This window comes from Rhizobium arsenicireducens, from assembly GCF_964021225.1.
In genome coordinates, this window is sequence record NZ_CAXHYK020000001.1 from 2,516,984 (window position 1) to 2,572,329 (window position 55,346).

Sequence of the window (55,346 nt, forward strand, 5' to 3'; positions counted from 1 at the left end):
CATATGCACGATGAAATAGCGCATATGGGCATTGTCGACGGTCTGCTGGGCCTTGGCTTTCCAGGCCGCCAAAGCGCTCGCATAGTCAGGGAACATGCCGACGATGTCGAGGTCGTTAAGGTCGCGAAACTGGACTTCCTCCAGGCTTGACAATTCGCCGCCGAAGACGAGGTGAAGAAGCTGCTTGCTCTCGCTGGATTCCGTCATTCCCGATTTCTTTCAGTTCGCGTTATCTCCCACCTTCCTCTGCTCGATTTCGCAGAAAAGGTCAACCGCGCGGCAGGAGAAGGAGGTGTTTCAGCAGGTCCGGAAGTTCAGCGTCGATGGCAGCGCAAAGCTCGCCATGACTGACATCCGGCCGGTTGTAGCAGAGCAGTTCGCCGGCAAGATCGACAAGACGCCCGCCAGCGCGCTCCAGGATCAGGTCGGCGGCGGCGAGATCCCAGTCATGGGAATTGCGTTTTACCAACGTCGCATCGATCCGGCCCTCGGCGACCATGGCGAGCCGATAGGCGAGCGACGGGATATGCTCGACGCGCTCGATGCGGGCCCGGATGACGGCGTCGAAGGCGGAAACGATGTCCTGCGGGGTGGCGACGCGCAGGCGCTCGTCGGGCCGATGCGCGGCAACCGTGATCGGCTGGCCGTTCTTCAGCGCCGGGCCGTCGATACAGGCGGCAAACTCCTCGTCGAGCGCGGGTGCAACCAGGACGCCGGCCACCGGCCTGCCCCCATGTACCACCGCGACGCTGACGCACCAGGTCTTGCGGCCGTTGATGAAGGCACGTGTGCCGTCGATCGGATCGACGACGAACAGTGTCTCGCAGTCGAGCCGCGCCGGATCGTCGTCGGTTTCCTCCGACAGCCAGCCATAGGTCGGGCGGGCCTTGCGCAGTTGATCTTCGAGACAGCGGTTGGCAGCATAGTCGGCGGCACTGACCGGCGAATGGCCCTCGTTCTTCCACCAGACTTCCGGCGACTGGCCGAAATAGCTGAGCGCCACCGCGCCGGCTTCGCGCGCAGCCGTGGCGATCAGCGTCATGTCCGCCTGCCAGTCGAAGGTCGTCTTGCCCATTGGTTCCATTTCTCCCGGCCCGCGGTCTACCGCCCGTTCATCAGCGCCCGGCAAGCGTCATGCCCTCAATGGCGATCGTCGGTGCGGCGACGCCGAACTTGCGGTCGATGTCGCTCGCCGGCGTAACGCGCATGAACATGTCCTTGAGGTTCGAGGCGATCGTCACCTCGGAAACCGCGTAGGTGAGTTCGCCGTTCTCGATCCAGAAGCCGGTGGCGCCGCGGCTATATTCGCCGGTGATCATGTCGACGCCCTGACCGATCAGTTCGGTCACGTAGAAGCCACTTCCGACCTGGCGGATCAGGTCCTCGGGCGAGATCGTGCCCGGTTCGAGCGCAAGGTTGGTGGAGGTCGGAGAAACGGACGTTCCGCCGCGTGCGCCGCGGCCATTGGTATGGAGGCCGAGTTCACGGGCAGCCGAAGAGGAGAGGAACCAGTGCTTCAGCACGCCGTCCTCGATCATCGCCAGCTTCTCTCCGCGCACCCCTTCTCCGTCGAAGGGCCGCGATGCGGAGCCGCGAACTTTCAGCGGGTCGTCGGTGATGTTCAGCCCAGACTTGAGCACCTGCTCGCCCATGCGGTCGCGCAAGAAAGATGTCTTGCGGGCGACCGAGGCGCCGTTGATGGCACCGGCGATATGGCCGACGAAACCGCGCGCGACACGCGGGTCGAAGACCACGGTCACGTCCTTATCCGTCGGCACCTGGCGCGGGTTGATCCGCTTGACCACGCGCTCGCCGGCGCGGCGGCCGATTTCCTCCGGCGTGTCGAGTTCGTTGTAATAGAGACGGCTGTCGAAATCGTGGTCGCGCTCCATGCGCGTTCCCTCGCCGGCGATCACGCCGACCGAGCGGCTGAAACGGGAAGCCATGTAGCTGCCGGAAAAGCCGTGTGAGGTGACAAGCACCATTCCGCCCATGCCGGCGGATGCACCCGCGCCGGCCGAATTGCTGACGCCGTCGATGCCGAGCGCTGTAGCCTCCATCGCGAGCGCCGCCTCGCGCAGCATCTCGCTCGAAACCTCGGTCGGATCGAAGAGTTCGAGATCGACGATGGAGCGGGCGAGGTCGGCCTCGTCAGCCAAACCCGCATAGGGGTCTTCCGGCGAAACCCTTGCCATGGCGACGGCGCGCTCGGCCAGGACCTTGAGATCAAAACCAGGATTGGCCGAGACGCTGGCGACCTGCTTGCCGATGAAGACCCTCAACGAGAAATCGTCACCTTCCGAGGCATCGGTTTGCTCAACCTTGCCGAGGCGGACGCTGACCGAGGCCGAGCGGGAGCGCACGACCACGGCATCGGCACTGTCGGCGCCGGCTTTCAGGGCAAGCGCAACAAGTTCCTCGGCGCGGGAGAGGAGGCTGGCGGAATCGATCTGGCTGGACATGATTTGGCCTTTCATTCCCGCTCCATTTATTGTGCATTACGAATGGCATCAAGGGTCGCCCGGTGATTCACCGTCCACAGGCGATCACAAACGCAGGAGAGCCACAGATTGTCGACTGGAGCCGAGGCGCTTTTCGCCGAAACGCTGTTGTTGCTCGGCGGCGCGATCGTCGCTGCCCCGGTTTTCCGCAAGCTCGGGCTGGGCACCGTGCTCGGTTATCTGGCCGCAGGCGTCGTGATCGGGCCGATCGCGCACATCATCACCGGCACTGGAGACATTCTTGCGGTCGCCGAACTGGGCGTTGTCTTCCTGCTGTTCATTATCGGCCTGGAACTGAAACCGACGCGCCTCTGGCACATGCGCCATGACATATTCGGACTCGGCACCGCCCAGGTGGTGGTAACAGGCCTCGCACTCACCGGTGTCTGCATCCTGACGGGACTGACCGACTGGCGCGGCGGACTGGTGGCCGGCTTCGGCCTTGCGCTTTCGTCAACTGCCTTTGCCTTGCAGATACTCAACGACAGTAACGAGATGAACAGCCGGCACGGCCAGCGCTCCTTCTCGATCCTGCTGCTGCAGGACATCGCCATCGTCCCCTTGCTCGCCATGGTGTCGATCCTCGGCGGCAGCGGCGGAGGCGATGGACATTCCCCGCTCATCAGTGCCGCCCTTTCGATCGGCGCCATCATCGTGACGATCCTGGCCGGGCGCTTCCTGCTGACCCCGCTCTTCCAGGTCATCGCCCGTACCGGTGCGCGCGAGGTGATGATCGCGGCGGCCCTCTTCGTCGTCCTGGGATCCGCCATGCTGATGCATGTGGCGGGCCTCTCCATGGCGATGGGCGCCTTTCTGTCTGGTGTAATGCTGGCGGAATCCTCCTACCGGCATGAACTCGAGGCCGATATCGAGCCATTCCGCGGCCTGCTTCTGGCCCTGTTCTTCATGGCGGTCGGGCTTTCGATGCAACTGGACGTCATCTGGAACAATCTGGTGATCATTCTGATCGCCGTGCCAGCCCTGATGGCAATAAAGGCTGGCATTCTCTACGGGCTCTGTCGTGCGACCGGTTCGAGCCACGAGGATGCGACCCGCATCGCACTACTCCTGCCGCAAGGTGGCGAGTTCGGATTCGTTCTCTTTACCACTGCAGCCGTCAGCGGCCTGATCAGCGCCAGCACCTCCTCGCTGCTGATCGCCATCGTCACCCTGTCCATGGCGCTGATGCCGTTCGGCTCGCTTATCACCCGTCGCTTGATCACTGAGGAGACCCGCGAAGAGATCGATGAGGATTTCGAGGGCGCCGGTTCAGAGGTGCTGATCATCGGCTTCTCCCGTTTCGCCCAAATAGCCGCGCAGATCCTGCTCGCCAGCGGTCGCGACGTGACGATCATCGACAATTCAGCCGACCGCATCCGTCAGGCCGCATCCTTCGGCTTCCGCATCTACTTCGGTGACGGCAGTCGCCTCGACGTGCTGCGCGCCGCGGGCATCGAGCGAGCCAAAATCGTCGCAGTCTGTACGCAGAAGCGCGAAATCACCGACCGGATCGTCGATATGATCAGGGCCGAATATCCGGAGACACGCCTCTTCGTGCGCGCCTATGACCGTGTCCACAGCATCTCGCTGAGAAAGCGCGACGTCGAATACGAGCTGCGCGAGACGCTAGAATCCGGACTTCTTTTCGGTCGCCGCACGATCGAGGCGCTCGGCGTCGGCGAAGACGAGGCCCGTGCGATCGGCGAGGACATTCGCCGGCGCGATGAGGAGCGCCTAAAGATCCAGGTGTCCGAAGGATTCCACGCGGGCCGCCACATGCTGCACAACCGTCCGGTTCGCCCCGAGCCGCTGGTCAAGCCGAAGCGGACAACGGCCAAGTCCGATGCGGACGCCACCAATGCGGACCAGGACAGCGCCTGACGCTCACCTCAGTGGCGGATGAAATCCTCGATCCGTGCCTCGAGCTCGCGCTTGAACTGGTCCTTGATAACCTCGTTCACCTCGATGATCTGGCGGGCCTTGAGAAGGTCGAGCACGCGGAAGGCATTGACCTCGGGCCGCAGGTAGATGTCCGGTTGGCAGAGCTTCATCTTCAGCGCGATATTGGACTGCATGAGTAGCTGGGTCGCTCCGAGCAGACTGTCGATCCGGTTCGGCACGAAGCTGCCCGCCGTATCCGGGCCACCAACAACGTCGACCCCGACAATGATGTCGGCCACACCGCTCAGGTGTTCGTAAGGCACGGGATTGAAGATGCCACCGTCGACCATCAGCCGGCCGTCGCGGTGGATCGGCATGAAGAGTGCCGGAATAGCAGCCGAAGCGGCGAGCGCCTGGTGGAGATCGCCCGTCTCGCAGACCACTTCGCACTGGCCGTAATAATCGGTGGCGATCGCCTTGAACGGGATGTCCAGTTCGGAAAATTCGTGGGGGATCTCCTTGGGAAGGAAGGCCTTGAGAATGCGTTCCAGGTTGAACTGCCCAAGCTTGAAGCCGCCCAGCGCATCGCGCATGGTCGCCGGGCCAAGGCCCCAGAGCCGGCTCAGCACCGTGGCGCGGTGACCGATGGTTTCCACCACGTAGTCGCGAATTTCCCGCCCCGTCATTCCGGCTGCCATCCCTGCCCCGAGGATGGCCCCCATGGACGACCCGGCGATCGCCACCGGCTTGATACCCAGTTCGTCGAACGCCTCGATGACCGGGATCTGGGCAAAACCCCGCGCGCCGCCGGCTCCGAGCGCCAGCCCGACCGATGGAGTGCCGGCCGACCGCATGGGCGGCGCGGCAACGGTCAAAGCAATCTCATCCTGCATGGCGACTTTCCCCGAGTGACGTTTCAGGCAGGTCTATAGGAAAAGAAGTACATTTTCGTGTCACCGAAACTGCGCTCCTCAAGGTATCCGAACACAGGATCGACGATGACCTCGACATCCGCACGCTCCTCGAGGAGGACGATCGCGCCCGGCTTGAGCCAGCCGCCGGCATGGGCGGCAAAAAGCGCCTTTTCGCCGAGCCCCTTGCCGTAGGGCGGATCGGCAAAAACAAGATCGAACGGCTCGATATTGGAAGCGGGGCCGAGATCCGTCGCATCGCGGCGCAGGATGCGGGCGCGGCCATGCAGGCCGAGCGCGTCGATGTTTTCCCACAAGAGGCTGCGACCCTCGATGCTGTTCTCGACGAAAAGGGCCGATTTCGCGCCGCGCGACAGGGCCTCTATGCCGACAGCGCCGGTGCCGGCAAAGAGGTCGAGCACGCGGGTGGCGTCGAGCACGCCCGGATGGGCATGCGCCAGGATGTTGAACAGGCTCTCACGCGTCCGGTCGGTGGTCGGCCGGATGGCGTTGGATTTTGGCGCGGCCAGCATACGGCCGCGAAACTCACCGCCGACGATCCGCACCGCGCCCTACCTCTTGCCCTTGGCTGGGCCGCGGCCACCGGAGGGCTTGCCGCCGCTGGGGCGTCCGCCGGGCTTACCGGAGAACGACTTCGGCCCACCGGGTTTCCCACCGAAGGGCTTGCCGCCTCTCGGCTTGTCGCCAAAGGGCCGATCGCCTGCCGGACGGCTGTCGGCGCTGCGAGGGCCACGTGGCTTGTCGCCGAAAGGACGGTCTCCCGCAGGGCGGCTGTCGCTGCGGGGGCCACGCGGCTTGTCACCATACGGACGGTCACCGGCCGGGCGACTGTCGGCGGTGCGAGGCGACCGCGGCTTGTCACCGAACGGCCGGTCGCCGCGGGGACGATCGTCGCGCGAGCGTGCCTCGTAGGGGCGACCCTCGCGGGGGCCATCGCCACGGGGGCGGTCGCTGCGGGGACGGTCGCCGGTACGCGCCGGACGCTCTGAACGGTCGCCGCGGTCGGGACGGCCGCCGAAATCGCGCTTTCCGGCGAAACCTGCGTCGTCCTTGCCGCGCGCGGGCTCCTCGGAGCGGATCCATTCGCCCTCCGCGTCACGGGTGCGGCTGACCGTCACGCGCGGTCCCGGATCGGGACGGCCGTAGTCCGACTTTCCCTTGCGGTCAGGATCGAAACGGTTGGACGACCTGGTCGGCTTGCCGTCCTTGGTGCGGCCATAACGCTTGTCGGCGGCCCCGTCGGGACGGGCACGGGCCGGACGCTTCTCTGCAGCGGCTGCGGCCTCGCCGGCCTTCTTTTCCGAGACCGGACGGGCGCCAGGCGCCATCCAGACATTGGCGGTGCGTGATGATCCCGGCGTGCGGCGCTGCGGCTTGTCGGCGAAATCACCGCGGCTGTCGCCACGATCGGAACGCGGGCCAGAGGCGCGCTTGTCGCCGAAGCTCCCCTTGCCGCGGTCGTCGCCGGCACGCTTACCCTGCGGCTTGCCACGTGGCTCCTCGCGTCGGGTGTCGAGGCGGCCGAGCGCCTGCTCACGGCGATCCTCGGGCTTGCCTTCGCGCCTTCCTTCGCCGCGCGGCTTTTCCTCGCGCGCCCATTCGGACTTCGCCGGCCGCGCCTTGGCAGGGGCGGCCTCCTCGTCCTCATCGCCAGCACCGTGATCGAAGATCGGCGCATCGAAATTGGCCTTGGCCTCCTCGATCAGCCGGGGACCGAGCTGGTCGCGCAGCATGCGGCCGCGAACCTCGATGACCTTGCCCTCGGGCAGGTCGCCAAGCTGAAACGGGCCGTAGGAAATGCGGATCAGGCGGTTGACCTCGAGGCCGAGCGCGCCGAGCACGTTCTTGATCTCACGGTTCTTGCCTTCGCGCAGACCCATGGTGATCCAGACATTGTGGCCCTGCTTGCGGTCCAGCGTCGCATCGATGGCGCCGTAGAGCACGCCGTCGACGGCAATGCCTTCTTTCAGCTTGTCAAGCGCCGGCTGGTCGATCTCGCCATAGGCGCGCACACGGTAGCGGCGCAGCCAGCCGGTGGTCGGCAGCTCCAGAACGCGGGCAAGTCCACCGTCATTGGTGAGCAGCAGCAGGCCCTCGGTGTTGATGTCGAGGCGGCCAATGGACATGACGCGCGGCAGGTCTTCCGGCAGGTTTTCGAAGACCGTCGCGCGGCCTTCCGGATCGGCATTGGTGGTCACCAGGCCGGCCGGCTTGTGATAGAGCCAGAGGCGCGTGCGCTCGATGCCGCGGATCGGCTGGCCATCGACCTCGATCGCATCGGCGAAGGTCGCGTTGACGACCGGCGTGTCGAGGACCTTGCCGTTGAGCGTGACGCGGCCTTCCATGACCATGCGTTCGATGTCGCGCCTGGAGGCGACCCCGGCGCGGGCGAGCAGCTTGGAAATGCGTTCCGGCTTCACGCCCTCTTCGCCCTCGACCGAGGCCTGCGGCTTCGCCGCCTTGGGCGCCGGCTTGTCGGTTGCCGTGCTCGGCTTGCGGGTGAGCGGCTTGCCGCCGCGGTCGGACGTTTTCGGTCCGGGGCGCCTGGACTTGTCTTTGAATGTCATTTGCTGTTTGCCTGTGGTTTGGGCTGTCCTAGCAGGTCAGGGCGGCTTGGTTAAGAGGAAAGTTGTGGACGTGGCGCAGACGAACGGATTCATGGCAGCGGCGCTGGAAGAGGCAAGAACCGCGGGCGAGCGCGGTGAGGTGCCTATCGGCGCCGTCGTGGTCGCGGATGGCCGGATCGTCGCCCGTTCCGGCAACGAGACGAGGGCGCTCAACGACGTCACCGCGCATGCCGAGATTCTCGCGATCCGCCGGGCCGCCGAAGCGCTCGGCGACGAGCGGCTTTCGGGCGCCGACCTCTATGTCACGCTCGAACCCTGCACCATGTGCGCGGCCGCCATTTCCTTCGCCCGCATCCGCCGGCTCTACTACGGCGCAGAAGATCCGAAGGGCGGCGGGGTGGACAATGGCGTGCGCTTCTACACCCAGCCAACCTGCCATCATGCACCGGAAGTCTATTCCGGCCTCGGGGAAACGGAATCCGCCACATTGCTACGAGACTTCTTCCAGAACAGGCGGTGAAGGGGCCTCACGCCGCGAGCGGGCCGAGCTCCGCGCCATCGAAGACGATGCGATCGCGGCCGCCGTCCTTCGCCCGGTAGAGATATTCGTCCGCGCGGCGGAAGAGGTCGACCGGGTCGAAGGCATCGATGACGGACGCCGCGCCGATGCTGACGCTGATCGGCACCCGGCTGCCGGTGACCACGAGTTCGACAGCCGCCACGGCGCGGCGAATGCCATCTGCGACGGCGCGCGCCCGTGTCACGTCAGCCGGATGCAGGAAGACGACAAACTCCTCGCCGCCGATCCGTCCCCAGAGATCGGCACCGGTGGTCGCCTCGGCGATGCAGGACGCGATCCGGCGGAGCGCCTCGTCGCCGACGAGATGGCCGAAGGTATCGTTGATGCGCTTGAAATGATCGGCATCGGCGACCAGCAGGGCCGCGGGTCCCTGATGGCCGGGAGCGCGCGAAGCAAGCGCGGCAAAGAGGGCCTCGCGGTTGAGCCCTCCGGTCAGCGCGTCGCGGCGCGCCTTGAAGCGCAGGTCCTCATGCAGTCGTCTCAGTTCACCATGCATGTCCTCGAGTTCGACATGCATGCGGGCGAGTTCGTCGCGCTGGCGCAGGATGACGTCCTTTTGGTGGAACTGCCACAGGCTGGCCGGTCCGCCGATCACCAGCGGGCAAAGCGCGCTCATCCAGAAACCCGGCCCATCCGGATGACCGCCCAGCAGGGGCACCAGAGCCAAGACGATGGAGACGGAAAGGACCACCGAGGCCACCGTTGCGACCGCGGACTTGATCCATGTATTTTTGCTGACGCCGAACATGGCGGCACGCTAGCCGATCTGGAGTTAACGTAGCGTAAGGCGGGAAGCGCGGACCGACGGAATTGGGCGCTCAACCCGCCGCGAATTCCTTCAGCTTGTCGCCGGCGAGCCGATAGCGGATCCACTCGTTCTGCGGCTCGGCACCGATCGCGTCATAGACGCGGATGGCCGGCTCGTTCCAGTCGAGCACGCTCCATTCGAAGCGGCCGCAGCCTTTGTCGACGGCGATCCTTGCCAGATGGCGCAGCAACAGCTTGCCGGCGCCCGAACCGCGATAGTCCGGCGAGATGTAGAGATCCTCGAGATAGAGGCCGTTCCTTGCCTGCCAGGTGGAATAGTTGAAGAACCAGACGGCAAAGCCGGCCGGCACGCCGTCCGCTTCGAGAATTGCCGCTCCCGTCACGGCACCTGGGCCGAACAGCGATGCAGTCAGGCTCTCCTGGCTCGCCTCGACCTCGTGGCCGGCGTTTTCGAACACGGCAAGCTCGGTGATGAAGCGCAGGATCGTGCCGACGTCAGCAGCGGTTGCATCGCGGATAGTGAAGTTCATCTGATCCCCTGAGATGTTCGGCCATGCAAAAGGGCAGGTCGTTTCCGCCCTGCCCTGTCTAGGAAAAATCCGAAGCCAATCGGCTTACTGGAACGGCATCCACCATTGTCTGTTCTGGTTGGCGGCCTTGGCCATTTTCTTGCGGCGCTTTTCCTTCTTCGATTCCGGCTCGCCGAGATCGGCGAGGGCCGCCTCGTCCGCCTTGCGGTATTCGGTCGGCGGATCGGAGAGGAAGCGGCGCTGGTCGAGATAGGCGCCCTTCTGCAACTCGCGCGCCTCGCGGAAGGCCTGCCATTTCTGCGTCTCGGTCAGCGTGCCGCTCGTACCGTAACCGGCGAGCAATGGCGAGCGGTAGCGCGGGTTATTGGCATTGGCGTCCGCTTCGGCGACGAGGCGCTCGCGCGCCTGTTCCGGGCTTTCCAGCCATTCGGGATTTTCCTTGCCGGCCAGCGACTGCTGCGGCGCGGCGAGATTGGCCTTGGCGGTTTCCGGCGGCATGACAAGAGCCGGGCGCGGATTGTACTTCGTGCCCTTGTTCTTGTTCGTATCCGAGCCGATTGAGACAGCCGAGCCGACGTCGTCGACCAACTGTTCCATGGCGGTCTTGTCGGTGCCGTAGGTCGGGCTGCCGACGCAGCCGGTCAATGCGGAGCATGCGAGCAAAAGGCCGGCCATCCCGGCGCCAACTCTGAACAATTCTGCCGATTTCATGAATGCCTTCGAGCCTCGCCGCTGTTTATGCTTTCGCCGACTGTCTTCCTTACTCGATTGAGCGAAGAATCCGGCCAATTTCAGGCACATTTACCGGATGACCGCGCAAAGCGCAAATCATCCGATAACATTGCGTTAATGACGGGCGGCCAATTCGCGTAAAGCCGCTGCATCGCGGGCCGAGACGTCGGGATAGTCCGGGTCCGAGCCGACATCGCTGGTGATCTTCCACGAGCGGGCGCATTTCGTGCCCTCGGCAAGCTTCGGCTCGACCGCGACCTTGGTTCCGTCGTCGAGGCGAAAGGCCTCGGCCGGGCCTTCACCGGCCAGAACCGTGATGGCGGACGTGATACAGATCTCGGCGAAGTCGAGGCCGTCCAGCGTCGCCAGCAGTTCCGGATCGCCGACATGCACGACGGGCGCGGCTTCCAGCGACGAGCCGATACGCTTGTCCTTGCGCTCGATCTCCAGCGCGCCTGTGACGGCACGGCGGACAGTGCGAACCTTTTTCCACTTTTCGGCCAGCGCCTCGTTCGACCAGTCGGCCGGGATTGCCGGGAACTGTTCGAGATGGACCGACTCGGCGTTTGGATCGCGCGACAGCCAGGCTTCCTCGGTGGTAAACGGCATCATCGGCGCAAACCACAGGACGAGGCAATCGAACAGCTTGCGGATGACGAAGAGCGATGAACGGCGCTTCAGGCTCGACGGCGCATCGCAATAGAGCGTGTCCTTGCGGATGTCGAAGTAGAAGGCCGAGAGCTCGACATTGGCGAAATCGGTCAGGGCGCGGGTGATGCGCTTGAAGTCGAAATCGTCATAGGCCTTGCGCACCAGCTGGTCGAGTTCGGCCAGGCGATGCAGCATGAGCTTTTCGAGCTCCGGCAGATCGGCATAGGCAATCTCCTCGCCGGTGTCGTGGGCAAGCGTGCCGAGCATCCAGCGGATCGTGTTGCGGATCTTGCGGTAAGCGTCGATATTGGTCTGGATGATCGTCTTGCCGACGCGCAGGTCTTCCGCATAGTCCGACGACATGACCCAGAGGCGCAGGATATCGGCGCCGGCATCCTTCATGATGTCCTGGGGCGCGGTGACGTTGCCCTTGGACTTCGACATCTTCTCGCCCTTCTCGTCCATGATGAAACCATGGGTGACAACGGCGTCGTAGGGCGCGCGACCGCGCGTGGCGCAGCTTTCCAGCAGCGAGGAATGGAACCAGCCGCGATGCTGGTCGGAGCCTTCGAGATAGACGTCGGCCGGCCATTTCAGGTCCGGGCGGTCCTCCAGCGTGAAGGTGTGGGTCGAGCCTGAGTCGAACCAGACGTCGAGGATGTCGGTGACCATCAGCCATTTTTCGGCATCATGGGCATTGCCGAGGAAGCGCTCCTTGGCGCCTTCGGCGAACCAGGCGTCGGCACCTTCCTTCTCGAAGGCTTCGAGGATGCGGTCGTTGACTTGCTTGTCCTGCAGGACATTGCCGGCGGCATCAGCGAAGACGCAGATCGGCACGCCCCAGGCGCGCTGACGCGACAGCACCCAGTCCGGACGGCCTTCGATCATGGCGCGCAGGCGGTTCTGACCGGCTGCGGGCACGAAGCGGGTGTCGTCGATGGCCGAGAGGGCTCGGCTGCGCAGCGTCGTGCCGTCGCCAAGCTCCTTGTCCATGTAGACGAACCATTGCGGCGTGTTGCGGAAGATGACCGGCTTCTTGGAGCGCCAGGAATGGGGATAATCATGCTTGACGCGGCCGCGGGCAAACAGGTTGTTCGCCGCGATCAAGGCATCCATGACGCGCTTGTTGGCATCGCCCTTCTTGCCGTTGTCGTCGATGACGCGGGCGGCACCGCCCTCGGCCGACGGTCCGAAGCCCGGCGCGTCCTCGGTGTAGAAACCGGCGTCGTCGACGGTGAAGGGGATCTTGGTATCGATACCCTTGTACCGCGCCTTCTCCATCCAGATATCAAAGTCTTCTCGACCGTGGCCCGGCGCCGTATGCACGAAGCCGGTACCGGCATCATCGGTGACGTGGTCGCCGTCGAGCATCGGCACCGTAAATTCATAACCGCCGCCGAGGCCCGCGAGCGGGTGTCTGCAGTTCACGCCGTCCAGCTCGGCGCCCGCAATATCCCGCACCAATTCAAGAGTGAGTTTGGCTTTAGCCGCGCAGTCACCGGCCAGGCGCTTGGCGAAGATCAGCTTCTCGCCCGGCTGCGGACCAAAGTCGTTGACTGCCTCCGTGACTTCATAAAGGCCGTACTCGATGCGCGACGAGAAGGAGATCGCGCGGTTTCCAGGGATGGTCCAAGGTGTGGTTGTCCAAATGACAACGGAGGCATCAAGCAAATCGCTCGCCTTCTCGCCGTCGCGAACGACGAACTTCACCGGGAACTTCACCCAGATCGTGTCGCTCTCGACCTCGTGATATTCCACCTCGGCTTCCGCCAGCGCCGTGCGCTCGACCACACTCCACATGATCGGCTTGGAACCGCGGTAGAGCTGGCCGGACATGGCGAGCTTCAAGAGTTCGCCAGCGATGCGGCTTTCGGCGTGGAAGTTCATCGTGGTGTAGGGACGGTCGAAATCGCCTTCGATGCCGAGACGGCGGAATTCCTCCGACTGGATGTCGATCCAGCCTTGCGCGAATTCGCGGCATTCCTTGCGGAATTCGTTGACCGGGACTTCGTTCTTGTCCTTGCCCTTGGCGCGGTAGGCTTCCTCGATCTTCCATTCGATCGGCAGGCCGTGGCAGTCCCAGCCGGGCACGTAATTGGCGTCATAACCGCGCATCTGGAACGAGCGGGTGATGACGTCCTTCAAGACCTTGTTCAGCGCATGGCCGATATGGATGTTGCCATTGGCATAGGGCGGGCCGTCATGCAGGACGAATTTCTCGCGGCCGGCGGCGGAGGCGCGGAGCCTCTTGTAGAGGTCCATGTCCTTCCACTTCCTTGCCATTTCCGGCTCCTTCTGCGGCAGGCCGGCGCGCATCGGGAATTCGGTCTGGGGCAGGTAGAGGGTGGAGGAATAGTCTACTTTGTCAGTGGTATCGGTCATGATCTTGCCATCGAGGGGCGCCCGATTAGGGTCGCGCATTGGTCGTGTAAATCGCGGTGACGGAGAGCGTCTGGAGAAACGCCGAAAACCCGGACCCTCCGGCAGCTTTCACAGCGCGCGGAAGGCCGGGCCCATAATTCGAAGGGATATGGTCAGCCGAACCCTGGTCATTGTGGGCGTTGTTTAAGGGTTTTCACCGGGAAAAGGAAGAGGCTTGGTGGCCGGCGCGGACAGTGTTCGCCTATTCGCCGCCGTCGGCCTTCATGGCGGCGCGCAGGGCGTCGTTGATGCGATCCTGCCAGCCAGGCCCGTCCTTCTGGAAAAATTCCAGAACGGCGCTGTCGATCTTGATCGACACCATTTCCCTGGCCTCCGGCACGGCGCGTCGCTCGACGGCGGGAGCGGCCGGTTTCTTGGCCGGTTTGAACAAGGCTTCAGCCGCATCTATCGGGTTTACGGGGCGGCGCGGCGGACTGGCCATCAAATCACCTTCCTTGTTCTGTGTTCAAATGCGGCTTTCAATTCCGCCGGGCAATAGGCGTCAAATCCAGGCGGGGGTCAATCGCCAGCCACACTAGAAGGCGATCTTCGCGTCCAGTTCGCCAAGCGGCCTTATGCCGGACAGAAGCGCCCTCGCCTCCTCCTCGTCCTTGCGGATCTGTTCGACCAGCGGCTCCAGCCCGGTAAATTTCAGTTCGTCGCGCAGGTGGCCGAAGAAGGACACGCGGCAGTGCTCTCCGTAAAGGTTCCCGGCGAAATCGAAGACGTAGGTTTCCAGCAGGGGAGCGCCATCCTCGGTTACCGTCGGGCGATAGCCGAAGCTGGCGACACCATCGTGCAGGCTGCCATCGGCCCGGCGCAGGCGGACCGCGTAGATGCCGGGCTTCAGCTCGGCTTCGGGGGCGAGCGCCATGTTGGCCGTCGGATAGCCCAGCGTTCGCCCCAACTGCTGGCCCTTGATGACCTCGGCCTCGACGGTGAAGCGATAGCCGAGCAGGCCGGCGGCTTGCCCCACATCGCCCTCGGCGAGCAGGCGGCGGATGCGGCTGGACGAGACGACCTCGGCGCCTTCGTCGCGGAAGGCATCGACCAGCGTCACGCCGAAGCCGTTGCGCTTGCCGGCCTCCATCAGGAAGGCGGGGCCGCCCTCGCGACCCTTGCCGAAATGGAAGTCGAAGCCGGTCACCACCTCGGTCGCCCCGAGCCAGTCGACCAGGATCGAGCGGACGAATTCCTCGGCCGAGCGGGAGGAAAATTCGCGATCGAAGGGATATTCGATGACCGAGTGGAAGCCCATGGCTTCCAGCACCTGGGCGCGAACCGGCGCAGGCGTCAGGCGGAAGACCGGCTTGTCGGGATTGAAGACGGTGCGCGGATGGGGCTCGAAGGTCAGCACCAGGGCCGGGACGCCACGGCTCTGCGCCAGTTCCAGCGCCCGGTTGAGCACGGTCTGGTGGCCGCGATGCACGCCGTCGAAATTGCCGATGGCAATCACCCCGCCCTTGAGGTTTTCCGGCAGCGGGTTCTTCTTTTCGTTGCGGTGAAAGACGGTCATGGCATGTCCTCGCCTCAGGCGAGCCTCTGCATCCAGTAGTTCGGCGCGGCGTTCTCGCGCTTCAGCCAGGCATTGAGGATCGCCTCGTCCGGCTTGCCGTTGACCGTATATTCGGCCGCATGGATGCCGCCGGAGATATAGAGAAGGTCGAGGCCGGCATCGAGAGCGCCGCGCACGTCGGTCGGCATGCCGTCGCCGATCGCCAGCACGCGGCCCTTGTCGACCGGGCCTTTGTGGGCTTCGGCCGCGGCCACGAGGGAGGCCTCGTAGATCGGGCTGTGCGGCTTGCCGGCGATGCGGGTCGTGCCGCCGAGTTGTTCGTAATAGGCGGCAACCGCGCCAGCGCAGGGAATGATGCGGTGGCCGCGCTCGACGACCAGGTCGGGATTGGCGCAGATCAGTGGCGCCTGGCGGGCGGCAAAAGCGACCAGCATGTCGTGATAGTCTTCCGGCACTTCGGTTTCATCATCAAAGAAGCCTGTACAGACGATGGCCTCGGCCTCCTCCGCGGACACGCGGACGACGTCGAGGTCGTCGAGCAGGTTCAGGTCGCGGTCGGGACCGAGGAAGAAGATCTTGTTCGGGCCGGCGGCGATCAGCGTGCGGGTCACATCACCGGAGGTGACGATCCGGTCATAGGCTGTGTCGGCGACGCCGATCATGCGCAGCTGATTGATGACGTCCTGCGAGCGGCGCGGCGAATTGGTAATGAGAACCACGGTCACGCCGGCCGCGCGGGCCTCGGTCAGCACCTCGGAGGCGGCCGGAAAGGCGTCGATGCCGTTGTGCAGCACGCCCCAGACGTCGCAAAGGATGACGTCGTAGCGTTCAGTGACATCGCTCAATGTGGAAATGCGCTCGGCCATTCGCTGTTCCTGACTGTAAAAATGCAAGGGCTGACATTGCAAAGGAATACCGGGAAGGCAAGGGCCTTTGCCGGCTCCGGTTGAAAATTGCCGGGGAAGCGCCGGGCATCACACCAGCAGACGATAGCCGAGGCCGAGGGCGGCTGCGACCAGCAGGGTCCGACCCATTCCCTGCCTGAGGACGAAAATCATGAAGCCCGATAGCACGGCAAGCACGAGGGCCGCGCCGTCCAGCGTCGCCGGATCCGGCAGCGGCAGCGATAGCGAGAACCAAGGCGCAGTTCCGCCTTCCTCGCCCGCGGCGGAGGGCCAGAGTGTCCAACGGTCGACCCTTTCAAACAGCACGTGTAGGGCGAACCAGACGGCGAGATTGAGGATGACGCCGACCACGGCCGCAGTGATCGCCGAAAGCGCCGCCGTGATCATGCGGTTGCCGCGCAGCCGCTCGACATAGGGCGCGCCGGCAAAGATCCAGACGAAGCTCGGCACGAAGGTCGCCCAGGCGGCGAGCAGCCCGCCAAAGATGCCCCCAAGGAAAGGCGGCATGCCGCCGGCCTCGCGGAAGCCGGCAAGGAAGCCGACATAGGAGAGCACCAGCACAAGAGGACCGGGCGTTGTTTCGGCGAGCGCCAGCCCGTCGAGCATTTCGCCCGGTTTCAGCCAGTGGTACTGCTCGACGGCCACCTGCGCGACATAGGCCAGCACCGCATAGGCGCCGCCGAAGGTGACCAGCGCCATGCGGGAGAAAAAGGCGAAGACCTCGGCAAAGCCGCCATCGGCAGCGAACAGCCAGAGAGGAAGCAGCGGCGCCTGCCAGACGATCAGCCAGAAGCCGAGCGTGAGAAACGTGCCGGCAAGGGGTGGGGACGCCGCCCTGTTGCCTGAAACGCCGGCACCTGCCGGGACCCGTGTCCCATCGCGCGCCATGGCCCACGCCTCGGCCAGGCCCGCGAGCCCGGCGAAAAGCACGACAAGCGGAAAGGGCAGCGTAAAAGCGAACAAGGCCAGGAAGGCGGCCAGGGCGACGAGCCGGTGGAAGCGCGTCTTCAGCGCCCGCCGGCCGATGCGCACCACCGCCTCGACGACAATGGCCAGGATCGCGGCCTTCAGCCCGAAGAACAGACCGGCGACCCAGCCGACGTCCTGATAGTAGGCATAAAACGTCGACAACCCGAGAATGACGGCAAGGCCCGGCAGGACGAAAAGCAGGCCGGCGACCATGCCGCCGCGCACGCCGTGCGTCAGCCAGCCGATATAGGTGGCGAGCTGCTGGGCTTCCGGCCCGGGCAGCAGCATGCAGAAGTTCAACGCATGCAGGAAGCGGTCCTCGGATACCCAGCGCTTTTCATCGACGCAGATGCGGTGCATCAGGGCGATCTGGGCCGCCGGGCCGCCGAAGCTCATCAGCCCGACATGGCCAAAGGCACGTACCAATTCGGAAAACGATGCTTGCCCGGTGTCTTGCGGGCGTTCGCGCGACGGCTCTGTCATAAGGTCTATCATACGGCCGTGTTAACGATGGTCGATGAAATATTTTCGACAGGGCGCGCTTGACTCGCTCATGGCCCGTCCTTATCTCAAGCTCGCTAGCACTCACCAAGGGAGAGTGCTAATAATATCCACGCAGGTCCTTCGCGGACCTGCCCATGTCATTTGATCGAGGGATTAGACAATGGCAAGCACCAATTTCCGTCCGCTTCACGACCGCGTCGTCGTGCGCCGCATCGAGGCCGAAGAAAAGACCAAGGGCGGCATCATCATTCCTGATACCGCCAAGGAAAAGCCCGCTGAAGGCGAAATCGTCGCTGTCGGCTCGGGCGTTCGCGACGACCACGGCAAGATCGTTCCGCTCGACGTCAAGGTCGGCGACCGCGTCCTGTTCGGCAAGTGGTCGGGCACCGAAGTCAAGCTCGACGGCGTAGACCTTCTGATCATGAAGGAAGCCGACATCATGGGCGTCATCGGCTGATTGAGCCGGTCACCTCTTCCCAAAATCAACAATTCACCAATGGGCTAAGCCCCGGGAGTTTTGAAAATGGCACCTAAAGAAATCAAGTTCGGCCGTACTGCGCGCGAAAAGATGCTGCGCGGCGTCGACATTCTCGCTGACGCAGTGAAGGTAACGCTCGGTCCGAAGGGCCGCAACGTCATCATCGACAAGTCCTTCGGCGCTCCGCGCATCACCAAGGACGGCGTTTCGGTCGCCAAGGAAATCGAACTGGAAGACAAGTTCGAGAACATGGGCGCCCAGATGGTCCGCGAAGTTGCTTCGAAGACCAACGACATCGCCGGCGACGGCACCACGACGGCAACCGTTCTGGCCCAGGCCATCGTTCGCGAAGGCAACAAGGCCGTTGCTGCCGGCATGAACCCGATGGACCTGAAGCGCGGCATCGACCTCGCTGTGTCGGAAGTCGTCAAGGATCTCCAGGCCAAGGCCAAGAAGATCAACACTTCGGAAGAAGTCGCCCAGGTCGGCACGATCTCCGCCAACGGCGAAACCTCGATCGGCCAGCAGATCGCTGAAGCGATGCAGAAGGTCGGCAACGAAGGCGTCATCACCGTCGAAGAAGCCAAGACCGCCGAAACCGAACTCGAAGTCGTCGAAGGCATGCAGTTCGACCGCGGCTACCTGTCGCCCTACTTCGTCACCAACCCGGAAAAGATGGTCGCCGATCTCGACGACGCCTACATCCTCCTGCACGAGAAGAAGCTTTCGAACCTCCAGGCCATGCTGCCGGTTCTCGAAGCCGTCGTTCAGTCCGGCAAGCCGCTCGTCATCATCGCTGAAGACGTCGAGGGCGAAGCTCTTGCGACCCTCGTCGTCAACAAGCTGCGTGGCGGCCTGAAGATCGCCGCCGTCAAGGCGCCGGGCTTCGGCGATCGCCGCAAGGCCATGCTGGAAGACATCGCCATCCTCACCGGCGGCACCGTCATCTCCGAAGATCTTGGCATCAAGCTCGAAAATGTCACGCTCGACATGCTCGGCCGCGCCAAGAAGGTCTCGATCACCAAGGAAAACACCACGATAGTCGACGGTGCCGGCCAGAAGTCGGACATTGAAGGCCGCGTTGCCCAGATCAAGGCCCAGATCGAGGAAACCACCTCCGACTACGACCGCGAAAAGCTGCAGGAACGTCTTGCCAAGCTCGCTGGCGGCGTTGCCGTGATCCGCGTCGGCGGTTCGACGGAAATCGAAGTCAAGGAAAAGAAGGACCGCATCGACGACGCGCTCAACGCGACGCGCGCTGCCGTTCAGGAAGGCATCGTAGCGGGCGGTGGCGTTGCTCTGCTCCGTTCGTCGGTCAAGATCACGGTCAAGGGTGTCAACCAGGACCAGGAAGCCGGCATCAACATCGTTCGTCGCGCCCTGCAGGCTCCTTGCCGCCAGATCGCCGAAAACGCTGGTGACGAGGCCTCCATCGTTGTCGGCAAGATCCTCGACAAGGATCAGGACAACTGGGGTTACAATGCCCAGACCGGCGAATATGGCGACATGATCGCCATGGGTATCGTCGACCCGGTCAAGGTCGTTCGCACCGCCCTTCAGGACGCAGCTTCGGTTGCCGGCCTGCTGGTCACCACCGAAGCCATGATCGCCGAACTTCCGAAGAAGGAAGCTGCTGGCGGCATGCCAGGCGGCATGGGCGGCATGGGCGGCATGGACATGATGTGATAGGCGCCAGCCTGTCGCAGCATGGTCCATAAAAGCCGCCCATCATCTCAGATGGTTCAGCGCGTCAAGCGCGCTGAACGGGCGGCATGGACATGATGTGATAGGCGTCAGCCTGTCCAACTGATCCAACCGGTTCAGTCTTACGGAAAGGGCGGTCTTCGGATCGCCCTTTTTCGCGTGCCCCTCACCGCTCTGGCGATGCGCTCACAGAAGCGGAGAGCGAACTCCGTGCCGGAGACAAGCGATGACTTATGCAACCCCACGTCACCTCAGCCTATCCGTTCAAATGCACATTCGGAGATGTTAATGAAACTTCCGATTTACTTTTGTACCGCGAATCTGTTTCTTTGATATGCTGCAAGGGTGGACTTGACAGTGCTTCGCCGCAAAGGGGCTGTTGGACGATTGGGGCCCGGAACACCGTTTTTCACGTCTCGCAGAGGATAATCCGGACGGTCGCACACTTCGTGAAGCATGCCACCGACAATAATGCCCCTAATTCGACAGGGGCCGCATTGCACCGCAACGCGGATATTTGCGTTGTTGAAAAAATACTCCGGAACGCGAAAAATCGCATTGCGGACTGCGTGAAATATTTATAACGGTTCGGCGGGTGAATGAAATACCAGGGTGATTGCTACGGGGGTGGCACTACCACTGGTAATTGGCCGCCGAGCCGGACATCTGGGGGGAATGGGGTGGTTGTAACCTATGCGCGAAGCGCCTACTCTACAGCATACGTTGTGTTTAGTTGACAATACTTAGCGTCCTGTTCCGATCTCGAGCGCCTGTCGCTGGCAATCGGAAAGGCAAGGATCGCGAAAGAATGTGAAGACGACGGGCGCCTTGGTGCGACCGAAACTGAAACTGATTCGAGAGCGACAACACGTATATCGGCACACGCCGGGGGACCACCTTGTTCAAGATTGCCAGAGCCAGTCTAGCATCGGTCAGCACGGGATTTCCCGAGGCTGAGAATGGCGTAAGCGATGTCTTCGCCCAATTGACTGTTTCGGAGGGCTGGGTTGGCGACCTCTCGAACGGCGTGATCAAGCTCGGAGAGCGGGCAACACTGCTGCACGGACTGAATAGCCCTGAATGCGGCCTGCTCAGCATGATGCGTTGCTACGACGCCAACGATCGCGCCCATATTCTGGAGCTGTTCGAGCAGGCCGCCACCTCGTCCTCGCACTTCTGCTATTCGACGACCATCGGCCTGCCCAACGGCCATCGCCAGCCGGTCTTCTGCATTGGCGAATCCGACGGGCTAGAACAGGCGAGTGCGGGCAGCATGCTCGGCATCTTTGTCTTTCCGCGCTTCAAGCTGGCCGCCTCGGCGACGCTGCGCGCGCTTTCCTGAGCCGTCGCATCGCTTTGGCCGTCCCTCCCGGTGGAAATGCCGCCACGGCGCGCTCATCGTTTCCTTTTGCTGAACGATCAGTCAAGGATCGTCTATCTATCGCGCACAGCGAAGAGGTGAGACAACCGCTCCAGAAAATTCAACCAGCAGCGCACCGGGCCAACCCAGAAGCCCATGCGCAGGAGCCGAACATGTCCAGCAGCAATAACGCCCTTATCCTTGTCGCCCGCGTCCTTCTCTCCTTCATCTTCATCTATTCCGGTTTCGGCAAGCTGCTCGACCCGGCCGGAACCGCCGGCATGATCGCCGGCGCCGGCCTGCCCGCAGCAACCGCACTCGCCTATCTCGCCGGCCTGTTCGAACTGGTCGCGGGCCTGTTCGTCCTCGTCGGTTTCCAGACCAAGATCACCGGCTGGCTGCTTGCGCTCTTCTGCGTATTCACCGGCGTCGTCTTCCACGGCTCGGCGATCAATGTGCCGGATTTCCCGGCTGCCGCAAACGGCTGGCTGACCGTGCTGAACCAGATCATGATGATGAAGAACATCACGCTGGCCGGCGCCTACATCCTGCTCGCCACCTTCGGCCCGGGCGCCTATTCGCTCGACGCCCGCCGCGGCGTGGCCGTCGCCGCCTGAGGCAATTCCCGATCCCTGCCCCAGAACCGTCGGAGCGATCCGGCGGTTTTTTCGTGTTCAGGCGATGGCGCGCGCCAGCCAGACGGTCGCGCCGCCGCAGGCCGGGTCCTCGGCGACATGCGCGACCACCTCAAAACCATGCTCGTACAGCAGGCGACGGTATTCGTCGGGATCGAGGCTCGCATGATAGAGCGGCTCGCCCTCGAACGTGCCGATCGCCACGCCCTCGCCTGGTCCCGACGTGAACATCAGCGCCGCGCCGGGGGCGGCATGGTCGGCGAACAGCGCGAACATGCGCCGTTGTTCGTCCATGGTCAGGTGGAAGAAACTGTGCCAGGCGATCAGGCCGGCGAAACGGCGGCCAAGCGATAGGCGGCGCATGTCGGCCACGTGCCATTCGCCCGAGGGAAGCCGGAAGCGGCAAAGATCAATCAGGCTCGGCGAACCGTCGACCCCGGTCAGTGCGAAACCGCGCCCGACAAGGTCCGCGGCGATCGGCTCGCCCGAGCCACAGCCGATGTCGAGGATCGCGCCGCCCGGCGGCAGTAGCGCCACGAACCGGTCGAGCCAGGGCTTTTCGAACAGTTGCTTGCCACGGATGCGGTCGAAGCTGAGCGCGTGGCGCTCGTAGAGGCCGAGAATGGCATCGGCCTCCTCGTTCACAGCGCGCCTCTCACCGCCTCGACGATCCTTGCCACCAGCGGGTCGGCATCATGGCCCGGCTTTCTGGCTCGCACTAGGCAGGCCTCGGACTTGAGGATGACACCGTCGGAGAGGATCTTCAGGTGATTGGCCTTGAGCGTCGAGCCGGTCGAGGTGATGTCGACGATGATGTCGGCCTGGCCGGCAGCGGGCGCCCCTTCCGTCGCGCCGAGGCTTTCGACGATGCGGTAGAGCTGGATGCCATGCTGGCTGGAGAAGAACTGCTGGGTGAGACGCCAGTATTTCGTCGCGATCGCCAGGCGGCGGCCGTGGCGGGTGCGGAACTCGGCGGCCACGTCGCCAAGGTCGGCCATGGTATCGACGTCGAGCCAGATTTCCGGAACGGCGACGACGACATCGGCATGGCCGAAGCCGAGGCGAGCGCAGATTTCGACGCGCTTGTCGGCCTCTGCCAGCCCCTCGCGGATCAGGTCTTCGCCGGTCACGCCGAAATCGACCGTGCCGGCGCCGATCTCGCGGGCGATTTCAGATGCCGACAGAAAGGCGATCTCGATGTCGTCCATGCCTTCGACGCGACCGCGATAGGAGCGGTCATTGCCGACGGCGACGATCTTCATGCCGGCGCGTTCGAACACGGCCTGGCAATCGTCCTTCATCCGGCCCTTGGAGGGCAGCCCGATGGTGATGGTCATTGCGCGCCCCTCGCAGTTTCGATGCGGTCGAGCCAAAGCGAGAAGCCGACGGCCGGAATGTGGTTTTCGGCGCCGAGCAGGGTCAGCAGACGGTCGAAGCGGCCGCCGCCGGCCAGCACCGCCGGCTCGCCCTTGACCCCGATCTCGTAGACGAGGCCGGTATAGTAGTCGAGCGGACGGCCGAAGGCGGCGCGATAATTGATCCGGGCAAGATCGAGGCCAATATTGGCAAGGGCGGCAACCCGCTCGTCGAAGCGCGACAGCGCCGGCCCGAGCTTCAGCCCCGCCGCATCGGCAAAGCCGGCGAGTGCCGCGGAAGCTTCCGACAGCGGCAGTTCGAGCGAGAGAAACTCGCGCAGCAGCAGCAGGGCCGCGCCGTCGAGCCGGGTCTCGGCCAGTTCCAGCTTTTCCTTGAGGCGCCTGGCGATTTCGGTCGGCGAGCGGCTGGCATTGGTGGAATAGCCGGTGGCCTGCATGGTCTCGTCGATCCGGGCGATCAGCGCCCAGTCGCGGCCGCTCGACACCATTTCGACGATCTCCGGATCGAGGCCCTGCACCGGATTGGGGCTGCCAAGCCTCCTCAACAGCTGGTCGATCTGTTCGGGATTGCCGAAAGCCTGGATCAGCCGCTTCTGCCAGCCGGCGGGCAGGCCGAGCGCCTGGACCACCGCCTCGAACACCGCCTGATCGCCGAGCGTCACGACCAGCGTGCGGCCGGGCAGCAAACGGGAGAGAATGGCGTGGGCATCGCCGATGGCGCGGGCGTCGGCGCTGGCAATTCCGGTATCGCCGAGATCCTCGATGCCGGCCTGGTAGAATTCATTGGCGCCGTCGCGGCGCTGGCGGAACACCTCACCGAGATAGGCATAGCGCTTCGGCGTGCCGGTCGCGGTCTCGATATGGCGCAGGCAGACGGGAATGGTGAACTCCGGACGCAGGCAGAGGCTTGCCCCCCGCTCGTTCTCGGTCATGAAGATGCGGCGGCGCAGGTCCTCGCCGGCCATGTCGAGAAACGGCTCGGCCGGCTGGATCACCGGCGTGTCGACCCTCTCCGTCGCGCGGGCGGCGAACTCGTCGAGAAGGGTGCCGGCGAAGTCGGGCATGTTGATCAGGGGCATGGGACGGCTCCGGCGGTAGAGGAAGAATACCCCCTCTGGGCTGCCGGCGTTCGGCACTGCAATCGATTCACTGGACCGATTGCTCGCCTGCGCCGACCGTACCTCACCCCCCACAAGGGGGGAGAAAACTCGGGGCAGATGCCCGCTCCACCAGCCCAACTCTGCAGGGAGGCTGTCCTCGACAAAGGCGCCATGCGCCGCCCGGCCCCCTCCCCCTTGTGGGGAGGATTGGGGAGGGGAGAAGCGACAATCTCAGACATCGGCCTGCTTCGCCCGCCGGCGATCTTCCGCCTGGGCCTCGAGGATCTCCCTGACCTTGGCGACCAGTTCCGCTTCCGACACCACCTCTTGCGCGACGCGGGCCTCGCGCCATTCGGCATTGTCGGTGATCTCGCCGGAAAGCCGCTTGCCCTCGATCAGGTCCTTGATCTGCACCACGCCTTGCGCACGCTCGTCGCCGCCCTGGATGATGGCGATGGGCGAGCCGCGGCGGTCGGCATATTTCAGCTGGTTGCCGAACTTCTTCCAGTTGCCCTGGTACATCTCGGCGCGGATGCCTTCGTTGCGCAGCGCCTGCGTGAAGCGCTGGTAGCGGCCCACGCTCTCGACATCGCCGTCCATGACGGTGACGAGCACTGGCGCCAGAACCTCGTCCGCGCCAAGCTTGCCGAGGTTCTTTAGCGCCGTCATCAGGCGCGAGACGCCGATGGAGAAGCCCGTGGCCGGAACCGGCTGGCCCATGAAGCGCGAAACGAGACCATCATAACGCCCGCCGCCGCCGACCGAGCCGAACACGACCTTTTCGCCCTTTTCGTTGGTGACGTCGAAGGTCAGTTCGGCTTCATAGACGGGGCCGGTGTAGTATTCGAGGCCGCGGACGCATGAGGGGTCGATCTTGATGCGGTCGCCCATATAACCGGCGGCTTCAACCAGTTCTCGAATCTGATTAAGTTCTCGCAAACCGTCCATGTAAGCCGCCGACTTAGAGATTCTTACCTCATTGAAAGTTAGCGTATCCGGCTGCTTCCATAGCAGGCCACCCTTGGCGTTTTCCAAGCCCGGCAATGTCTGGTCAGGACGATTGACCGTCACCGAAGATGGATCGAGAAACTCAATCACAACATCGATTGCGGCGGCACCAAGTTCTGCACCCTTGGTGAAATCTCCGCTTTCATCCTTGCGTCCCTTGCCGAGCAGAAGGCGAACTCCGTCCGTTCCGAATTTATCGAGCTTGTCCATGGCTCGAAGAACCATCAAACGGCGATTCATACTATCGTCTCCAACCAGCCCGATAGCATCAAGCAATCCATCCAGCACCTTGCGGTTGTTCACCCGGATGACGTAGTCGCCACGCTTGATGCCAAGCGCTTCCATCGTATCGGCCATCATCATGCACATCTCGGCATCCGACTGGACGCCCGGTGCGCCAACCGAATCCGCGTCGAACTGCATAAACTGGCGGAAGCGGCCGGGGCCGGGCTTCTCGTTGCGGAAGACATAGCCGGCGCGATAGGTGCGGTAGGGCAGCTGGATCTCGTTGAAATTCTCCGCGACATGGCGGGCGAGCGGCGCGGTGAGGTCGTAGCGCAGCGACATCCACTGCTCGTCGTCGTCCATCAGCGAGAAGACGCCCTCGTTCGGCCGGTCGGCATCGGGCAGGAACTTGCCCAGCGCATCGGTATATTCGAACAGCGGCGTCTCAACCGGGTCGAAACCGTAGCGCTCGTAGACTTCGCGGATCTTCGCCGTCATCTCGTTGACCGCACGAATGTCGGCCGCCTCGCGATCGACGAAGCCGCGCGGCAGGCGGGCTCTCAGTTTCTGCGGCTTCTTGGTCTTTTCGCTCATGATGCGGGCACCGGATTTCTTCGTTTTGAAATGTGTCGGTGTCTTAGAGGATCAGGGTTTTGGCGGCAAGGGCGAAGGCTGGAAGGCGGGCCGAACGGTTGGCATATTCTTGCACCAAACGAGGCGAAGGCAGAGCAAGGCCCTCCACACGGCACATCAAGAACCCGGCACCGGCCTTGCTTTCACCGAATTCATGGCTACCTTCAACGCCATGAAGCTGCTGGTTCGAACCCTCCTTGTCCTTGCGGCGCTGGCCTATGGCGTCATGCCGTTGACCGGCGTGGCGGCAATGGTCCCGGCATCTGCGGGCGCGATACCGGCAAGCGCTGCCGCCGGACCGGCCGCAAGCGGCCACGCGCTACATGTCCATGGAATGCAGACGGAGGCCAAGGCAGTCGCGGATAGCGCTCAGGCGGACGTAGATTGCCCGCATCCAGGAAAGTCGGACCGGGGCCTGCACTGCGCCGCCTGCCTGACATTGCCGGCCGCACTCCAGTTTGCGATTTTCGACAACCAGCCACGCGCTGCGGAAGCTCCATCAATCACCGTCGCCTTTGCTTCGTGGCTGTCTGCGCCTCTCGATCCCCCTCCCCGCATCTGACCGCGCCAAGATGTCACGACGCGCGACGCAAGCCCGGCCTGCGAAGCGCAATCATTCTGCAACGTCAGCAAGGGAAATACCCTATGTTTTTCAAATCCATCATCACAGCATCCATGCTGCTTCTTTCCACCGCCGCATTCGCCCAGGACGCAACCGACCATAGCGGCCACGTCGCGGGCATGGACATGAGCCCGTCAAGTGTCGCCTTCGCCGAGGCCAATGCAAAAATGCACGAGGACATGGCGATCGAATATTCCGGCGATGCCGATGCCGACTTCGTGCGCGGCATGATCCCCCATCACCAGGGCGCGATCGACATGGCGAAGATCCAGCTGCAGTACGGCAAGGATCCGGAAATCCGCAAGCTCGCCGAAGAGGTCATCAAGGCCCAGGAAGGCGAGATCGCCATGATGAAGGAATGGCTGGCCAAACACGGTCAGTAACGCCGGCCAAAGCGCGTGGGTCGGGGACAGGGCTGTCCGGTTCCCGACCCGCCGCAAGCGGTGCCAGCGACAAACCATTGCGCAGGACGGGCACGCCGCCGCCTTTCCCTCGCCAGTCTGACGCGCTAGTTCTATGCTGTCTGGCGACAGAAGAACGAGGCTTGCATGAGTATCCGCCCACTCACCGTGATCGGCTTCGACGCCGATGACACGCTCTGGCAGAACGAGCAGTTCTACCGGCTGACGGAGGAACATTTCCGCAGCCTGCTCGTCGATTTTGCCGAGGGCGAGCACATTTCGCAGCGCCTGCTGGAGGCGGAAAAGCGCAACCTTGCGCACTACGGTTTCGGCATCAAGGGCTTTACCCTGTCGATGATCGAGACGGCGCTGGAAGTCACAGAGGGGCGCGTGCCGACGAAGATCATTGGCGAAATCCTGGCGATCGGCCGCGAACTGTTGACCCATCCCGTCGAAACCATGCCGCATGCCCGCGATGCGCTGGAAGCGCTCGCCGGCGACTATTATCTGGTGCTGATCACCAAGGGCGACCTGTTCGACCAGGAGCGCAAGCTCGCCCAGTCGGGGCTCGGCGATTATTTCGACGCCGTGGAAATCGTCTCGGACAAGTCGGCCACCACCTATCGGCGCATCTTCGGCAAGACCGCCGACGGGCCGGAACGGGCGATGATGATCGGCAATTCGCTGAAATCAGACGTCGTTCCGGCGATCGCCACCGGCGCCTGGGGTGTGTTCGTGCCGCATGAACTCACCTGGATCCTGGAGCGCGTGGAAAAACCGACGGAGGCCCCGCGCTTCCGCGAAATCGCCCATCTCGGCGAACTGCTTCCGCTCATCGACGAAATCGGCCGCCAGGTGGAGTGAGAGATGCGTTCATTCGACGAGATCTGGAAAATTGCCGCCGAGCGCAAGGGAGGCGATACGGCTGTCGAAGATGTCCTGCAATATCCGAAGTCAAAGGAGGAAATCGCGGAGACACCCGATGACCGGCTGCTATCGCTCATGACCAAATGCATCTTCCAGTCCGGCTTCAACTGGAAGGTGGTGGAGGCCATGTGGCCCGGCTTCGAGGCCGCCTTCGACGGTTTCGACATTGGCCATTGCGCCATGCTGCACGAGGAGGATTTCGAACGGCTCGTATCCGACACCCGGATCGTGCGGCACGGGCCGAAAATCAAGTCCGTGCAGGAAAATGCCGTCCTTCTTTCGGAGCTTGCGCGCGAGCACGGCAGCGCGGCGGCTTTCTTCGCCGACTGGCCCGCCGAATATTATACCGGCCTTCTCGACCTGCTGAGAAAGCGCGGCTCGCGGCTCGGCGGCAATACCGGCCAATATTTCCTGCGCTTTGCCGGGATCGACAGCTTCATCCTGTCGCACAGCGTGGTGAACCGTCTGATCGTCGAGGGCATCGTCGCCAAGGTGCCCACCTCCGCCAAGGACAGGGCGGCGGTTCAGGCGGCATTCAATACCTGGCGGGCGCAGTCCGGCCGCTCGCTCACCGAGATCAGCCGCGTGCTGGGGATCAGCATCGACTGAGCATTGGCTTCACGGCCGAACGAAGCCCGCCCTTTCTTCCTCAACCAACGACCGGCAGCAGCAGCCCTCGAGGTGGTCGTTGATCAGGCCCATGGCTTGCATGAAGGCATAGACGGTGGTTGGTCCGACAAAAGACCAGCCACGCTTCTTCAGATCCTTCGACAGGCGCGCAGAGGTCGGCGAGGTTGGGTTCGCCCTCAGCGTCGCATAGTCCAACCTCGCCGGGCGTTCCTTGGGCTTGGGCTCAAAGCTCCAGAAATAGCGAGCGAGCGAGCCGAATTCCGATTGCAGATCGACGGCGTGGCGGGCGTTGTTGATGGTCGAGACGATCTTGCCGCGGTGGCGCACGATGCCGGTATCGGCAAGGCAGCGCGCGATCTCGTCGTCCCCGAACAGGGCGACCTGATGGAAATCGAAGCCGGCGAAGGCGGCGCGAAAATTCTCGCGCTTCCGAAGGATCGTCAGCCAGGAGAGACCCGCCTGGAAGCCTTCGAGGCAGATCTTCTCGAACAGACGGCGATCGTCCGTGACGGGCCGGCCCCATTCCTCGTCGTGGTAGCGGCGATAGTCCGCGAGCCCGCCATGCCAGAAGCAGCGCTCCAATCCATCCTCGCCGGTGATCAAACCGGTCTTTTCCATGGTCTCTGATTCCCCCGTTCGTTCGGCGCCCCCGTTTACCATTTGTTCACTGTTTTTCCAAACGTGGCGCTAACCCTGCTGAAAGGTTTACGCGGTCTAGGGCATTTTCGTGAACGGACATTTACCAATTGTCGCGACGCGGCTGGCACGATCGGACCAACAGGCCATAGAGGCTTGCCCGTTCGGTCCCATGTAGCGAGTTGTCCGATGTTCGAGAAATCCACCTTGCTGGCCGCGCTGATCGGCCTGTCCGTCGCCCTTCCCGTTGTCCAGCCCGCCCAGGCGAGCGACCGCTATAAGAGCCGTCCGCCGGTGGTCATCAGCCCCGATCTGGCCGCCCCTTGGGTCCTGCAGCTCGGTGGCGCCCAGCGTCCTGCTCTTCAGGCTCCACGTGCCACGCAGCCACAGGTCCGCACCTACCAGCGCCAGGTCCAGCGCCGCGCACCAGAAGCCGCGCTCGTCAAGCCGGTGGCCGCGCGGCCGAACAAGCCGGCCCGCACCCAGATCGATCCGGTCTACCTGCCGCAGACGGTAGCCTACGAGACGCCACACAAGCCCGGCACGATCGTCATCGATACCAACAACCGCTTCCTCTATCTCGTCGCCGGCAATGGCCAAGCACGACGCTATGGCGTCGGTGTCGGCAAGCCGGGCTTCGAATGGGCAGGCAAGCACAAGGTCACCGCCAAGAGGGAATGGCCGGACTGGACGCCGCCGAGCGAGATGATCGCCCGCGAAGCGGCAAAGGGTCACTATCTTCCCGCCCGCATGGAGGGCGGTCCGCAGAACCCGCTCGGCGCCCGCGCCATGTATCTCGGCTCCACCCTCTATCGTATCCACGGGACGAATGCGCCCTGGACGATCGGCAGCGCCGTATCCTCGGGCTGTATTCGCATGCGCAACGAAGATGTGGTCGATCTATATGAGCGCGTCGATGTCGGCGCTACCGTTGTCGTCATGTAGAGCCGGCGGTTCTTCTTGCCGGGCCAAGTCTCGGCGAGGTAGCCATAATATTTAATCGCGATGATGCTGGGGGACTTGCATCGGGACGGGAGTTGGCTAGTCTCACATCCCTTATGATTTGGGGGATTCCACAATGAAGAAATACCTGGCCGTATTCGCGGCCGCATCGATCGCCCTCAGCAGCTTCGCAGCACCGGCGTCGGCCGGGGCCATGGGCGCCAACCACCTGGCCGCTCCCGGCGATGTCACGCTCATTTCGCAGCAGAAAAAGCAGGTAGCGGACAAGTTCAAGCGCCGCGTCGTACGGCTGATCACCGACGAGAAGCCGGGGACGATCATCATCGATACCAACAACAAGTTCCTCTACTATGTCGAGGGCAAGAACCGCGCGACCCGTTACGGCGTCGGTGTGGGCCGCGACGGCTTCGGTTGGTCGGGCGTCGTAAAGATCGGACGCAAGGCCGAGTGGCCGGAATGGCGCCCGCCGGCGGAAATGCGCCGCCGCGAAGCCGCCAAGGGTCATATGCTGCCGGTCGTCCAGAAGGGCGGTGTCGACAATCCGCTCGGCGCGCGCGCCATGTATCTCTACAAGGGCGGCCGGGACACGATCTTCCGCATTCACGGCACCAATCAGCCCTGGACCATCGGCCTCAACATGTCGTCGGGCTGCATCCGCATGATGAACAAGGACGTCGAGCATCTCTACGATCGCGCCGGTGTCGGCTCCAAGGTCATTGTCATCGGTCCGGGCAACCGCCAGGGCCAGGTCAGCTTCCAGGACAAGGGCATCGACATCCTGCGCACCATGTTCGGCGGCTGATTGCCGGAACACGCATTTGATCAGGCGCGGAAGCGACGGCTCCCGCGCCTTTCTTGTGCGGGCCGCCGCGATGAACTCTGCTATTCGCAACCGCTACCGCGCCGGCGCGAAGCGCAAAGACGCCGCCAATTTGGCGATCGCCAGGAAATTGCACCCAGTTTTGGTCATTCCGAAAACGGTGATGCAAATAGGAAACAGACTTGGTCGCGCAAATCGCTTACAAGGCTATCGAACATAACCAGATTCGCGGAACGAAATCATGAACACCAAACTTCGCATCATGCTCAGCACCGGTATCGCGGCAGGCATTCTCGCGCTGTCCGCCCCGTTGGCCAATGCCGAGATGGCGATCTCCGTTTACGGCGGTTTCCAGTCGGCTCCGCACAGTGACATCGAAGTATCGGACCAACCCGATTTCACCGCCGGCTGGGAAGGCCGCTCCTTCGAGATGCCGCCTTATTACGGCGTGCGTGGCACCTGGTGGATGGAGGAGCTCGGCCAGCCGAACCTCGGCGTGTCGCTCGATTTCACCCACGCCAAGGTCTACGCCGACGACGACACACTTGCCAAATCGACTTGGGATCACTTCGAATTCTCCGACGGCATCAATCTTCTGACGCTGAACGCGCTCTACCGCATGCCGATCGAAGGCACGAAGTTCGTGCCCTATGCCGGCTTGGGCGCAGGTATCAACGTGCCGCATGTCGAAGTGACGCGTGCCTCGGGCACAACTTCCGAATACCAGTTCGGCGGCGCCACGCTACAGGCCCAGGTCGGTGTCGCCTACCAGTTCAACGACAACTGGTCGGCCTTCATGGAATACAAGGGCAACTACTCCTGGGTTGACGTGGACATCGATAGCGGCGCAACGCTCAAGACAAGCATCTTGACCAACGCCATCAACGCGGGCGTCAGCTTCCACTGGTAAACCCTGGGCGGAGCGGAGCCTATTTGATCTCGCAGAAAATCGGGGCCTCGTGCGACAGGATCACCTCGTGCGGGGCTTTTTTGCGCTTGTCGGCATTGCTGATCGTCAGCACATAGCGGCCGTCGAACCGGTCGCGGTCCTTGGCAACTGATTTGGTGGTGATCGACAGTTCGAAGGTCTGGAACGGGCGGGCGTCGCGCGTGTCGGTATAGACTTGCAGCCGCAATTCGTCGCCGTCCATCCAGGCTTGCTTCAACATCGCCGCTGTGAGCTTGAGGTTATCGAAGACCGCCGGCACCTCGTCGCCGACGATGTCGGCCATGCCGCGGAAATGCACGAGCCGCTTGCCGTCACGGGCGGCGAACCCGCTTTCGATCGACATTTTCACGGCCTGATCGGAGGCCGCGCAATAGATGCGGGCCGCTGCATCTGCCGGCACAGTGCTTGCGCTCAACATCGCGGCGACGATGATTGCCTTGCGGGACATCGGTTTCCTCCTCCACGGACCCTTCGGACACTATTGCAGGAAGCACTTTATCAGCGGCCTCTTAATGGATTGCCACTGGCTGACCGGACCGGGGTCGGGCGGATGTGCCAATTGGGGCCATTGCGGCTTTGGCTTCGCCGTCAGGCGCCTAGCTTTGCCGGCCTTTCGCCGCCATAGGCCCAGTCGAGCAGTTCGATGGTATGGACGATCGGCACGGCCGTGCCCGATCCAATCTGCGTCATGCAGCCGATATTGCCGGCGGCGATGATGTCGGGCCGGGTTGCCTCGAGGTTCTTCACCTTGCGGGCTTTCAGCTTTTCCGAAATCTCCGGCTGCATGATGTTGTAGGTGCCGGCAGAACCGCAGCACAGATGCCCTTCGGCCGGATCGCGCACGGTAAAACCGGCATTCTTCAGCAGGATTTTTGGCGCCATGGTGATCTTCTGGCCATGCTGCATCGAGCAGGCGGAATGATAGGTGACGGTCAGGTTCTTCTTGTCCTGCACCGGCAGGTCGAGGGTCGAGAGATATTCGGTCACGTCCTTGGCCAGCGCCGACACGCGCTTCGCCGTCTCGGCATAGGCTGGATCGAGCCGCAGCATATGGCCGTAGTCCTTGATCGTCGTGCCGCAGCCCGATGCCGTGATGACGATGGCGTCAAGCCCGCCCTTGTCGATCTCGCGGGTCCAGACGTCGACATTGCGCCGTGCGCTGTCGAGGGCCTGCGCTTCGCGGCCCATGTGATGGACCAGCGCGCCGCAGCAGCCCTCTCCTTCCGGCACAACCACCTCGATGCCGAGACGGGTGAGTAGCCGGATGGTCGCGGCGTTGATGCCCGGATCGAGCACGGGCTGGGCACAGCCGGTGAGGATCGCCACGCGGCCGCGCTTCGCAGCCTTCGGGGCATGGGTCGCCGGGCGGGCACTGTCGCCGGCGGCCGGAATGCTGCGCGGCGCGAGATCGAGCATGGCGCCCATCGGCCGCAAGGCCGGGATGCGCTTCAACAGGCCGGCAAAGGGACGCCCCAGGCGGGCAAGGCCGAGCGCCGCGCGGAAGCGGGCCGGATAGGGCAATGTCATCGCCAGGATGCCGCGCGTCAGCCGGTTGATCAGCGGCCGCTTGTAGGTCTTCTCGATATGGATACGCGCATGGTCGACCAGATGCATGTAGTCGACGCCCGACGGACAGGTCGTCATGCAGGCGAGGCAGGAGAGACAACGGTCGATATGGGTTACGATCTGCTTGTCGGCCGGACGGCCGTTCTCCAGCATGTCCTTGATCAAGTAGATGCGACCGCGCGGGCTGTCAAGCTCGTTGCCGAGCGTTACATAGGTCGGACAGGTGGCGGTGCAGAAGCCGCAATGCACGCACTTTCGCAAAATGCCCTCCGCCTCCGCGACATGCGGATCGGCGAGCTGTTCGGCGGTGAAATTGGTCTGCACGTCAATTCTCCCGATAGGCGGCGAACGACTTCCGTCAGCGCCGTGGAATTCATAAGCCTACACCCACCAGGTCTCAGGCTTGGCGATCGCCTCGCCGGCGCTCGCCTTCTGCAGGCCGATGATGCAGCGAACGACGACCCAGACGATTGTGGCGACGGCCAGCAGCACGCCGACCACGGCGAGCGACAGGATGACGGAGACAAGGCCGTAAAGCACACCGATCCAGAACGTCCTCAGGGCATAGGTATAATGCGTTTCGACCCAACCGCCGGCTTTGCCCCGGTTGAGATGTGCAAAAACGATGCCGACCAGACTGGAAATACCGATCAGGAAGCCCAGGAGATAGAGGACATAGATGAGCTGGACATTGAGCTTGCCGGGCTCCAGCCAGCTATCGGGCCGCCGCGGATCGGGTGTGGTGGTCGGTTCGGTCATGCGGCGTCTCCTATTGCCATGCGGCCGGGATTGAAGATGCCGCGCGGATCGAATTTCTCCTTCACCCGCTGAGAAAGCAAGGCGACGGCAGGTGATTGCGGTTCGAAGGACGAGACCTGGGCCCGGACGGCACCCGACGCACGCATAAGCGTGGAATGTCCGCCACCGGCAGCCGTTGTGTAACGCCGCAGCAGCTCGGCTTCCGGATCGCCCTCGAGGCGCATCCACACCAATCCGCCCTGCCAGTCGTAGAAGGCGTCGATGCCGGCTTCCAGGCGAAGGGCGGCGACCAGCTTCCAGCCCTCGGACGGCGCGACCGAAACGCGCCAGAGCGGCCGAAGCGTACCATCGGCATAGGGGTGAACATCGCGGATTTCGCGCCAGAGTGACAGCGTATCGGTATTCTCAAGCCGCGACACTGGACCGAAAGCCGACATTGCGGATGCCAGCTTGTCGGCCCGCACAGCAACGGAAGCTTCCAGGCCCTCGAGGCGGAGCACGGTGGCTGCGCCCTCCGGCAGCCTGCCACCAAGGAAACGGCCGCGCACGCTTTCGGGCAGGTGGGCGGCGCCCGACACCTCGACCGACATCGTCATCGCCGCTGCAATGGCGCGGACCGCCTGCTCGTCCTCGAGGCCGGACAGCACGATGGTGACCGCCGTCTTCGGCGCCGGCAGGACCTTGAAGGTCACTTCCGTCAGGAAGCCGAGCGTGCCGTAGGAGCCGGCCAGCACCTTGACCAGGTCCAGACCGGTGACGTTCTTCATCACCCGTCCGCCGGCCTTGACGATTTCGCCATGGCCGTTGACGAAACGGACGCCGAGCAGATGATCCCGGGCGGCACCCGCGGTGAAGCGGCGCGGGCCGGAGGCGTTGGCGGCAAAGAGGCCGCCGATGGTCGGCTCCCCAGACGTGCCCATCATGCCGCGATGATCCGGCGGCTCGAAGGCGAGCGACTGGCCGTTCACCGCAACGGCTGCCTCGATCTCGGCGACGGGCGTACCGGCTCGGGCCGTCAGCACCATTTCGGCAGGATTGTAGGCGACGATGCCGGAGAGCCCGGCAGAGCTGAGGGCGGTCGCATTGGCGGTCAGCGCATTGCCAAAACCGGCGCGCGTCCCGCCGCCCGATATGGCGAGCGGCGCCGAACGTTCCGCGTGATCGCGGATGAGGCCTGCGGCTTCGATTTCTGTTGCTGGAAGCAGAAACGCGGTCACGCGGCCGTCCTCCCGTCGAGCGGGAAAACCTTGGAGGGATTGAGCGTCCAGAGGGGATCGAAGGCGGCGCGCACCGCCATCTGCTGGGCAAGGTCGGCCTCGGCATACTGATGGCGCATCAGGTCGCGTTTCTCGATGCCCACGCCGTGCTCGCCGGTCAGGCAACCGCCGGCATCGACGCAGAGTTTGAGGATTTCCATGCCGGCCGCTTCGGCCTTTGCCGCATCTTCCGGATCGTTGATATTGTAGAGGATCAGCGGATGCATGTTGCCATCGCCGGCGTGGAAGACGTTGGCGACGCGAAGGCCATAGCGATCGGTGATCTCCGAGGTCTTCTTCAGGACATAGGCCAGCTGGCTCAAGGGTACGGTGCCGTCCATGCAGATATAGTCGGCGATGCGGCCGGTCGCGCCGAAGGCCGATTTTCGGCCCTTCCAGATTAACGCCGATTCCATTGCCGACTGGCTTTCGCGCACCGTCTTGACGCCATGGCGCTTGGCGATCTCGACGATCGAGGCGAGCATGGCTTCCATTTCGGCCTCCGAGCCCTCGACCTCAATGATGAGCAAGGCTTCGACATCGAGCGGGTAGCCTGCATGGGCGAAGGCCTCGCAGATCTCGATCGCCGGCTTGTCCATGAACTCGATGGCAACCGGAACGATTCCGGCGCCGATAACATCGGCCACGCAGGAACCGGCAGCTTCGGCACTGTCGAAACCGAACAGCACGGGGCGCGCGCCCTCGGGCTTGGCGATCAGCCGCACGGTGGCTTCGGTGATGACGCCGAGCTGGCCTTCGGAACCGCAGACGAGGCCCAGCAGGTCGTAGCCGGCGCTATCCAGCGCCTTGCCGCCGAGTTCGATCACCGTGCCATCGACCAGCACCAGTTTGACGCCGAGCAGGTTGTTGGTGGTGACGCCGTATTTCAGACAGTGGGCGCCGCCGGAATTCATGCCGATATTGCCACCGATCGTGCAGGCGAGCTGCGAGCTCGGATCGGGGGCATAGAAGAAGCCGTCGCCGCCGACGGCATCGGAGATGGAAAGGTTGGTGACACCCGCCTGCACGGTCGCGCAGCGATTGGCATAGTCGATGTCGAGGATCTTCGTCATCGCCGAAAGGCCGAGCACGACCGCATCCTCTTGCGGAATGGCGCCGCCCGAGAGCGAGGTTCCGGCGCCGCGCGGCACGATCGGAATGCCGTATTTGTTGCAGTATTTCATCACCGCCGCGACCTGGGCCGTGGTTTCCGGCAGGACGACCGCGAGCGGCCGGCGGCGATAGGCGATGAAACCGTCGGTTTCGAAGGGAACGAGCTCGTTCGGCTCTTGCACCAGCCGTTCGGCCGGCACGAGTTCCGCGAGGTCGGCGACGATCTCCTTGCGCCGCGACAGGATCGCGGCATTCGGCTCCAGAAACTGGATGGCTTCGGACATGGATCCCTCCCCTGGCTCAGGCCACTTCGGCATACACCGCGCGGCCTTCGCCATCAATTGGTATTCTTTCTTTACCACTTCAACCAAAGTCGCGCAAATGTTATGGACTTATGACAAAATCGGAAAGAGTGGATTAGAGGCATGACCAATCTCGGCGATCTGGAAGTCTTTGTGCGGGTGATCGCAGTCGGCAGCATGTCGACGGCGGCGCGCGATCTTGGGCTCTCGCCGGCCGTCGTTTCGAAGCGCATCAAGCGGCTGGAAGATAGGCTGGGTACGCGGCTGTTGCAGCGCACGACGCGGCAGATCTCGCTGACCGAGGCCGGACAGGGGTTTCACGAGCGCGTGCTGGGCGTGCTTGCGGGCCTGGAAGAGGCCGAGGCCTATGCTTCGGGTCGCTCGTCGGAGGTCGCCGGCACGCTGAAGATCTCCGCGCCAACTTCGTTCGGCCGGCTGCATATCGCGCCGCATCTGAAGACCTTCATGGAAGCGCACCCGGATCTCACCATCCATCTGGTGCTGTCGGACGAATTCACCGACATTGTCGGCGGCGGCTTCGACCTTGCCATCCGCATTGCCGAACTGATGGATTCGACGCTGGTGGCGCGGCGTCTGGCACCTGTGCGCAGAATCCTCTGCGCCTCGCCCGACTATATCACCAGCCACGGCGCGCCAGAAACGATCGAGGACCTGAAGCGGCATCATTGCCTGCCGGCGCATAATTACGATGCCTGGAAGCTCGAGGGTCCGCAGGGCTCGATGAGTATCAAGCCCGACGGCATGCTGATCACCAATTCCAGCGAGGTCATCCGCGAGGCGGTGATCGCGGGCCTTGGCATCGCGTTGCGCTCGACCTGGGACATCGGTCCGGAACTGAAGACGGGAAAACTGGTGCAGGTGCTGCCGGCCTATGAGGGCTCGCGCAATGTTTCGCTCTCGGCTGTCTATCCGAGCCGCCAGTTCCTGCCGGCCAAGGTCAGACTGTTCATCGACTATCTCGCCGATCTCTACGGACCGATTCCCTACTGGGAGCTTTAGACCGCGCGATCACCGCAGGGCTTCAGGCACAGCACTCCAAAAGCCGAACTTCTTCGGATGGATCCGACGCAGATCGTCGACAAAATCATCGTGGTGCTGCAGGTGCGCGTCAGTCGGCAACTGGGGTTGGAGACGGTCAAGCTCTTTCAAATAGACGGCAGCATAGGGATAGGCAACGCCGATGCCGCGACGCAGGATGTCGCTGATCAGAACCCGGTAGAGCACGGTCGCGGCCAGCGGATGCAGGTCCGCCAGGGCCTCGGCTGCCGGCGCCAGATCCTCGTAATAGCGCCCTTCCCAATCGTCGCGGTGGCGTAGCACAAGCTCGGCCGCGCGATCGAGCCTTGGCCAGGAGACGAAAAAGTCGAGAGCGCCATAGATGTCCTCGGCATCCTCGACCAGTGCGAAGGCCCGGTCCATTTCGTCGAACTCGGCGAAATCGTCGAGCTTCGAGAGATAGAGCTTCAGGATCGTCGGATCGAGCGTCTCGGCAAATTCGCGCCAGCGTAGCTCCTGGGCATCGCCGCGCCGCTTCAGCTTGTCGAGGATTTCGGCTTCCAGCATGCGGCGCTCCCGGGCGCCATATTCCGGGCCGACGGAGGTCAGCTCGCCGCCAATGGCCAAAAGCCGCATGCCGGTCGGGCGGCGGCGCACCCATTCCAGCGCCTCTTCATGGCGGCCCGCGCCCTGGAGAAGGGCCGCGACCGTCAGCGTATCGCGGCGGTTCTCTGCCTTGCCCTCTTCGAGGGCCATATAGGCATCCACATCGCCCTGGCGAAGCGCGATCGCCTGGAGGAGATCGAGCGCGCCGAGCTTGCCCGGCTCTTTCGGCATGGCCTCGGCGAGCAAGGCCTTCCACGCGGTTGCGGCGGGGGTGGCGATCACCCCGGTCAGTTCATGCAGGAAGCCCGTGTGCTCGCCGTAGCGGTCGCGCCGGCGCAGCGTCTCGAACTGCGAGACGAGCGGCACCTGGTCCTGCGCATTCAATGAACGGATCAGTTCGGCCGCCGCCGCTTCCGCCTCGTCGAACACCTTCCACAGGCGGGCATTGTCGGACACCAGCCGCGCCGAGATCGGGAAGCGCAGGGCGAGGAAACGCAGGATGCGCTCCGCGCCGCCCGCCGCATCGACGCCGCCCAACTCGGAGAGAATGGTGCGCACCAGCCCGGCGAACTCGATGGCGAGATCCTTGGCGCGGGCATTGTTGATCCGCGTCTTCGCCTGCTCGTGCGTGTCCAGCCGGCGATCGATCAGCCGCGCCATTTCCGCCGGGCCTGCCTCGCCGGCCAGGGCCGCCTCGAGCCTAGCCTTCAGGGCCTTGTTGGCCGAGGCTTCCTCCAGCAGGATCTCGACCAGCTTGTCGAGGCCAAGGCCGCTCAAGCCTTTCTTGTCGAGTTTCGCACGTTTCTGCCGGGTCATTCCATTTCGCTTGTGCCGTTCATTGCCTTCAGTCGCTTATATCAGGCGGACGGCAACGGCGGGCAAGGGGATTTCGCAGGTGAACGCGAGCCAAGATTGCACTCTGCACGATCTCGCCCTAATCTGCTGGGCAGGAGAAAGCCCATGACTGTCACTGTATCGCTGAGTTTAGAACTTGCGGCCTTCGTCGAGAAGAAGGTCGAATCCGGTGAGTTCGCCTCACCTGGCGAAGTTCTGGCCGCGGCACTCAAGCTGCTTGAGGAACGCGACCGTTTAAGCCCTCTTTCGACTGATGCGCTTAAGCTTGCGTGGACGGAAGGCCTTGCCAGCGGTGATTTCAGGCCGCTTGATCTGGCCGCGCTGAAAGCCGAAGCGCGTAGACAGCATCAATCCAAGAGTTAGACGATGACGCGCATGCTCTGGTCTTCAAAGGCCCGGAGCGATGTGTCGGACATCTGGCTATGGCTTGCCGAAACCGCAAGTCCAGCAATCGCAGATGACAAACTGGACCGGCTCACGGCACAGGTCTTTGCGCTGGCCGCCCATCCGATGCTCGGCCCTATTCGGACGGACATTGCGGAGAACGCCCGGATGCTCGTCTGTGACCGCTGGCTCGTTCTCTATCTCATTGCAGACGATGGGCATGTCCACATCGTGAGGGTTGTCGATGGCGCACGCGACCCGGCGACAAGCCGCCGGGACTTCAATGCCCCTCGCCGTGGCTCTTCCTGATCCGCCTCACCACCCACCAGACGCCCAGCACGGCGAGCGGCACCGACAGTCCGGTGATCACCGCCGGGTCGACCGGCAGGAGGTCGTGGCTGATGGCCTTTGCGCCATAGCCGATCAGCCCGACGATGTAGTAGGAGATCGCCGCGACCGAGAGGCCCTCGACCGTCTGCTGCAGGCGCAGCTGCATCTCGGCGCGCCGGTTCATCGTGGCGAGCAGAGCGGAGTTTTGCCGCTCAAGCTCGACGTCGATCCAGCTTCGAACGAGGCTGGTGGCGCGCGACAGCTTGCGTGACAGGTTGGCCAGCCGCTCCTCGACAGACTGGCAGGTGCGCATGGCCGGCGCGAGGCGCCGCTCGAGGAAGGAGCCGAGCATTTCGTAGCCCGGCTTCGGGGCTTCATCCAGCGCCTTGACGCGCTCACGCACGATGCCGTCATAGGCGCGGCTGGCGCCAAAGCGATAGAGGCTGAGCGCGGCATTGGCCTCGAGCTCGGCTGCCAGGTTGGTCAATTCCGACAGCATGGTGTCGGCCTCGGCGCGCGCATGGGCCTTCATCCGCTGGGTGACGGCCGTGAGCCCGTCCTCGATCCGGCGGATGTCCGGCGAGAGCGTCTGCGCCAGCGGCAGGCCGAGCATGGCGAGCGTGCGGTAGGTCTCGATGTCGAGCAGGCGCTGGACGAGCGCGCCACGGCCTGCCTCGGAGAGGCTGCGGTCAACGACGAGAATACGGGTCAGCCCGTCGCCGTCCTGGCGAAAATCGGTGATCACGGTTGCCTGGCCGTTCTTGACATCGCTGTAGCAGAGGCTCGTCAGATCGAAGAGCTGCATCGCCGCCTCGACCTCCGGCCCGTCACGGCGGATCTCCAGCCGGATGCCCGACATCAGCGGACCTGGCGCGGAAAAGCCGTCGCCGAAGGGGTGGACGAGGATTTCGCCGCCGAAGGCGTCGGGTAGCGGGCCGTCCCAGAACCAGGTGGAGAATTCCGTGTGGCGCTCCCAGCGCAGCGTTCCCTGGCCCCAGGGCATGGCGTGGTGGCGGGCATTGCGATCGGGCACGGTGACGCCGCGCGCCCGCGACAGTTCGGCGAGCGCGCTGTGGTGCACGGCAGACCCGCCATCCATCATGAAGGCCAGTTGCACAATCACGCGTTCCGATTTCACCAGCGCATAGGGCCGCGCGTGGATCTCGCCCAGCGCCAAAGCCCGCTCCGGCGACACCGGAAATGCGAAACTACCCTTCCCCATCAAGCCCGTCTCCCTTTTACCATCCTTGCCTTCCTAGCAAATGCGCAAGGCAAGCGGCAGGGGGCCAGTTGATCCAGAGGGTAGAGATGGCACGCGATTGCGCCATCACACGAATACCAGTGCGGAAAAGCCATGCATCAAAACATAGCAATTCATATATTTATCTATTGTTGGCGAGCGCGAAGTCGACAAGAATGAATCGCGAGCACGCAGACGCCATCCCAACGGGGCTGCTCGGCGCGTCGATGCCTATCACGATACCGGCAGCGCTTTTCGTAACTGCCGAACAATGGAGAGATCCCATGAAGCGACTTATTCCGGCAACCCTGTTTGCCCTTTCGATCGGCCTGCCCGCCTTTGCCGGCGAGGTCGGCGACTTCGAAACGAAACTGCGCGCCGCCTATGGCGACTACCGAACAGCCCTGTTCACCACCAACATGGGCAAGGCCCCGGAATCGACGGTCTCGCTCGGCAAATTCGCCGTTGCCTGGTCCGCACTTTCCGCCGAGCCCGCGCCGCCGCAATATGCGGATGATGCCAAATACGTCGAAACGCTGGCGGCCGTGAACAAGATCACCGAAGCCGCGACCGCCGAAGTCGCGGCCGGGGAACTTCCCAAGGCACATGATACGCTGGAAGGTATTCGCGACCAGATCGGTGATCTGCATATCCGCAACGATATCTACAGCTTCTCCGACCGGATGAACGCCTATCATGCCCGCATGGAAGAAGTGATCGCGCTCGATCCGGCGGACGCTGCCGGCGTGCATTCAGAATCAGCAGTGCTGAAATACCTGCTCGGCGACGTCGTCGCCCATCCGCCGAAGGAGGCCGATGCGAGCTACAAGGAATTGCTCGGCGCCGTAGAGGCAAGCGTGGCGAAGCTGGAAGGCGCTTCCAAGAGCGGCGATGCCGCAGCGATCAAGGCTGCCATCGACGGGCTCAAGGCTCCCTATTCCAAGCTGTTCCTCAAGTTCGGCTGATCACTGCGCCGGGCGGCTGACGCCGCGCACCGCGCCCGTTTCGCGACTGACGAAACGCAACTGGACAAATTAATTGACCAATCCCTCGGCGGCTTGCTAAAAAGCCGCCAAGGGAGAATGTCGTGACGGACAAGGACGAAGGGCTTTTCGCCCAGATCAGCCATAGCCGCACCGCGAGCGAAGTGGTTCAGCAGATCGAACTGCTGATCCTCGATGGAGTCTTGCGCGACGGAGACCGGCTGCCCGGCGAACGCGATCTCGCCCAGGATCTCGACGTGTCCCGCCCGATCCTTCGCGAAGCCCTGAAGGAGCTGGAAGCCCGCGGCCTGCTGGTTTCGCACCATGGCGGCGGCACCTATGTCGCCGATATCATCGGCCAGGTGTTCTCCAAGCCGATCACCGAACTGATTTCCCGCCATGCCCGCGCCACGCGCGACTATCTGGAATATCGTCGCGAACTCGAGGGGCTGACCGCCGAGCTTGCCGCGAAGCGCGCCACCGACACCGACCGGTCGCTGCTGACCCGCATCGTCGACGACATGATGCGGGCACATGAGAGCGGCAATCCGGAAGAGGAACTCGCCGCCGACGTCGAATTCCACAACGCGATCGGCGAAGCGGCCCACAACATCATCCTGCTGCACACCATGCGCGCCTGCTATCGCCTTCTGTCGGAGGGCATCTTCTTCAATCGCAAGGCCGTATTCGCGCTTGCCAATGCGCGCGAGCGTCTGCTGGAACAGCATCTGGCCATCCATGCGGCGATCCTTTCCGGCGACGGCGAGGCGGCCAAGCGCGCCGCTCAGGCGCATATCGATTTCGTCATGCAGGCGGTCGAGGAATTTGCCCGCGCCGACGAATGGGGCCGGGTGGCGAAGCTTCGGCTGATCCGCCGCGACAACAATCCCCAGGGCACACGAACCTCCCGCGGCAGCGGCCCGGACAAGACGGAGACATCCCGATGACTGCACCCCAAACGCGTCCGCGCGTCGGCCTGTTCGCCACCTGTCTGGTCGATCTCTTCCGCCCGAGCGTCGGATTTTCCGCCGCAAAGCTGATCGAGGATGCGGGCTGCGAGGTGCATGTGCCGATGGCACAGACCTGCTGCGGCCAGCCGGCCTATAATTCCGGCGACCGCAAGGACACGCGCGCGCTGGCGATCCAGGTGATCGAACTGTTCGAGGGCTATGACTACGTCGTCGCGCCATCCGGCTCGTGCGCCGCCATGCTGAAGCACCACTATCCGGAAGTCTTCAAGGGCGATGTCAGATGGGAGGAGCGCTGTCGGCGCTTCTCGGACAAGGTGTTCGAGCTCGTTTCCTTCCTCACCGACGTGATGTTCGTGCCCAAGGTCGATGCGGCCTTCGACGGCAGCGTCACCTATCACGACAGCTGTTCGGGGCTTCGCGAACTCGGCGTCGAGAAGCAGCCGCGCAAGCTGCTGGCGACCGTCGAGGGGCTGGAGCTCAAGGAAATGGCCGGCAGCGACGTCTGCTGCGGTTTCGGCGGCACGTTCTGCGTCAAGTATTCGGATATTTCGGGCACGATCGTTTCCAAGAAGACGGCGAACATCACCGCGACCGGTGCCGACATGCTGCTCGCCGGCGACATGGGCTGTCTGATGAACATGGCCGGCAAGCTGAAGCGCGAAGGTTCGGCCGTCGAGGTCCGCCACGTCGCCGAGGTTCTGGCCGGCATGACCGACGGCAAGCCGATCGCCGGCTCGGCCAAGTGAGGGATTGAGAGCCATGCAGTTCACCTCCCCCCAGTTCAAGGACAACGCCGCCCGCGCGCTGCACGACCCGCAGTTGCAGAAGGCGCTGCAGAATGTCGAGAAGGGCTTCATCTACAAGCGTGCAATGGCCGTCGCCGCGCTGCCGGAATTCGACGCCCTGCGCGACAATGCCCGCGACATCAAGAACCATACGCTGGCTCATCTCGACCTTTATCTGGAAGCCTATGAGCAGAAGGTCACGGCCGCCGGCGGCCATGTGCACTGGGCGGAAAGCGCGGAAGACGCGCGCCGCATTGTCATAGACATCTGCCGACGGGTGAAGGCGAAGACCGTCACCAAGGGCAAGTCGATGATCACCGAGGAGATCAACCTCAACGAATATCTAGAAGCCCAGGGCGTCGAGCCCGTCGAGACGGACCTTGGCGAATACATCATACAGTTGCGCGGCGAGCATCCGAGCCACATCATTGCGCCGGCCGTGCATCTCAACAAGGAACAGGTGGAGGAGGATTTTCGCCGGGTTCACACTCATCTCGACGTCGATCGTGACCTGACGGCACCGGAATCGCTCTTGTCGGAAGCGCGCGAGGTGCTGCGCAAGCGCTACTTCCAGGCCGATGTCGGCATCACCGGCGCCAACTTCCTGATTGCCGAGACCGGCTCCTCGGTGATCGTCACCAATGAAGGCAATGGCGATCTCACCCAGACGCTCGGCAAAGTGCATGTCGTGGTGGCCTCGATCGAAAAGATCGTGCCGACGCTTGAGGACTGTTCGCAGATCCTGCGCCTGCTCGCCCGCTCGGCGACCGGCCAGGACATGTCGGTCTACACCACGTTTTCGACAGGCCCCAAGCGCGCTGAAGATCCGGACGGCCCGGACGAGTATCACGTGATCCTGCTCGACAATGGCCGCACCTCAATGCTCGGCACGGAATTCCAGGAAATGCTGCGCTGCATCCGCTGCGGCGCTTGCATGAACCATTGTCCGGTCTATCACGCGGTCGGCGGCCACGCCTATGGCTCGGTCTATCCGGGACCGATGGGCGCGGTGCTGACGCCGTCACTTTTTGGCGTGGAGCAGTCGGCCCACCTGCCGAATGCCTCGACCTTCTGCGGCCGCTGCGAAAGCGTGTGTCCGATGCATATTCCGCTGCCGAAGATGATGCGGCACTGGCGCGAACGGGAGTTCGAGCGGCATCTGACGCCGGCCGCCGCCCGCTATGGGATCTCGGTCTGGGCCTTCTTCGCCAAGCGGCCGAAGCTGTACCGCATGGCCACCTCCCTTGCTGCCTCGATGCTGTCCCTGCTCGGCGGCAGCAACAAACGGATTACCGCGCTGCCGCTGGCCGGCGGCTGGACGAAGTACCGCGACCTCCCCGCGCCCGAAGGCCAGACCTTTACCAAGGCCTGGGCGGCGCGCCTGGCGAAGCGGCAGGGAGCATGAACATGGACGGCAGAACCGCTATTCTTTCGAAGATCCGCGCCTCGCTGAAAACTTCGCGCGCCGACGACGACCGTCACGCGGCCGTGGCCACACGTCTTGCCCAGACGCCCAGGGGCATCATCCCGGCGCGCGGTCAATTGCCGGCGGAGGAGCGCGTGGCGCTATTTCGTGCCATGGCGGAGAAGTACAACGCGACCACTGAGCATATCCACGGCCTCGCCGCAGTTCCGGCCATCGTCTCGGCCTACCTCAAGGGAAACAACTTGCCGGCCGCAATCCGCATCGGCACGGATCCTCGTCTCGCCACCGCGCCATGGGCCAGCCAAGCAACGCTGGAGATCCGCCACGGCGCCTCCGACGGCCAGGATCTCGCCGCAGTCAGCCACGCCTTCGGCGCCGTCGCCGAGACCGGCACGCTTGCGGTGCTTTCCGGTCCCGACAATCCGGTGACCCTCAACTTCTTGCCCGAGCATCACATCGTCGTCGTCAACGCCGAAGAGATCGCCGGTGACATGGAGAATATCTGGGCACGCCTGCGCGTCCTGAAGGGCTCGGCGATGCCGCGCACGGTGAATTTCATCACCGGGCCATCACGCTCGGCCGACATCGAGCAGACCCTGCTGCTCGGCGCCCATGGTCCGCGGGCGCTGCACATCGTGATCGTCGGCACAGCCGCCGATTGAATGCCAGTTGCGGGTTTCGCCGGCGCCGTGTTTGCCGCCCGCCCCTACAAGGAAAATAATTCTGCCGTGCGGAACAGTTTTGTTTCCTGCGCGTTTGCGATTTGCTTTTTTGGGGCGAATTTTCTATTGTGAGCGTTATGGCAATTTACAACGATGTGAACGCAGCGCCGCGGATCGCGCTCGTCTCCACCCACGGCTATGTTGCCGCCCACCCGCCGCTCGGCGCGGCGGATACCGGCGGACAAGTCGTCTACGTTCTCGAACTGGCGAAGAAACTCGCCCAGCTCGGCCACAAGGTCGACATCTTCACGCGCCGGTTCGAAGACCAGCCGGAAATCGACGAGGTCGATGCCGACGTGCGGGTTATCCGCATTCCCTGCGGCGGGGTCGATTTCATCCCGAAGGAATATCTTCACCGCTATCTCAACGAATGGAACGAGAAGGCGCTGCGCTACATCAAGCGCGAGGGTCTCAGCTATCTCTTCGTCAACAGCCATTACTGGGACGCGGGCGTCGCCGGACAGCGTCTTTCCGAAGCGTTGAACATTCCGCATATCCATACGCCCCATTCGCTCGGGCTGTGGAAGAAGCGGCAGATGGAGACCGACTATCCAGAGCGCGCCGACAAGTTCGAGGAGGAGTTCAACTTCAAGGAACGAATCCAGCATGAACTGATCATCTATCGCAGCTGCCAACTGGTGGTCGCAACGACCCCGATCCAGCTCGACATGCTGATGGAGGATTACGGCCTCAGCCGCAGTCGCGTGCACATGATCCCGCCCGGCTATGACGACAACCGTTTCTATCCGATGTCGGAAGCATCGCGACAGATGATCCGCCAGCGGCTCGGTTTCGAGGGTAAGGTGGTGATGGCGCTCGGGCGGCTTGCCACCAACAAGGGCTATGACCTGTTGGTCGATGGCTTCTCGGTGCTGGCGAGCCGTGTCGCCGATGCCCGCCTGCACCTGGCACTTGGCGGCGAAAACCTCGACGCGCAGGAGCAGGGCATCCTCGACGGACTGAAGAAACAGGTCGAAGACCTGGGCCTCACCGACCGCGTCCAGTTCTCCGGCTTCATCTCGGACGAGGATCTGCCCGACTACTATCGCGCGGCCGATCTCTTCGTGCTGTCGAGCCGTTACGAACCCTTCGGCATGACGGCGATCGAGGCCATGGCGAGCGGCACACCGACCATCGTGACGGTGCATGGCGGGCTGTTCCGTGCCGTCAGCTACGGTCGTCACGCGCTGTTCGCCGATCCCTTCGACAAGGAGGACCTGGGCATTACCATGATGAAGCCGTTCCGCCATCAGCGCTTGAGGGACAGGCTGTCGCGCATGGGCGCGCACAAGGCCCGAAGCCTCTTCACCTGGACCGGTATTGCCCAGCAACTGGTGGCACTGGTCGAGGGCCGACCGGTGGCGCAGGCACTCGAGGAGGCCGATTGGGCAGAACCATGGAACGACGGCGATTGAGACCGGTCCGTCTCTTTTCCTCCGATCTTGACGGGACGCTTGCGGGAGATCGCGATGCATCGCACCGCTTTTCCGCCTACTGGCGCGAACTCGATCCCGAGACGCGCCCGTTGCTGGTCTACAACAGCGGACGACTGGTCGACGACATCCTCTCCTTCACCCAGGAGGAGGGCCTGCCGGCGGCCGACTTCGTGATCGGCGGCGTTGGCACGATGATGGCGTGCGACACCGTGTCCGGGATGGAAATGGAGTACGCAGAATTCATCGCGGAGGGTTACGACGCGGCGAGCATAGCCGATCTTGTCGGCGACTTCCCCGACATGGCCCGGCAGCCCGACCGTTTTCAGCACGATCGCAAGTCGAGCTGGTACCTGCATGACGCGTCGACCGACCGGCTGTCGGACTTAAGCGATCGGCTCGAAGGCAATGGGTTCAAGGTCAAGATCGTCTACTCAAGCAAGCGTGACCTCGACATTCTTCCCGCCAATGCCGACAAGGGCAATGCCCTGGTGTGGCTCTGCCGCAAGATCGGCGTCGCTCTGGACGAGGTGATTGTTGCCGGTGACACGGGCAATGACATGGACATGTTCGCGCTCGAGAACGTGCGCGGCATCATCCCGGCCAACGGACACGACGAACTGAAACTGCGGTTTCCCGAAAGCAGCCGGATCTATCAGGCAAATGGGCATGAGGCCGACGGCGTGGTGGAAGGCCTCCGCCAGTGGCTCGGGCAGCGCTCCGCACAAGGCTGACCAAAACAGGGAGCTTCGGTCCAAAGCCTTGACCGAGTGGCTGCAGCTCACAAAATAGTCGTAAATCCAGCGCATTGGACGGTTGGCTGTCGCTGTTGGCATGCCAACTCTCGGACGAATCAGAGTAAGCTAATTTCTTATGAAGCATGAGGCGTACAGACCCTTGACCATCATGAGCCGGATCGCATCGGACATGCAGTTGATGTTGCGGCGGCCGCCCCGCCAGCAATATGCGGCCTTGTGCTTTCGCAAGCGCAAGAAGCAATCCGCGCCCGAGGTCCTGCTCGTCACCAGCCGCGACACCGGACGCTGGGTGATCCCGAAGGGTTGGCCGATGCGGGGCAAGAAGTCCCACGCCGTTGCCGAGCGCGAGGCCTATGAGGAAGCGGGCGTCAAGGGCACCGTCTCCCGCGAGCCGATCGGCTATTACAGCTACCACAAGGGCATGACCGACGGGTTGAAGATCAATTGCCGTGTTCAGGTCCATGCCCTTGAAGTGAAGGACATGCTGAAGGACTTTCCCGAAAAGGGAACCCGTCGCCAGGCATGGGTAAGCTGCGAGGAAGCCGCGGCCCGCGTGCAGGAGCCGGAGCTCAAGGTCCTCTTTCATATCTTCGCACAGCGCTTCATCAACGGTGAAAACCGTGCTGAAGCCAAAGAAAGCGCTGAAAATTAGCTTGTCACAGAACTGTCATATTGAAGCAAAGAGCATTTGCTACTAGGCAGTCGGCACACAGGAGCACATCGGCATGGCCTTGCGGGCCCGCCGGCCTTCCTCCGCGACAGAGACATTTCCCCGGAGGCCGTCCTTTCGGCCCTCCGCAAAAGAGAACTATTGATGGCCAAGTCGACGCCGAAGCTCGTCAAGCCGACCCTTGACAAGGACCTGGACAAAATCTCCTTTGTCGAGGAAGCGGCGCAACATGTATCACGCACCTACGCACCGCTTGGCATCGGCCTGATCTTCCTGATCCTGGCCGGGCTGTTTTCCGGCCTCTACGTCATGAACCAGCCCGGTGCGATCATGGTGGTCGCAGCCGCCGCCATCGGCGCCTACATGGCGATGAACATCGGCGCCAACGATGTGGCGAACAATGTCGGCCCTGCGGTCGGGTCGCGCGCCATGACCATGATCACGGCCTTGATCATTGCCGCGGTCTTCGAGACTGCCGGTGCGATGATCGCCGGGGGCGATGTCGTATCAACGATCTCCAAGGGTATTCTTGACCCGGCCCAGGTTCCCGATGCCGATGTCTTTGCCTTTGCCATGATGGCCGCACTTCTTTCATCGGCCTTGTGGCTCAATCTGGCGACCTGGATCGGCGCGCCGGTTTCCACCACTCATTCCGTGGTCGGCGGCGTCATGGGGGCCGGCATCGCGGCCGCGGGCTTCGCGGCGGTCAACTGGGGCTCGATGGCCGGGATTGCCGCTAGCTGGATCATATCGCCCTTGCTCGGCGGCGTGATCGCGGCGATGTTCCTGGCCTTTATCAAGGAATTCATCATCTACCGCCACGACAAGATCGCCGCGGCCAAGCGCTGGGTTCCCGTGCTCAATGCCTTGATGTTGGGGGCATTCGCCGCCTATCTGGCGCTCAAGGGGCTGAATAGACTTATCTCCATCAGCCTCGGCACGGCACTCCTGATCGGCCTCGCCATCGGCGCGCTCACATGGCTGGCGAGCGTTCCGCTCATTCGGCGCCAGGCGATCGGCCTGGAAAACCGCAACCAGTCGCTCAGGAAGCTGTTCCGTCTGCCGCTGATCATGTCGGCGGCTCTCCTTTCCTTTGCCCACGGGGCCAACGACGTTGCCAATGCCATCGGCCCACTCTCGGCCATCGTCCATGCGGTACAGGCGCACGAGATTTCCGCCGAGGTAACCATCCCGATCTGGGTCATGGTCATCGGCGCAGGCGGCATTTCCCTCGGTCTGCTTCTTTTTGGACCGCGAATGATCCGCCTCGTCGGCGAGCAAATCACCAAGCTTAACCCGATGCGCGCCTTCTGCGTCGCGCTGTCGGCCGCCGTGACCGTAATCGTCGCCTCCTGGCTCGGGCTTCCGGTCAGTTCGACCCATATCGCGGTCGGCGCGGTGTTCGGCGTCGGTTTCTTCCGAGAGTGGTACACACGCAAGTCAAAGCGACGCATCGACTACATGCGGATGAAGGCCGATTTCTGGGAGATCGAGGATACACGCGAGCGCAATCCCGATGAACTGCGCCGCCGTTATCTGGTCCGCCGCTCGCATTTCATGACGATCGTCGCGGCCTGGATCATCACGGTTCCAGCCGCCGCCGGCCTTGCGGCGGTCCTCTATTGGATTATGTTCCAGCTTTTCCAGTAAGGCGGGACACGGGGTATGCGCGCGAACTACCGGATGCAAAGACTGCATGTCGAGGCAGCACTCGGTCCCGAGACCGCTGTCGAAGCCAATCCTGAGCAATTCAACTATCTCGCCAATGTCCTGCGCCTCGTCGAAGGCGCGGAAATTCTCGTCTTCAATGGTCGTGACGGCGAGTGGAAGGCAAGACTTACCTTTGCCTCGCGCAAGAAGATCCTTCTGGTCTGCGTCGAACAGACCCGCCTACAGCCGGCGGATTGCGATCTGCATTTTCTGTTCGCGCCGCTCAAGGTCGGGCGGATGGACTATCTGGTGCAGAAGGCAGTCGAAATGGGTGCCGGCCTGCTGCAGCCGGTGATGACCCAGCACGTGCAGGGCAAGATCACCAGTCTGGAGCGGCTGCAGGCCAATGCGATCGAGGCAGCCGAGCAATGTGGCGTGCTGGCAATACCTAAGGTCGCACCGCCGCAGAAGCTCAAGGATCTGCTTGAACGCTGGCCCGCCGAGCGTCGCATCATCTTCTGCGACGAAGACAGCGAAACGCAGAACCCGCTGCCGGCTCTGAATGCCATCAAGGAACGTTCGCTGGCGGTGCTCATCGGTCCCGAAGGCGGCTTTTCCGATGAAGAGCGGGCAATGCTGCGTTCCCTGCCCTGCGTCACCGCCATCCCTCTCGGCCCCCGGATCCTCAGGGCTGACACGGCTGCGGTGGCGGCGCTTGCGGTGGTCCAGGCGGCGATCGGCGACTGGCGCTAAGGGGCCAGTTCCCATCCATTGAGACATTGGTCGCGATCTTGCACAGATGGTGTTTTTTTGACCCGCATTTAAGAGATTTTCACTTGCACCGCCCCCAAATCCGGTCCAATCACCTTGCACAATGGGCCGGTGCGCGTGCCGGTGACGCCAAACAAGGTCTATTCCATGGCTCGTGACACCACCGACGAAACGCCCCTCACATCCGTCGCGCAATTGGCGGATTACCTTGCGTCAGGCGCCAAGCCGAAAGAGGCGTTCCGTATCGGTACCGAGCACGAGAAATTCGCCTTCTTCCGCGCCGACAACAGCCCCGTTCCCTATTTCGGCGAGGCCGGCATCCGGGCACTGCTGCTCGGCATGCAGGCCAAGACCGGCTGGGATCCGATCATGGACGGCGACAACATCATCGGGCTTGCCGAAGCGCACGGCATGGGCGCGATCTCGATCGAACCGGGCGGGCAGTTCGAGCTTTCGGGCGCACCGGTCGAAACGCTGCACGACACCTGCCGGGAATCGAACCAGCATCTGGCGGCGGTGCGCGAGGTGGCGGAGCCGATGGGCATCCGCTTCCTTGGCATCGGCGGTAGCCCGAAATGGACGCTCGACGAGACGCCGCGCATGCCGAAATCGCGCTACGAGATCATGACGCGCTATATGCCGAAGGTCGGCAGCCATGGGCTCGACATGATGTATCGCACCTGCACGATCCAGGTGAACCTCGATTTCTCCTCCGAGGCCGACATGCGGCGCAAGATGCGGGTCGGCATGAAGCTGCAGCCGCTGGCGACCGCGCTCTTCGCCGCCTCGCCCTTCACCGAGGGCAAGCCGAACGGGCTTTTGTCCTGGCGCGGCGAGATCTGGCGCGACACCGACAATGCCCGCGCCGGCATCCTGCCCTTCACGCTCAACGCCGATTTCGGCTTTGCCGACTATGTCGAATGGGCACTCGACGTGCCGATGTATTTCATCGTGCGTGACGGCCGCTATCACGACTGCACCCACGTGACCTTCCGCCAGTTCATGGCCGGTGGGTTGAAGGGTGAGATCGACGCCTGGGAACCGACTCTCGGCGACTGGACCAATCATCTTTCGACGCTGTTTCCCGATGTCAGGCTCAAGCGCTTCCTTGAAATGCGCGGCGCCGATGGCGGCCCGTGGCGGCGCATTTGTGCGCTGCCGGCCTTCTGGGTGGGCCTGCTCTATGACGACGCAGCCCTCGAGGCTGCGGATGCATTGACCGCCAGCTGGAATTTCGCCGACGTCAATTCCCTTCGCGACGCCGTACCGGCTGATGGCCTGAAGGCTGAGATTGCTGGCCGCTCCCTCATCGACGTGGCCCGCGACGTGGTTTCCCTATCGCGCCAGGGCCTCAAGAGCCGCGCGCGCCTCAATGAGGAAGGTCAGGACGAAAGCGTGTTCCTTGGCCCGCTGGAAGAGGTGCTCGCCAAGAAGTCGACGCTCGCCGACGACCTGCTTTCGCTCTACCACGGCCGGTGGAACGGTAAGGTGGAGCACGTGTTCGACGAATATCAGTACTGACCAGGAGCGGTTGCGCCCGTCCGCATGCAGGTCCTTGCCAAAGCATTGCGCGCACGGTGGGACGACATCGGGGAAAAACCGGTTTGCGCTCGGCCTTTTCCAGCTATAGTGCGTCGAATTGCTTTGCGAGCACGGAGAAGGACGCCGATGTTGCCACTTTTTGATATGATGCTGCGCGCTCAGAACGGAACGGCCATGGAGTCGATGGCCAGCCAGTTCAACCTGGCGCAGGAACAGGTAACCAAGGCCATGGCGGCACTGATGCCGGCCTTTTCCTCCGGCCTGAAGCGCAACGCTGCCAATCCTTATGATTTTTCCTCGCTGATCGGCGCCATGGCCTCGGGCAGCTATGCCAAGTATTTCGAGGACATGAACAAGGCATTCACGCCGCAGGGCATCGCCGACGGCAACCAGGTTCTGGAAAGGCTGTTCGGCTCGAAGGACGTGTCCCGCGCCATCGCCGCCCAGGCCGCGCAGTTCACCGGCGTCGGACAGGATGTGCTCAAGCAGATGCTGCCGGTCATGGCCGACGCCATCATGGGTGGCCTGTTCAAGCAGACGACCGGCCAGATGGCCGGCGCCAATCCTTTCGCCGGAACGCCGATGGCCGCGATGATGCAGCAGTGGCTGGAAAGTACTGGCTTTCAACCCAAGCCGGCGCCGCAACAGCCGAACATCTTCGACAATCCCTTCACCAAGGCATTCCAGGATATGATGGGCGGCGCCCAGAAGGCGCAGGCAGCGCAGAGCGCCAATCCCTTCTTCGACAATCCGTTCGCCAAGGCGTTCCAGGATATGATGACCACCACCTACGGCACGCAAGGTGCGGCTGCTGCCGCCAAGGATGCCGCGAAGCCCGAGGCCGAGGTTCCGCCTGCCGCAAAGGTATCCGAGCTGATGAACGCCATGTTCGACAGCGGCCTGGAGGTGCAGAAGAACTACCAGAAGAACATGGAACAGATCTTCGACAGCTATCTGTCCGCCAACGGGCAGAAGGCGCAGCCTGCGCCGGCTCCCGATGCCGCACCGGACAAGCCGAAGACCTGACAGCAGGACGCAAAATCGCCGACCTGTCGAGCGGCGAGGTATTCTGCTGATGAAAAAAGCCCGGCATGGCGGACCATTACCGGGCAAGAGGCAGGGCTTATTGGCTGTCGCCCTGCGGGGATGGAACGTTCGCCTCAATCGAGCGGCAAGCCGCGAAGCGCACGCTGCGAACGGGAGCGAGCCGAGCGCGACAGATGCTGCGAAGGATCGTCCGCGATGCCGGAAGACCTCAGGATCTGCTCGACATCGGAGCGGCAAAGACCGATGTCCCTCAGCTGGAAGTCGTCGAGGTCGGCAAGGCGGTTCGCAGCGCGTCGATTGCGGGCAGCACGCCAGACGGACTTCACGCGTGCGGTCGCCGCAACAAGGCGCGCGATCAGCGCATCCCGCGGTTCCGCGATATCGAGTTCGATCATCCGTTCGGTCGTGCGCATGGCTTTGTCCCTTCGATTGGCACGAGTCTTGGTCGCCCCTGCCGCGGTGGCTGGGGATCAACCGGTACTAGTCGGCTGCGCCCGAAGGCGCGGTCGGTGTCTGCTGATTTGCAGCCTCACAATGCTGAAACGGTATTGATCAGTCCAACGAATGTTTCTAATAGTTAGCATCAACCTTTCTGATGGATGTTCTCCCATGTCGGCGCCCCTCGATATTGACCAGCTCCAGACCTTCGTCGCCATCGTCGATACCGGCAGCTTCACCAAGGCCGCAGGCCGCGTATTCAAGACCCAATCGGCCGTGTCAATGCAGATGCGGCGGCTGGAGGAGCGGATCGGCAAGCAGCTGTTCATCAAAGACGGCCGCGGCAATCGTCTGTCGGCCGAGGGCGACAAGCTGCTGAACTATGCGCGTCGGATCATCCGCCTTAACTCGGAAGCGATCGCTGCCTTCGATGACAATCGCCTGGAGGGGACGCTGCGGATCGGCACGCCGGACGACTATGCTGACCGCTACATGCCGGAGATCATCGGACGCTTCGCCAAGACCCATCCGAATGTTGAACTCTATATCGTCTGCGAACCATCGGTCGACCTGGCTGAGAAGATGGCGAAAGGCGAACTCGACATCGCGCTGGTGACCCATAATCCGCAGCTCAGGACCTCGGATGTCGTGCGCACCGAGCCGCTCTGCTGGGTGGGGTCCGCCAACCATCCGCTGAAGGACGATGCGCCGGTGCCGCTCGCGGTCGGCCGTCGCGACTGCCAGTGGCGTCAGCTGGCCTGCTCGGCGCTCGATGCCGACGGCCGCAACTACCAGATC

56 protein-coding genes (2 of these 56 running past the window's edge) are annotated in these 55,346 nt (G+C 63.2%); 29 read left to right on the plus strand and 27 right to left on the minus strand.

Features of this window, described 5'->3' with window-relative positions:
* The 3 genes from ACWPVA_RS12590 to ACWPVA_RS12600 all read right to left on the minus strand — a co-directional run.
* Positions 1-207 carry the 5' portion of a DUF4170 domain-containing protein gene (locus ACWPVA_RS12590; RefSeq protein ID WP_454288016.1) on the minus strand. Its footprint begins 42 nt before the window's first position, so the window shows 207 of its 249 coding nt (coding positions 1-207); its start codon is at positions 205-207; the stop codon falls past the left edge of the window.
* Between the two features lie 61 nt (positions 208-268).
* On the minus strand, positions 269-1,075 hold the full coding sequence (locus ACWPVA_RS12595; RefSeq protein WP_454288017.1) for a 3'(2'),5'-bisphosphate nucleotidase CysQ: 807 nt from the start codon (positions 1,073-1,075) through the stop codon (positions 269-271).
* Positions 1,076-1,115: 40 nt separating this feature from the next.
* A complete protein-coding gene (locus ACWPVA_RS12600; RefSeq protein ID WP_454289584.1) occupies positions 1,116-2,462 on the minus strand; it encodes a TldD/PmbA family protein in 1,347 nt (448 codons plus the stop codon).
* A gap of 108 nt (positions 2,463-2,570) precedes the next feature.
* Between ACWPVA_RS12600 and ACWPVA_RS12605 the strand changes: the two genes are divergently transcribed.
* Complete coding sequence (locus ACWPVA_RS12605; protein ID WP_454288018.1) at positions 2,571-4,382, plus strand: monovalent cation:proton antiporter-2 (CPA2) family protein; 1,812 nt, start codon at positions 2,571-2,573, stop codon at positions 4,380-4,382.
* 8 nt (positions 4,383-4,390) lie between these two features.
* Here ACWPVA_RS12605 and ACWPVA_RS12610 read toward each other — a convergent pair whose 3' ends face one another.
* The 3 genes from ACWPVA_RS12610 to ACWPVA_RS12620 are packed head-to-tail and all read right to left on the minus strand — an operon-like array spanning position 4,391 to position 7,881.
* A complete protein-coding gene (locus ACWPVA_RS12610) occupies positions 4,391-5,275 on the minus strand; it encodes a patatin-like phospholipase family protein (protein ID WP_454288019.1) in 885 nt (294 codons plus the stop codon).
* Positions 5,276-5,298: 23 nt separating this feature from the next.
* On the minus strand, positions 5,299-5,859 hold the full coding sequence (gene rsmD, locus ACWPVA_RS12615; protein ID WP_454288020.1) for a 16S rRNA (guanine(966)-N(2))-methyltransferase RsmD: 561 nt from the start codon (positions 5,857-5,859) through the stop codon (positions 5,299-5,301).
* A 6-nt stretch (positions 5,860-5,865) separates the two neighbouring features.
* Positions 5,866-7,881, minus strand: coding sequence for a pseudouridine synthase (locus tag ACWPVA_RS12620; RefSeq protein WP_454288021.1), 2,016 nt, complete (start codon positions 7,879-7,881; stop codon positions 5,866-5,868).
* A gap of 91 nt (positions 7,882-7,972) precedes the next feature.
* Here ACWPVA_RS12620 and ACWPVA_RS12625 point away from each other — a divergent pair, with 91 nt between their 5' ends.
* Positions 7,973-8,401 carry a nucleoside deaminase gene (locus ACWPVA_RS12625; protein WP_454289585.1) on the plus strand — a complete coding sequence of 143 codons (429 nt, stop codon included), beginning with the start codon at positions 7,973-7,975 and terminating at the stop codon, positions 8,399-8,401.
* 7 nt (positions 8,402-8,408) lie between these two features.
* Here the strand turns inward: ACWPVA_RS12625 and ACWPVA_RS12630 are convergent, their stop codons facing one another.
* The 8 genes from ACWPVA_RS12630 to chrA all read right to left on the minus strand — a co-directional run bounded on the left by ACWPVA_RS12630 (position 8,409) and on the right by chrA (position 17,436).
* Complete coding sequence (locus tag ACWPVA_RS12630) at positions 8,409-9,209, minus strand: GGDEF domain-containing protein (RefSeq protein WP_454288022.1); 801 nt, start codon at positions 9,207-9,209, stop codon at positions 8,409-8,411.
* A gap of 70 nt (positions 9,210-9,279) precedes the next feature.
* The gene (locus ACWPVA_RS12635; protein WP_454288023.1) at positions 9,280-9,759 is read right to left on the minus strand and encodes an N-acetyltransferase family protein; all 480 of its coding nucleotides are present in this window, start codon (positions 9,757-9,759) and stop codon (positions 9,280-9,282) included.
* Positions 9,760-9,843: 84 nt separating this feature from the next.
* Positions 9,844-10,470, minus strand: coding sequence for a hypothetical protein (locus ACWPVA_RS12640; RefSeq protein WP_454288024.1), 627 nt, complete (start codon positions 10,468-10,470; stop codon positions 9,844-9,846).
* 135 nt (positions 10,471-10,605) lie between these two features.
* Positions 10,606-13,524 (minus strand): isoleucine--tRNA ligase, encoded by a 2,919-nt coding sequence (ileS, locus tag ACWPVA_RS12645; protein ID WP_454288025.1) that lies wholly within the window; start codon positions 13,522-13,524, stop codon positions 10,606-10,608.
* A gap of 241 nt (positions 13,525-13,765) precedes the next feature.
* Positions 13,766-14,005: a BrnA antitoxin family protein gene (locus tag ACWPVA_RS12650; protein ID WP_454288026.1), complete on the minus strand. Its 240-nt coding sequence runs from the start codon at positions 14,003-14,005 to the stop codon at positions 13,766-13,768.
* A 93-nt stretch (positions 14,006-14,098) separates the two neighbouring features.
* Positions 14,099-15,079 (minus strand): bifunctional riboflavin kinase/FAD synthetase, encoded by a 981-nt coding sequence (locus ACWPVA_RS12655; RefSeq protein WP_454288027.1) that lies wholly within the window; start codon positions 15,077-15,079, stop codon positions 14,099-14,101.
* A gap of 14 nt (positions 15,080-15,093) precedes the next feature.
* Positions 15,094-15,945 carry a TIGR01459 family HAD-type hydrolase gene (locus tag ACWPVA_RS12660; RefSeq protein WP_454288028.1) on the minus strand — a complete coding sequence of 284 codons (852 nt, stop codon included), beginning with the start codon at positions 15,943-15,945 and terminating at the stop codon, positions 15,094-15,096.
* Between the two features lie 108 nt (positions 15,946-16,053).
* Positions 16,054-17,436 carry a chromate efflux transporter gene (chrA, locus tag ACWPVA_RS12665; protein WP_454288029.1) on the minus strand — a complete coding sequence of 461 codons (1,383 nt, stop codon included), beginning with the start codon at positions 17,434-17,436 and terminating at the stop codon, positions 16,054-16,056.
* A gap of 181 nt (positions 17,437-17,617) precedes the next feature.
* On the opposite strand from chrA, the gene groES reads away from it, so the two are divergent.
* The 4 genes from groES (at position 17,618) to ACWPVA_RS12685 (ending at position 21,616) form a co-directional block, all read left to right on the plus strand.
* Positions 17,618-17,914, plus strand: a complete 297-nt coding sequence (gene groES / locus ACWPVA_RS12670; RefSeq protein WP_115671528.1) for a co-chaperone GroES — start codon at positions 17,618-17,620, stop codon at positions 17,912-17,914.
* A gap of 66 nt (positions 17,915-17,980) precedes the next feature.
* Entirely contained in the window at positions 17,981-19,621 is a 1,641-nt protein-coding gene (groL, locus tag ACWPVA_RS12675) for a chaperonin GroEL (RefSeq protein ID WP_454288030.1), read from the plus strand.
* A 916-nt stretch (positions 19,622-20,537) separates the two neighbouring features.
* Entirely contained in the window at positions 20,538-20,981 is a 444-nt protein-coding gene (locus ACWPVA_RS12680; protein ID WP_454288031.1) for a hypothetical protein, read from the plus strand.
* A gap of 191 nt (positions 20,982-21,172) precedes the next feature.
* Positions 21,173-21,616, plus strand: coding sequence for a DoxX family protein (locus ACWPVA_RS12685; protein WP_454288032.1), 444 nt, complete (start codon positions 21,173-21,175; stop codon positions 21,614-21,616).
* A gap of 57 nt (positions 21,617-21,673) precedes the next feature.
* Here the strand turns inward: ACWPVA_RS12685 and ACWPVA_RS12690 are convergent, their stop codons facing one another.
* The 4 genes from ACWPVA_RS12690 to hisS all read right to left on the minus strand — a co-directional run bounded on the left by ACWPVA_RS12690 (position 21,674) and on the right by hisS (position 25,937).
* A complete protein-coding gene (locus tag ACWPVA_RS12690) occupies positions 21,674-22,279 on the minus strand; it encodes a class I SAM-dependent DNA methyltransferase (RefSeq protein WP_454288033.1) in 606 nt (201 codons plus the stop codon).
* Positions 22,276-22,971, minus strand: coding sequence for an ATP phosphoribosyltransferase (gene hisG / locus ACWPVA_RS12695; protein ID WP_454288034.1), 696 nt, complete (start codon positions 22,969-22,971; stop codon positions 22,276-22,278). The genes ACWPVA_RS12690 and hisG overlap by 4 nt, the downstream gene beginning before the upstream one ends.
* Positions 22,968-24,089, minus strand: coding sequence for an ATP phosphoribosyltransferase regulatory subunit (locus ACWPVA_RS12700; protein WP_454288035.1), 1,122 nt, complete (start codon positions 24,087-24,089; stop codon positions 22,968-22,970). The genes hisG and ACWPVA_RS12700 overlap by 4 nt, the downstream gene beginning before the upstream one ends.
* A 252-nt stretch (positions 24,090-24,341) precedes the next feature.
* Positions 24,342-25,937, minus strand: a complete 1,596-nt coding sequence (gene hisS, locus ACWPVA_RS12705; RefSeq protein ID WP_454288036.1) for a histidine--tRNA ligase — start codon at positions 25,935-25,937, stop codon at positions 24,342-24,344.
* Between the two features lie 193 nt (positions 25,938-26,130).
* Between hisS and ACWPVA_RS12710 the strand changes: the two genes are divergently transcribed.
* From ACWPVA_RS12710 to ACWPVA_RS12725, 4 genes are all read left to right on the plus strand, one after another.
* Positions 26,131-26,538 carry a hypothetical protein gene (locus ACWPVA_RS12710; RefSeq protein WP_454288037.1) on the plus strand — a complete coding sequence of 136 codons (408 nt, stop codon included), beginning with the start codon at positions 26,131-26,133 and terminating at the stop codon, positions 26,536-26,538.
* Positions 26,539-26,621: 83 nt separating this feature from the next.
* Entirely contained in the window at positions 26,622-26,981 is a 360-nt protein-coding gene (gene copM, locus ACWPVA_RS12715; protein ID WP_454288038.1) for a CopM family metallochaperone, read from the plus strand.
* Between the two features lie 165 nt (positions 26,982-27,146).
* Positions 27,147-27,863, plus strand: a complete 717-nt coding sequence (locus tag ACWPVA_RS12720) for an HAD family hydrolase (protein WP_454288039.1) — start codon at positions 27,147-27,149, stop codon at positions 27,861-27,863.
* Positions 27,864-27,866: 3 nt separating this feature from the next.
* Positions 27,867-28,535 (plus strand): DNA-3-methyladenine glycosylase I, encoded by a 669-nt coding sequence (locus tag ACWPVA_RS12725; protein ID WP_454288040.1) that lies wholly within the window; start codon positions 27,867-27,869, stop codon positions 28,533-28,535.
* A 9-nt stretch (positions 28,536-28,544) separates the two neighbouring features.
* On the opposite strand, the gene ACWPVA_RS12730 is transcribed toward ACWPVA_RS12725, so the two are convergent.
* A complete protein-coding gene (locus tag ACWPVA_RS12730) occupies positions 28,545-29,174 on the minus strand; it encodes a DNA-3-methyladenine glycosylase I (protein WP_454288041.1) in 630 nt (209 codons plus the stop codon).
* A 207-nt stretch (positions 29,175-29,381) separates the two neighbouring features.
* Here ACWPVA_RS12730 and ACWPVA_RS12735 point away from each other — a divergent pair, with 207 nt between their 5' ends.
* The 3 genes from ACWPVA_RS12735 (at position 29,382) to ACWPVA_RS12745 (ending at position 31,885) form a co-directional block, all read left to right on the plus strand.
* Positions 29,382-30,137, plus strand: coding sequence for a L,D-transpeptidase (locus tag ACWPVA_RS12735; protein ID WP_454288042.1), 756 nt, complete (start codon positions 29,382-29,384; stop codon positions 30,135-30,137).
* A gap of 133 nt (positions 30,138-30,270) precedes the next feature.
* The gene (locus ACWPVA_RS12740) at positions 30,271-30,957 is read left to right on the plus strand and encodes a L,D-transpeptidase (RefSeq protein WP_454288043.1); all 687 of its coding nucleotides are present in this window, start codon (positions 30,271-30,273) and stop codon (positions 30,955-30,957) included.
* A gap of 280 nt (positions 30,958-31,237) precedes the next feature.
* Positions 31,238-31,885: an outer membrane protein gene (locus ACWPVA_RS12745; RefSeq protein WP_454289586.1), complete on the plus strand. Its 648-nt coding sequence runs from the start codon at positions 31,238-31,240 to the stop codon at positions 31,883-31,885.
* A gap of 19 nt (positions 31,886-31,904) precedes the next feature.
* Here the strand turns inward: ACWPVA_RS12745 and ACWPVA_RS12750 are convergent, their stop codons facing one another.
* From ACWPVA_RS12750 to ACWPVA_RS12770, 5 genes are all read right to left on the minus strand, one after another.
* Positions 31,905-32,372, minus strand: coding sequence for a hypothetical protein (locus ACWPVA_RS12750; RefSeq protein ID WP_454288044.1), 468 nt, complete (start codon positions 32,370-32,372; stop codon positions 31,905-31,907).
* A 140-nt stretch (positions 32,373-32,512) separates the two neighbouring features.
* Positions 32,513-33,814 (minus strand): glycolate oxidase subunit GlcF, encoded by a 1,302-nt coding sequence (gene glcF, locus ACWPVA_RS12755; protein WP_454288045.1) that lies wholly within the window; start codon positions 33,812-33,814, stop codon positions 32,513-32,515.
* Positions 33,815-33,871: 57 nt separating this feature from the next.
* Entirely contained in the window at positions 33,872-34,249 is a 378-nt protein-coding gene (locus ACWPVA_RS12760; RefSeq protein ID WP_454288046.1) for a DUF4870 family protein, read from the minus strand.
* Positions 34,246-35,466 carry a glycolate oxidase subunit GlcE gene (glcE, locus tag ACWPVA_RS12765; protein ID WP_454288047.1) on the minus strand — a complete coding sequence of 407 codons (1,221 nt, stop codon included), beginning with the start codon at positions 35,464-35,466 and terminating at the stop codon, positions 34,246-34,248. The genes ACWPVA_RS12760 and glcE overlap by 4 nt, the downstream gene beginning before the upstream one ends.
* Entirely contained in the window at positions 35,463-36,902 is a 1,440-nt protein-coding gene (locus ACWPVA_RS12770) for an FAD-binding oxidoreductase (protein ID WP_454288048.1), read from the minus strand. The genes glcE and ACWPVA_RS12770 overlap by 4 nt, the downstream gene beginning before the upstream one ends.
* 141 nt (positions 36,903-37,043) lie before the next feature.
* Between ACWPVA_RS12770 and ACWPVA_RS12775 the strand changes: the two genes are divergently transcribed.
* A complete protein-coding gene (locus ACWPVA_RS12775) occupies positions 37,044-37,940 on the plus strand; it encodes a LysR family transcriptional regulator (RefSeq protein ID WP_454288049.1) in 897 nt (298 codons plus the stop codon).
* A gap of 9 nt (positions 37,941-37,949) precedes the next feature.
* On the opposite strand, the gene ACWPVA_RS12780 is transcribed toward ACWPVA_RS12775, so the two are convergent.
* The gene (locus ACWPVA_RS12780; RefSeq protein ID WP_454288050.1) at positions 37,950-39,359 is read right to left on the minus strand and encodes a DUF6880 family protein; all 1,410 of its coding nucleotides are present in this window, start codon (positions 39,357-39,359) and stop codon (positions 37,950-37,952) included.
* A 144-nt stretch (positions 39,360-39,503) separates the two neighbouring features.
* On the opposite strand from ACWPVA_RS12780, the gene ACWPVA_RS12785 reads away from it, so the two are divergent.
* Positions 39,504-39,761 (plus strand): ribbon-helix-helix domain-containing protein, encoded by a 258-nt coding sequence (locus ACWPVA_RS12785; protein ID WP_454288051.1) that lies wholly within the window; start codon positions 39,504-39,506, stop codon positions 39,759-39,761.
* Between the two features lie 3 nt (positions 39,762-39,764).
* Positions 39,765-40,091, plus strand: a complete 327-nt coding sequence (locus ACWPVA_RS12790; protein WP_454288052.1) for a type II toxin-antitoxin system RelE/ParE family toxin — start codon at positions 39,765-39,767, stop codon at positions 40,089-40,091.
* Here ACWPVA_RS12790 and ACWPVA_RS12795 read toward each other — a convergent pair.
* Positions 40,063-41,334: a DUF3422 family protein gene (locus ACWPVA_RS12795; protein ID WP_454288053.1), complete on the minus strand. Its 1,272-nt coding sequence runs from the start codon at positions 41,332-41,334 to the stop codon at positions 40,063-40,065. The genes ACWPVA_RS12790 and ACWPVA_RS12795 overlap by 29 nt on opposite strands.
* 302 nt (positions 41,335-41,636) lie before the next feature.
* Between ACWPVA_RS12795 and ACWPVA_RS12800 the strand changes: the two genes are divergently transcribed.
* The 12 genes from ACWPVA_RS12800 to ACWPVA_RS12855 all read left to right on the plus strand — a co-directional run bounded on the left by ACWPVA_RS12800 (position 41,637) and on the right by ACWPVA_RS12855 (position 54,089).
* Positions 41,637-42,317 (plus strand): hypothetical protein, encoded by a 681-nt coding sequence (locus ACWPVA_RS12800; RefSeq protein ID WP_454288054.1) that lies wholly within the window; start codon positions 41,637-41,639, stop codon positions 42,315-42,317.
* 122 nt (positions 42,318-42,439) lie between these two features.
* Positions 42,440-43,282: a FadR/GntR family transcriptional regulator gene (locus tag ACWPVA_RS12805; protein ID WP_454288055.1), complete on the plus strand. Its 843-nt coding sequence runs from the start codon at positions 42,440-42,442 to the stop codon at positions 43,280-43,282.
* Positions 43,279-44,052, plus strand: coding sequence for a (Fe-S)-binding protein (locus ACWPVA_RS12810; protein WP_454288056.1), 774 nt, complete (start codon positions 43,279-43,281; stop codon positions 44,050-44,052). The genes ACWPVA_RS12805 and ACWPVA_RS12810 overlap by 4 nt, the downstream gene beginning before the upstream one ends.
* Before the next feature lie 13 nt (positions 44,053-44,065).
* A complete protein-coding gene (locus tag ACWPVA_RS12815; protein WP_454288057.1) occupies positions 44,066-45,496 on the plus strand; it encodes a LutB/LldF family L-lactate oxidation iron-sulfur protein in 1,431 nt (476 codons plus the stop codon).
* 2 nt (positions 45,497-45,498) lie between these two features.
* Positions 45,499-46,179: a LutC/YkgG family protein gene (locus tag ACWPVA_RS12820; protein ID WP_454288058.1), complete on the plus strand. Its 681-nt coding sequence runs from the start codon at positions 45,499-45,501 to the stop codon at positions 46,177-46,179.
* Between the two features lie 137 nt (positions 46,180-46,316).
* Positions 46,317-47,654, plus strand: coding sequence for a glycosyltransferase family 4 protein (locus ACWPVA_RS12825; RefSeq protein WP_454288059.1), 1,338 nt, complete (start codon positions 46,317-46,319; stop codon positions 47,652-47,654).
* Entirely contained in the window at positions 47,651-48,406 is a 756-nt protein-coding gene (locus tag ACWPVA_RS12830) for an HAD-IIB family hydrolase (protein ID WP_454288060.1), read from the plus strand. Before ACWPVA_RS12825 ends, ACWPVA_RS12830 begins: the two co-directional genes overlap by 4 nt.
* Positions 48,407-48,569: 163 nt before the next feature.
* On the plus strand, positions 48,570-49,082 hold the full coding sequence (locus ACWPVA_RS12835) for an NUDIX hydrolase (RefSeq protein ID WP_454288061.1): 513 nt from the start codon (positions 48,570-48,572) through the stop codon (positions 49,080-49,082).
* A 162-nt stretch (positions 49,083-49,244) separates the two neighbouring features.
* The gene (locus ACWPVA_RS12840) at positions 49,245-50,750 is read left to right on the plus strand and encodes an inorganic phosphate transporter (RefSeq protein ID WP_454288062.1); all 1,506 of its coding nucleotides are present in this window, start codon (positions 49,245-49,247) and stop codon (positions 50,748-50,750) included.
* A 15-nt stretch (positions 50,751-50,765) separates the two neighbouring features.
* Positions 50,766-51,503 carry a 16S rRNA (uracil(1498)-N(3))-methyltransferase gene (locus ACWPVA_RS12845; RefSeq protein WP_454288063.1) on the plus strand — a complete coding sequence of 246 codons (738 nt, stop codon included), beginning with the start codon at positions 50,766-50,768 and terminating at the stop codon, positions 51,501-51,503.
* Between the two features lie 165 nt (positions 51,504-51,668).
* Positions 51,669-53,042, plus strand: coding sequence for a glutamate--cysteine ligase (locus tag ACWPVA_RS12850; protein WP_454288064.1), 1,374 nt, complete (start codon positions 51,669-51,671; stop codon positions 53,040-53,042).
* 147 nt (positions 53,043-53,189) lie between these two features.
* Positions 53,190-54,089 (plus strand): DUF937 domain-containing protein, encoded by a 900-nt coding sequence (locus ACWPVA_RS12855; protein ID WP_454288065.1) that lies wholly within the window; start codon positions 53,190-53,192, stop codon positions 54,087-54,089.
* 134 nt (positions 54,090-54,223) lie between these two features.
* Here the strand turns inward: ACWPVA_RS12855 and ACWPVA_RS12860 are convergent, their stop codons facing one another.
* Positions 54,224-54,523, minus strand: coding sequence for a DUF1127 domain-containing protein (locus ACWPVA_RS12860; protein WP_454288066.1), 300 nt, complete (start codon positions 54,521-54,523; stop codon positions 54,224-54,226).
* A 196-nt stretch (positions 54,524-54,719) separates the two neighbouring features.
* Between ACWPVA_RS12860 and ACWPVA_RS12865 the strand changes: the two genes are divergently transcribed.
* Positions 54,720-55,346, plus strand: the 5' portion of a protein-coding gene (locus ACWPVA_RS12865) for a LysR substrate-binding domain-containing protein (protein WP_454288067.1). 327 nt of this gene lie beyond the right edge of the window; only the first 627 of its 954 coding nucleotides appear in the window; the start codon lies at positions 54,720-54,722; its stop codon lies off the right edge, out of view.

What these genes read in the sequence shown, in the direction of transcription:
- ACWPVA_RS12845 (WP_454288063.1), top strand. Translation starts at nt 50,766, where the DNA reads ATGCGCGCGAACTACCGGATGCAAAGACTGCATGTCGAGGCAGCACTC.
- ACWPVA_RS12800 (WP_454288054.1), top strand. Translation starts at nt 41,637, where the DNA reads ATGAAGCGACTTATTCCGGCAACCCTGTTTGCCCTTTCGATCGGCCTG.
- ACWPVA_RS12860 (WP_454288066.1), bottom strand. Translation starts at nt 54,523, where the DNA reads ATGCGCACGACCGAACGGATGATCGAACTCGATATCGCGGAACCGCGG.
- ACWPVA_RS12610 (WP_454288019.1), bottom strand. Translation starts at nt 5,275, where the DNA reads ATGCAGGATGAGATTGCTTTGACCGTTGCCGCGCCGCCCATGCGGTCG.
- groL (WP_454288030.1), top strand. Translation starts at nt 17,981, where the DNA reads ATGGCACCTAAAGAAATCAAGTTCGGCCGTACTGCGCGCGAAAAGATG.
- ACWPVA_RS12660 (WP_454288028.1), bottom strand. Translation starts at nt 15,945, where the DNA reads ATGGCCGAGCGCATTTCCACATTGAGCGATGTCACTGAACGCTACGAC.
- ACWPVA_RS12840 (WP_454288062.1), top strand. Translation starts at nt 49,245, where the DNA reads ATGGCCAAGTCGACGCCGAAGCTCGTCAAGCCGACCCTTGACAAGGAC.
- ACWPVA_RS12650 (WP_454288026.1), bottom strand. Translation starts at nt 14,005, where the DNA reads ATGGCCAGTCCGCCGCGCCGCCCCGTAAACCCGATAGATGCGGCTGAA.
- ACWPVA_RS12735 (WP_454288042.1), top strand. Translation starts at nt 29,382, where the DNA reads ATGTTCGAGAAATCCACCTTGCTGGCCGCGCTGATCGGCCTGTCCGTC.
- ACWPVA_RS12600 (WP_454289584.1), bottom strand. Translation starts at nt 2,462, where the DNA reads ATGTCCAGCCAGATCGATTCCGCCAGCCTCCTCTCCCGCGCCGAGGAA.
- ACWPVA_RS12685 (WP_454288032.1), top strand. Translation starts at nt 21,173, where the DNA reads ATGTCCAGCAGCAATAACGCCCTTATCCTTGTCGCCCGCGTCCTTCTC.
- ileS (WP_454288025.1), bottom strand. Translation starts at nt 13,524, where the DNA reads ATGACCGATACCACTGACAAAGTAGACTATTCCTCCACCCTCTACCTG.
- ACWPVA_RS12825 (WP_454288059.1), top strand. Translation starts at nt 46,317, where the DNA reads ATGGCAATTTACAACGATGTGAACGCAGCGCCGCGGATCGCGCTCGTC.
- ACWPVA_RS12850 (WP_454288064.1), top strand. Translation starts at nt 51,669, where the DNA reads ATGGCTCGTGACACCACCGACGAAACGCCCCTCACATCCGTCGCGCAA.
- ACWPVA_RS12740 (WP_454288043.1), top strand. Translation starts at nt 30,271, where the DNA reads ATGAAGAAATACCTGGCCGTATTCGCGGCCGCATCGATCGCCCTCAGC.
- ACWPVA_RS12725 (WP_454288040.1), top strand. Translation starts at nt 27,867, where the DNA reads ATGCGTTCATTCGACGAGATCTGGAAAATTGCCGCCGAGCGCAAGGGA.
- ACWPVA_RS12815 (WP_454288057.1), top strand. Translation starts at nt 44,066, where the DNA reads ATGCAGTTCACCTCCCCCCAGTTCAAGGACAACGCCGCCCGCGCGCTG.
- ACWPVA_RS12635 (WP_454288023.1), bottom strand. Translation starts at nt 9,759, where the DNA reads ATGAACTTCACTATCCGCGATGCAACCGCTGCTGACGTCGGCACGATC.
- groES (WP_115671528.1), top strand. Translation starts at nt 17,618, where the DNA reads ATGGCAAGCACCAATTTCCGTCCGCTTCACGACCGCGTCGTCGTGCGC.
- ACWPVA_RS12780 (WP_454288050.1), bottom strand. Translation starts at nt 39,359, where the DNA reads ATGACCCGGCAGAAACGTGCGAAACTCGACAAGAAAGGCTTGAGCGGC.
- ACWPVA_RS12770 (WP_454288048.1), bottom strand. Translation starts at nt 36,902, where the DNA reads ATGTCCGAAGCCATCCAGTTTCTGGAGCCGAATGCCGCGATCCTGTCG.
- ACWPVA_RS12750 (WP_454288044.1), bottom strand. Translation starts at nt 32,372, where the DNA reads ATGTCCCGCAAGGCAATCATCGTCGCCGCGATGTTGAGCGCAAGCACT.
- ACWPVA_RS12700 (WP_454288035.1), bottom strand. Translation starts at nt 24,089, where the DNA reads ATGCCCCTGATCAACATGCCCGACTTCGCCGGCACCCTTCTCGACGAG.
- hisS (WP_454288036.1), bottom strand. Translation starts at nt 25,937, where the DNA reads ATGAGCGAAAAGACCAAGAAGCCGCAGAAACTGAGAGCCCGCCTGCCG.
- ACWPVA_RS12730 (WP_454288041.1), bottom strand. Translation starts at nt 29,174, where the DNA reads ATGGAAAAGACCGGTTTGATCACCGGCGAGGATGGATTGGAGCGCTGC.
- ACWPVA_RS12855 (WP_454288065.1), top strand. Translation starts at nt 53,190, where the DNA reads ATGTTGCCACTTTTTGATATGATGCTGCGCGCTCAGAACGGAACGGCC.
- ACWPVA_RS12785 (WP_454288051.1), top strand. Translation starts at nt 39,504, where the DNA reads ATGACTGTCACTGTATCGCTGAGTTTAGAACTTGCGGCCTTCGTCGAG.
- ACWPVA_RS12745 (WP_454289586.1), top strand. Translation starts at nt 31,238, where the DNA reads ATGCTCAGCACCGGTATCGCGGCAGGCATTCTCGCGCTGTCCGCCCCG.
- ACWPVA_RS12640 (WP_454288024.1), bottom strand. Translation starts at nt 10,470, where the DNA reads ATGAAATCGGCAGAATTGTTCAGAGTTGGCGCCGGGATGGCCGGCCTT.
- ACWPVA_RS12595 (WP_454288017.1), bottom strand. Translation starts at nt 1,075, where the DNA reads ATGGGCAAGACGACCTTCGACTGGCAGGCGGACATGACGCTGATCGCC.
- ACWPVA_RS12655 (WP_454288027.1), bottom strand. Translation starts at nt 15,079, where the DNA reads ATGACCGTCTTTCACCGCAACGAAAAGAAGAACCCGCTGCCGGAAAAC.
- hisG (WP_454288034.1), bottom strand. Translation starts at nt 22,971, where the DNA reads ATGACCATCACCATCGGGCTGCCCTCCAAGGGCCGGATGAAGGACGAT.
- ACWPVA_RS12790 (WP_454288052.1), top strand. Translation starts at nt 39,765, where the DNA reads ATGACGCGCATGCTCTGGTCTTCAAAGGCCCGGAGCGATGTGTCGGAC.
- ACWPVA_RS12630 (WP_454288022.1), bottom strand. Translation starts at nt 9,209, where the DNA reads ATGTTCGGCGTCAGCAAAAATACATGGATCAAGTCCGCGGTCGCAACG.
- ACWPVA_RS12795 (WP_454288053.1), bottom strand. Translation starts at nt 41,334, where the DNA reads ATGGGGAAGGGTAGTTTCGCATTTCCGGTGTCGCCGGAGCGGGCTTTG.
- ACWPVA_RS12820 (WP_454288058.1), top strand. Translation starts at nt 45,499, where the DNA reads ATGGACGGCAGAACCGCTATTCTTTCGAAGATCCGCGCCTCGCTGAAA.
- ACWPVA_RS12625 (WP_454289585.1), top strand. Translation starts at nt 7,973, where the DNA reads ATGGCAGCGGCGCTGGAAGAGGCAAGAACCGCGGGCGAGCGCGGTGAG.
- ACWPVA_RS12775 (WP_454288049.1), top strand. Translation starts at nt 37,044, where the DNA reads ATGACCAATCTCGGCGATCTGGAAGTCTTTGTGCGGGTGATCGCAGTC.
- copM (WP_454288038.1), top strand. Translation starts at nt 26,622, where the DNA reads ATGTTTTTCAAATCCATCATCACAGCATCCATGCTGCTTCTTTCCACC.
- ACWPVA_RS12620 (WP_454288021.1), bottom strand. Translation starts at nt 7,881, where the DNA reads ATGACATTCAAAGACAAGTCCAGGCGCCCCGGACCGAAAACGTCCGAC.
- ACWPVA_RS12710 (WP_454288037.1), top strand. Translation starts at nt 26,131, where the DNA reads ATGGCTACCTTCAACGCCATGAAGCTGCTGGTTCGAACCCTCCTTGTC.
- ACWPVA_RS12760 (WP_454288046.1), bottom strand. Translation starts at nt 34,249, where the DNA reads ATGACCGAACCGACCACCACACCCGATCCGCGGCGGCCCGATAGCTGG.
- ACWPVA_RS12810 (WP_454288056.1), top strand. Translation starts at nt 43,279, where the DNA reads ATGACTGCACCCCAAACGCGTCCGCGCGTCGGCCTGTTCGCCACCTGT.
- chrA (WP_454288029.1), bottom strand. Translation starts at nt 17,436, where the DNA reads ATGACAGAGCCGTCGCGCGAACGCCCGCAAGACACCGGGCAAGCATCG.
- ACWPVA_RS12720 (WP_454288039.1), top strand. Translation starts at nt 27,147, where the DNA reads ATGAGTATCCGCCCACTCACCGTGATCGGCTTCGACGCCGATGACACG.